A 57,671-nucleotide genomic window follows, 5' to 3' on the forward strand; every position below is an offset into this window, starting at 1 on the left:
CGCTCCCCTCCACCCCCGTCACCCCGATCAGCGCGGCAGCGGCCCCGCTCGCCCCGGCCTCCAGCTCGCCGTGCGTGAGCGTGTAGCCGGGCTCGTCCGCGGCGGCGGCCCGCGCGGCGAGGATCGCCTTGCCGGCCGCCCCCCGCTCCAGCGGATGCCGGAACCCGGCCCGGTACGCCACGTGGTAGTCCGTCCACGTCGGCTCGACCACGGCGACGGCGAGCGCCTCCGTGCCGTCGACCAGCGTGAGGTGGGCCGTCGCCCCGATGTCCTCGGCCAGCGACCGCAGCGCGGGCAGCGCCGCCTCGCGGACCAGCGGATGCACCTGGCGCCCCAGTCGCAGCACCCCGAGCCCGACCCGGGCCCGGCCGCCGAGGTCGCGGCGGACCAGGGCGTGCTGCTCCAACGTGGCGAGCAACCGGTACACGACGGTCCGGTTGACTCCGAGTTTGTTGGACAGCTCGGTGACGGTCAGACCGTGGTCGGTGTCGGCGAGCAGCTTGAGGACGCGCAGTCCCCGGTCGAGCGTCTGAGAGGTCTCCGCGGTCACGACGCCCACTCCTTAGTGTGAGAGTCGGCGCCCCCCGACGCGGCGGGTGCGTCACCGGTCCCGTGGGCGACGCGCGTCAGAGGCCGCCGGTCGGCTGCGTCCCGGGTCCTCCCCGGGCGGGCACCGGCTGCGCTCCGCGGCGGCGCTGCCACGGGGCGTGTGCGTAGCGGGACAGTAGCGAGCCGGTTCGCTCAGCGGAAGGCTCCGTCCAGAATCCGGTCAGGCGCAGGTCCGGACCGGTCACGGTTACCCAGGGTTTGATCCACCTCTGTCCACATGTGACCGAAGCGGACCGCGCGGTGCACACCACGCGTCCACGGACCGCGGCCGTCCCGGCACCCGGCCGTCCCGGCCCGCGGTCACCGCATACGGGTGGCCCACTCCTGGACCTTCTCGATCCGCTGGCGCAGCTGCCCGGCGGTCGCCTCCGCGCTCGGCGGCCCGCCGCACACGCGCCGCAGCTCGGTGTGGATCACGCCGTGCGGCTTGCCGCTCTGGTGGACGTACGCGCCGACCATGGTGTTGAGCTTCTTGCGCAGTTCCATCATCTCCTTGTGGGAGACCACGGGACGGCGTTCGGCGGGCAGTTCGAGCAGGTCGGCCTCGTCGTCCGGCTTCTTGCGGCTGTGCGCGATCTGCCGGGCCTGCCGCTTCTGGAGCAGCAGCTGCACCTGGTCGGGTTCGAGCAGCCCCGGGATGCCCAGGTAGTCCTGCTCCTCCTCGCTCCCGGGGTGGGCCTGCATGCCGAACTCGGCGCCGTCGTAGAGGACCCGGTCGAAGACGGCCTCGGACTCCAGCGCCTCGAAGGAGAACTGCTCCTGCTCGCCGGTGTCCTCGTCCTGCTCCTTGTTCGCCTCCTCCATCTCCTTCTCGGACTCGGCGTACGGGTCCTCCTCGCCCTGCTTCTTCGGCTTGTCGAGGGCGTGGTCGCGCTCGACCTCCATCTCGTTGGCGAAGGTGAGGAGGTCGGGCACGGTCGGCAGGAAAACGGAAGCCGTCTCGCCGCGCCGCCGGGACCGTACGAAACGGCCGACGGCCTGCGCGAAGAAGAGCGGGGTCGAGATGGTGGTCGCGTACACGCCCACCGCCAGGCGCGGCACGTCGACGCCCTCGGACACCATGCGGACGGCGACCATCCAGCGGTCGTCGCTCTGGCTGAACTCGTCGATCCGCTTGGACGCGCCCGTGTCGTCGGACAGGACCAGGGTGGCCTTGGTGCCGGTGATCTCGCGGATGAGCTTGGCGTAGGCGCGGGCCGAGTCCTGGTCGGAGGCGATGACCAGGGCGCCCGCGTCCGGGATGGCCTTGCGCACCTCGGTGAGCCGCCGGTCGGCCGCGCGCAGCACGCTGGGCATCCACTCGCCGCGCGGGTCGAGGGCGGTGCGCCAGGCCTGGCTGACGGCGTCCTTGGTCATCGGCTCGCCGAGCCGGGCGGCGATCTCGTCCCCCGCCTTCGTACGCCACCGCATGTTGCCGCTGTAGGAGAGGAAGATGACGGGCCGCACGACGCCGTCGCCGAGGGCGGAGCCGTAGCCGTACGTGTAGTCGGCGGCGGAGCGGCGGATCCCGTCGTTGCCCTCCTCGTACGCGACGAAGGGGATGGGGTTGGTGTCGGAGCGGAACGGCGTACCGGTGAGGGCGAGGCGCCGGGTGGCGGGCTCGAAGGCCTCCAGGCACGCCTCGCCCCAGGACTTGGAGTCGCCGGCGTGGTGGATCTCGTCGAGGATGACGAGGGTCTTGCGCTGCTCGGAGCGGTTGCGGTGCAGCATGGGCCGCACGCCGACCCCGGCGTAGGTCACGGCGACGCCCTGGTACTCCTTGCTGAGCGGGCCCGCGCTGTACTCGGGGTCCAGCTTGATCCCTATCCGCGCGGCCGCCTCCGCCCACTGCTTCTTCAGGTGCTCGGTGGGCGCGACCACGGTCACCTGCTGCACGACGTGGTGGTGCAGCAGCCACGACGCGAGCGTCAGCGCGAAGGTCGTCTTGCCGGCGCCGGGCGTGGCGACGGCGAGGAAGTCACGCGGCTGCTCCTGGAGGTACCGCTCCATCGCACCCTGCTGCCAGGCGCGCAGCTTGTTGGCGGTCCCCCAGGGGGCCCGCCCGGGGAACGCGGGCGACAGGTGGTGCGAGGAAGTGGCACCGGCGGCTGAGGAGGCGGGCACGGAGGGCCCTCCATCGAGGGTGGCGGCGGGCAACGGGCGGGCGGTAGTCACGGTCTCCGTGGGTGGTCGGTCTGCTCGGCGGTGTCCGGGCGGCGGGGCCCGCGCCGGACGGGGCCGACAGCAGCTGGGTCTGACATCGGCCGGGGTATGACAACCGGGCCACCCTACCGGCGGCCCGCGGACGTCAACGCGCGGACGACGCGCGACCGCCACGGGATGGGACTCAGGTCACATCCCGGAGCCAAGCCCTCCGCAGCCGCGCAGTCACGCGGCCGCACGGGGCCGGTCCGTCCGGGCACCCCGCGGCGACGGTCCCCTCAGACGGTCGGCTCAGGCGGCCCGCAGCCGTGTGGTCACCCACGCGCCCACCAGCGCCACCCCCGCCATCGGCAGGAACACCGCCACGAAGGCGGTCGGGTGGCCGCCCGCGGCCTGCGTGGCCGCGTGGGCGACCGTGCCGCCGCCCAGCGCCGCGAAGGCCGCTCCGCCCGCGGCCAGCAGGACGACGTTGGCGAGGCCGTCGGATATCTGGAGGGCGGCGGAGTTCTGGCCGGCCTCGCCGGGCGCGGAGAGCTTCAGCATCAGAACGCTGCTGGAGGAGATCACCAGCCCCATGCCGAAGCAGCCGAACCCCCACGCCACCGCCACCGTCCACACGGGCACCCCGTCGATCAGCACGCTCGGCGCGGCGACGATGGCGGCCGCGGTCAGGACCATGCCCAGCGTCATCAGCCGTTCCCGGTACGGTTCCACGCGCGCCCGCGCCTGGACGAAGGAGCCCAGCGCCCAGGTGGCCCCGCCGGCCGCCAGCGAGAAGCCGGCCATCGTCGGGGACAGGCCCCGCTCGGTGACCAGCATCAGCGGCACGAAGGACTCGGCGGCGATGAAGGACCCGGCCGCCACCCCGCGCAGCAGCACCACGGACGGCAGCCCGCGTGCGGCCCGGTAGGTGCCGCGCGGCAGCAGTCCGAGCACCGCGGGGACGAGCAGGGCGGCTCCCGCCGCGCCCGGCAGCAGGGACAGCCACCGCAGGTCCTGGGCGGCGTACTGGAGCAGGCCGGCGCCCGCGGAGATGGCGAGGGCCAGCCGGATGCGCCGGCGGCCGAAGGGCTCGGGGACGGTTCCCTCCTCGGGCCCGGACGCCCGGCGCCGTATCTGCGGCAGCGCGAGCGCCAGCGGCAGCACGACCAGGACCGGTACGCCGACGAAGACCCAGCGCCAGCCGAGGTGCTCGGTCACCGCGCCGGCGGCGAGGGGGCCGACGACGGACGGCACCACCCAGCTCGCCGCGAACGCCGCCATGATGGCCGGCCGCAGCCGCTCCGGGTAGGCGCGCCCGACGACCACGTACAGCGCGACGATCACCAGACCGCCGCCGAGGCCCTGGACGGCCCGGCCGAGGATGAACAGCCACATGGTGCCGGCCGTCCCGGAGAGCAGGAGTCCGGCCGCGAACGCCCCGATGCCCGTGGTGAGCGATCCCAGCGGGCCCGCCCGGTCCGACCACTGCCCGGCGAACACCATGCCGAAGAGGCTCGTCGTGAAGTACCCGCTGAAGGCGAACGCGTACAGCGGGATCCCGTCGAGCTCCCGCGCCGCGACGGGCATGGCCGTCCCGACGGCGGTCGCCTCGAAGGCGATCAGCAGCACGACGGAGACGATCCCGATGCTGAGCGCGCGGTACGAACGGCTCAGGACACCGTCCGGGGCGGGGGTGTCGGCGGGTGCGCTCGGGGCGGCGGCGACGCCGGTGTCGCCCGGTTCTGACGTGGTCATACCCTCAGCGTAAGGGGCAAGACAAGCGTTGACCCCTGTCCGTGGACGGCCCCGCACCGGGACCATGGTCGTACGACCGAAGACCTCCGCCGCCGCCTTTTGTGAACGCGGCATGGCAGTCCCGTTGCACCCGCCACGATCCCCTTGGCTTCCCTCCTCCCCCGGCCCTACGGTCGACACATCAAGCCCGACCTCCCCGGACTTGAGTCCGGCCGTGTGCCCGAGTGGCTTAGGGACTCGCCTGCAAAGCGAGGCACGTGGGTTCAATTCCCGCCACGGCCTCTGGTCGCCTGACCAGGCAAAATGACAGGGCGGCACCCCTCCGAGGGTGCCGCCCTGTCGGCCGTCCGTCTCAGTTTCCGTCCCAGCCTTCCGAGAACCACTCGCTATGGCGCATAGGCCTCGCACGTTCGTTGACATCAATGGGTATGAACCACCTTGACGGGATGTGCCAAAGCCTAAGAGGGAGGGCTCATGACCCAATCATTCGTTCGGCACCGCAAGACGCTCATGAAGATCACAACAGTCCTGACGGCGGTCGCCACTCTTGGGTTAGCTCCATTACTAATCCAAGCGTTATCCCCAACAAGGACTGATTGGCAAAGGCTCAGCGACATTAGCCAGATCTACGGCTCTCTCGTTTCTGCGATCGCCCTCGTGGGGGTTGCCGTATCACTGGCTTATCAAGCACACCAGGCAACCACGCTACAAGAGGAGACGCAGCGTGCCTCACATAGGCAGCTCGTCACCATGGCCCTTAACGACCCAGACCTTATGGTCTGCTGGGAACCAATGAGTGCCGAGGTAACGCTACTGGAGGCTAAGCAGATCGGCTTCGTCAACTTAATTATCAGTAACTGGTCCGCCGATTACCGACTGAAGCGATTCAATGAAGCCCAGCTACGGCGACGCTTAGAGGTGCACTTCCGGGGCGAGATGGCTCGAAAACACTGGCAGGTTGGTGGCGCTGGTTGGCGCCTTTCCGCAGAAGCAGCGGGGGAATCTCGACTACTCCGTTTTGTTTCTCTGATAGAAGAATCTTATGAACAGGCCGTTGCTGCAGGCCCTCCGCATCCATCGAGTGCATATTTTAGGAATTCCGCTTAGCTCTGCTGCCCCTCCCCCGCACCTAATGGGACAGCAAGCTGGGAAACAATCCAACAAGCGTCATCTACTCCCGGCGCAAGATTAGGATTTCAGATGAGCCCATCCACCCGCCCCGCAGTATCCGACCTTACTGCGTCGACCATGTACTGATATCGGTTCATGCTGCCAGCCTGACAGCCCGCTTAAATTGCTGATATTGAACGCGTCTATTTCAGTCGTTCAGAGGCATGCGTGACTCCCGCGCACCCTGGAGGGAATCCTCCCTTCGCAGATTGTTGAGGGACTCAAGAAGGGCGAACGGCATTCCGGAACTCTTCACTATCCGACCGGTGCTCAGCTCTGCGTATACACGCACTCGTCGAGCGTCGGCGTAGCCAAGTCTCATTTCAGGAACTTGAAATCTCAGGTCATGCTTAATTCCAGCCATGGGTTCAAGCGTGAGAGGCTCCCCGATTCGGTGTACCCCCATGGTGCGGAGTCTCCGCAACTTGTGTCGCTGGAAGGACTTAATTTTCCCCTTCATGACGAGTCGTTCGACGGTTGCTGTGCTCGGGCTTCGGTTGACAAGACGAACTCCAACCTCAAGCGTCGAGTAGAGCCGCCCGTCGCCATCATAGTGCTTACCAACCGTCAGAATTTCGACGGCGATGAGAGGCTTGGTACGCCTGTAGTTCAGGTACGAAACCACTGCGTTGGTTGCAGTGAACAGCGCACTCGCGCAAGAGACGATGATCGCAATAGCGGGGAGTGACATTGCTCAAGTCTGCCCAATGAGAGTGCTCCTGACCTACCGATTGCCCAATGTTCGTCGCTGCGGATGGGATGTACGTGTCTCCTCGCAGAGCTTCGTGACATAGTCTCCGCTGATCCTGACCGCTCGCTGAGCGCTCAGGATCGGTCCAAGCGGATGAAGGATGCCGCCTTCGATGAGGTCCGCACCGTGTCATTTTCCGTCTCGTTCATCCTTTTACGCAGCCGTCCGCACACGTTTACTCTGCCCCGGTGTCTTCAGCATCTGTACGGGATTGAACGGCCTCGAACACGTCCGCATCCGCCTCTGGTCAGTCCAGACAAGCCTGCAAAGCGAGGCACGTGGGTTCAATTCCCGCCACGGCCTCTGGTGGTCTGACCAGCAGAGTGGAAGGGCGGCACCCCTGGTGGGGTGTCGCCCTTCCGGCGTCGTACGGTGGCTACGAGATGTTCTGGCCGAGTGCGAGCTGGTACGCGGTTCCGCCCTGGGAGTTCCAGTTGCTCCAGGTGCCACCGGGCTTGGTCTGCCATTTGTGCCAGACGGCGTGATCGGTGCCGAGGACGAGCGCTTCAAGCCGGCCGTCGCCGTTGCGGCCGACGACAGGGCTGTCGATCAGACCGCCGAGCGAAGCCCAGGAATTCCAGCCGCCGCCGGGCGAGATCTGCCAGATGTGCCACAGGCCCTGGTCCATGCCGCGGGCGAACACCTCCAGACGGCCGTCCGCGTTCCGGGCCGTGGCCAGCTGATCGAGGGTGCCACCCAGCGAGTTCCAGCCCGACCACCCGCCACCGGGCGACGTCTGCCACGTGTGCCACAGACCGCTGTCCGTGCCGATCACGAAGGCCTCCAGCCGGCCGTCGAGATTACGGTCCACCCTGGGCAGGTCGACGAAACCGCCCAACGGGTTCCAGCCGGACCACCCGCCGCCGGGTGACGTCTGCCAGATGTGCCAAAGACCGCTGTCCATGCCGCGGGCGAAAACCTCCAGACGACCGTCCGCGTTTTGGGCCGTGGCCAGCTAATCGAGGATGCCGCCCAACGGGTTCCAGCCGGACCACCCGCCACCGGGCGACGTCTGCCACGTGTGCCACAGACCGCTGTCCATCCCGCGCGCGAACACCTCCAGACGACCGTCCGCGTTCCGGGCCGTGGCCAGCTGATCGAGGGTGCCACCCAGCGAGTTCCAGCCCGACCACCCACCACCGGGCGACGTCTGCCACGTGTGCCACAGGGCGTGGTCCGTGCCGATCACGAAGGCTTCCAGCCGGCCGTCGAGATTACGGTCCACCCTGGGCAGGTCGACGAAACCGCCCAGCGAGTTCCAGCCCGACCACCCGCCGCCCGGCGACGTCTGCCAGGTGTGCCACAGGCCGTGGTCGAGGCCGCGGCCGAAGGCCTCCAGCCGGCCCTGGCCCAGGATGCGTTCGAGGGCCCGGCCGGCCCGCAGGATCCCCGCTCCGGAGAACTGGTCCCAGCCGGCGCTGCCGATGTCCTCCGCGGTGTCGGTGATCGCCCGCTTGACCTGGTCCTGCGTCACCTGGGCGTCCGCCTGCTTGAACAGGGCCACCACGCCCGCCGCGATCGGCGTCGCCGCCGACGTGCCCGTGTCGCTCGGGAAGTAGCCCTTGAAGTGGCTGATCGAGGAGAAGTCCGGCTTGTGCGGGTCGAGGGCGGCCGGTCCCGCGCTGCTGTACCCGATGTACTCCTTGCGGGAGTTGACCGCAGCCACGGTCATCACCCGCGGATGCCCGTTGGCCCCCCAGATGCTCCTGCCAGGGCCGGTGTCCGAGGCGCAGCGGTTGTCGGGGCAGGACGCCCCGCAGTTGCCCGCCGCGAACAGGACGAGGATGCCCTCGTCCAGCGCCTCCACCACCTTGCGGGTGAACGGGTGGGTGGGATCGGTCGCGTACACCGGATCCCAGTTCTCCTGGAAGATGCCCCAGCTGTTGCTCATGACGTGCGGTGTGCCGTTGGCGCGGTGCCGCCTGATGGCCCAGTCGAAGCCCTGGATCGCCGCGGAGATGGTCGAGGGGATACCACCGGTGCCGGCGATGCGGATGTCGAGGAGCTCGGCCTGCGGTGCCATACCGAGGACGTCGGTGCCGCACATGTTGCCGTGGTTGCCCCAGGCCGCCGCGGTGGTGCCCCAGTCCGCCTCGGGGAAACCGGCGACGACCCGCGGGATCTGGGCCGTCTCGCCGCGCTTGGGTGTCCGGCCGAGCGCGGTGATCCCCCCGTCGACGACCGCGACCGTGATGCCGCCGCCGTTGTAGCCCTCGCCGTGCAGTTGGTCGACCCCCAGCACGTTGGCGACGGTCGTCAGGTCGCCCTTGGCGGTCTGCGGATCGCAGTCGCACGGGGCGATGGGGCAGGCGGCGGCCGCCTCGACGGGCGCGACCATGGACACGTTCTCCACCGGGACGACGGCTCCCGTCGCCTCGACGGTCTGCATCTGCTCGGCGGTCTGCGTCTGCTCGAACGGTGCGATCGCCGCGTCCAGGAAGACCCGGACGACTTCCGGCCGGGCCTCCAGCTGGGCGATCCGCGTCTGCTGGATCCGGCCCCGGAGGAGAACCACCTCCTCCTGGGCCGCCGCCACCAGCCCCTCCTGCTCCGCGGTGGGCTGCAGCGGCACGGGAGCGTAGTCGGTGTCGAGTTCGAAGCCCTCGTCGCCCATCGCAGCCGCACGTCGTAGCGTGGCGGCCGGGTCGGTGCCCGAAGGGACGCGCAGTTCGATGAGCACCTGCTGTTCGCCGCCGCCACCCGTTTCGCCGATTGCGCCGGTTCCGCCGGAGCCACCGGTGCCGCCCGAACCGGGCATGGCGCCGCCCGTGTCCGGAGCGCCGGGCATCTCGGCCGAGCCGGCCGGTTCGGGCATCGAGAAGGTCCCCGTGCTCCCGGACGCGGAAGCCTGCGGCATCACCCGCTCGGATTCCGTCCCGTTGCTGTTCGCGCTCGGCATCCGAGCCCGCGGGTCCGCCTCGGGCATGATGCCCGGTTGGCCGGAACGGCCCCCGGTACCTGGCGTGCCGCCGGCCTCCGCCCCGCCGGTCCTGCGGCCGGAACCGCTCCCACCGGTTGCCGCGCCCTTGTTCGCCTTGGCCATGATGTCCCCCAGAATCCGACCCCGCGCACGGCCGGTCCCGGCCGGTGGATCGCGATCGGGTCCCCATCCCGATCTGCCGGCCGTTCCCCGTTCCCCGCGGGGCCCCTCCGTGACCGTCTGTTCACTGGCGGTTCAATTTCTTACGCTAGCGCTCCGGCCCATGAATTGCACTCCGCAAGAGGGGCGGCACTCGCGCACCTGCCGCAAAGCGCGCCCACTGCGTCCGGCGCAGTATCCGTACGTCGCGACAATGCGGCGGAGGAAACACGAGCGAGGAAGCAGCGAATGCAGATGCGGCAGGAATTCCTGTGGTGGATATTGCGTATGGTTCAGGTGTACACCGAGGGAGAATCAGGGCGCCGTTTCGGATCACCGGGCGGCCGGGTCCGAGGGGTGCAGAGACTTCCTTGACCCTTCCCATCCCCCGGTGGAACACTGCGGATGGCGATCGAGGGAAATCCAGGAATCCGGTACCGGGGATTCCGATATCGGCCCTCCTCCACTGCGCCACCCGCCGGAAGCAAGCGAATGCGCGACAAGACCGATAATCGCCATGAAGAGGGAAAGGATTCCCGCATGACTCAACGGATCGAGCGGACCGGACACCGCCTTCCCATTTTCGGCGTGCCGTCGAACGGCGAGGAGAACGGGGCGTCGGGAAGCATCGCCCAGGCCCAGGGAGGAGTAGGTCTCGGCCCGGGGTGGGCGGACCTGCCCAACGGCTCGTTCGGGACGGAGGACGCAGCGGACCTGATCACCTACGAGGTGCAGAAAAAGGCCGTGGGAGACGATGTGGTGGAATTCACTCTGGTGATCAGCTACACGTCCAGCGGATGGTCCAAGGCGATCATCATGCCGGATGGCGAAGGGAACGATTTCATCATCCAGGCGCAAGGCCGAGGCGCTTCGGCGAGCAACGGCCTCTACCTGCACCAGACCAAGAAGGGGCAGGTCCTCACCTTCCGCAAGCCGAAGGCGTTCGGAATCTGGTACGACGTGATCCAGATCGGCTATCTGGGTAATCTGGATCCGGGCGACCGCGTCGTGTTCACGTGGCAGCGTGATTGATTCAGACCCTGTCTGCGCCGCCCATCGCGAGGCAGTGACCTGCTCAGCCTCAGCGGTCATTTTCCTGAGCCGAGCCGTGAATTCCCGCTCAGCGGTTTCTTTCCGGACGAACCAGTCCGGATATTCTCACCAGTCCGGATACTCCCATTCAGGCCCTGACGGTGTGCCGGCGAGCCCGCACGGATGCGGAGACCGGAATGGTCAGAGCACCCCTCCCGCCTCGTCCTGGAACGCCTGCGTCCAGTAGTGGCGGGTGGCCTCCGTCGTCGTGCCCGTCGGGTCGATCGTCGCGAGGGTGTGGGTCATCGTCGTGGCCAGCTGGTCGTAGGCCGTCTCCGTCAGTTCGTGGGCGAGGGACTCGTCGATCGTTCTCTCGCGGTGCAGCAGCCACAGGGTGAAGGCCAGGGTGGAGACGTCCGTGTTCAGCGCGTGCAGCGTCGCGTCCGGCTCGTTCCAGTGCAGGATCGCGCCCGTCGTGCCGTCGACCACCAGGCTGTCGTCCTCGATCAGATGGCCCAGGCGGATCAGCCGGTCGCTGCCGGCCGGGAGCCGGTCGGGCGTGAGCACGTGCGGGCGCTCGTCCTCGTAGTACTCGGCCAGCGTCGGCAGCGGTACGTCCGTGTCCAGGTGGAACAGGTGACCGTCCTCCGGCAGGCCCGTCTCGCGCAGGAAGCGGCGGGTCGGCTCGTGCGTGAGCGCCGCGGGGAAGTCGACGTCCTCGAAGCGCATGACGCGGCCCTGCCCGAACTCCCGGTCCAGCAGCCGGGCCGGCAGGTCCAGCGCCAGCGACGCGTCGGCCGGCGGGCCCGCGACCAGGGCCAGCGGGCGGATCAGCGCGGTCGTCCGCCAGAACAGCGGGACCTCGCCGCCGTCCGCGCTCTCCTCGAAGAGCGCGAGGAGCTGCTGCGACACACCGGTGACCGCCTTGGGCCCGAACCGGCCCTCGTACGACGCGAACCGGCCGCTCCGGGCCGTCATCTCCCGCGTCGCGGTCATGAAGTCCGTGAGCGTGCGCAGCGAGGGGGCGAGCGGGAGACGGTCCATCAGGTCGGGGCGGTCGTGCAGGAAATAGGTGGTGGACACCTCGCCCGTCGCCCCGTCGAGCAGGACGGACTCCGTCTCGGTTCCGTCCGGGTCCCGCAACGCGCCGATCACCAGCTGGTCGCGCAGGTCCGCCGGGAGCCGGGCCGGGTCCCCGGCCGACTCCGCCACCGTGCGCGGTCCGTCCTCGCGCAGCGCGTCGAACGTCAACAGGCCGTCGTCCGCGGGCAGTCCGGGCCCCGCCAGCCAGCGCCGCGTCGGTCCGTGCGTGACGTACGGGTCGAGCGCGCCCTCAAGCAGAGCGATCGTGCCGGCGCCGATGCCGATGCCGGTACCAGCGTCGGTGCCGGTGTCCGTCGTGCTGCTCATCGTTCCCCCGCGGATCGTCGTTCGCAGTCCCCCGGCAGGGCCCGCCGGGCGGCACCCGCACGCAGGCGCCGGCAGCGGACCCGACCCCCTGGCCCTGCCTCCGCGAACACCCGCGAAAAGGGCCGCCGCCCGACGGTCCTCCCCCACGCCCAGAACACTATCGGGCACCACTGACAACGCCCCCGCACCGCCGTGACCTGCGGGGACACGGAGAAATTCGGCTAGTTGACCCTGGCTTGCCCCGGGGCCGCCAGGATCGCGTCCACCGTCTGCGCCGGCGTCTGCCCGGAGGTGTCCAGCCACAGTCCGATGCGTGGGGTGTCCGCACGCAGGCCGGCGTCGAGTTGCTCCACCGTCCAGGCGCCGTAGCCCGTCTTGGCCCGCCCCGCCTCCCGCTGCGCCACCACGCGCGGGTCCGGGGCCAGGACGACCACGTACAGGGGCCGCGTCCGCACCAGGGCCGTGTACGCCGTCAGGTGCTCGCCGAGGAGCACGTCCTGCACGACCGCCGTGAAGCCCGCGCGCGCGTACGCGTCGGCCGTCGCCGCCGACAGGCGGTGGCGCAGCCGCAGTTGCGCCTCGGCCTCGCTCTCCGGGCCGGCGCCGGGCTCGTACTCCGCCCGGCCGCTGACGACCATGCGGCGGAACACGTCACCCCGTACGTGCGCGGCCCGCGGCAGCCGCTCGGCCAGCGCCTGCGCCACCGTGGACTTCCCGGCCGCCATGATGCCGGTGATCAGGACCACGCCGTCCACCGCTCACCCCACCGCCGGCCGGAACCCCGGCCGGACCCCGCCGGGGGTCACTGCGTCGCCGTCACCACGGCCGCCTGCGGCCTTATCGGCAGCCGGTTGACCGGGCGGCCCGTGGCGGCCCGCACCGCGGACGCGACCGCCGCCGGGGACGTCACGACCGGGACCGCGCTGACGGACTTGGCCCCGAAGGGCGCGACCACGTCGCGCTCCTCGACGAGCTTCACGATGTGGATCTCGGGGGTGTCGAGGGCCGTCGGCAGCGAGTACCCGGTGAGGTCGGGGTGGCGCACCAGGCCGCGCGCGGTGCGCAGGTTCTCCGTGAGGGCGGCGCCGACGCCCTGGGTGACGCCCGCCTCGATCCGGGCGGCGAGCTGCGCGGGGTTCAGGATGCGGCCCACGTCCTGGGCGAGCGCCAGTTCGACCACCCGTACCGAGCCGAGTTCGATGTCGACGTCCACCACCGCGCGGATCGCGCAGAAGGCGAGGCCCACGAAGGCGTCGCCCTGGCCGGTGCCGTCCAGCGGCTCGGTGGGGTGCGGGCGGCACTGCGCGGTCGCCCACAGCTCCTTGCCGTCCATCGCCTCGGTGACGGTCGTGGACAGCACGCCGTCGTACGAGGTGATCTTGCCGTCGGTGATCTGGAGCAGCTCGGTGGACATCCCGAACTTGTGCGCCAGGGGCTGCAGCAGCTGCGTGCGGACCATCTTGGCGGCCCGTTCGACGGCGCCGCCGGACACCCAGGTGTGGCGGCCGCGGCTGCCGGGCCCCGCGGGGGGCTGGTCGGTGTCCACGGAGGCCACGTGGACCTCCTCGATGCCGAGCGTCTCCTGGACGATCTGGCGGGCCAGCGTGGTGAAGCCCTGGCCGCTCTCCACCGCCGCGCAGAGCACGGTGGCGATGCCGTCGTGGACCTTCACGGTGGCCGTGGAGACCTCGTCGGTGCCCTCGGCGCCGAGCATGTGGACCATGCCCAGGGCGTAGCCGACACCGCGCCGCACCGCGCCGGGCTCCCCGGCGCCCTCGGGGCCGCCCGGGAGCAGCCACTGGTCCTCGGGGGTGTCCTTGGGGAGGGCGGGCAGCGGGAAGTCCTGGACGGCCTGGAGCAGTTCGGCCACGGGGGCCGGGCAGGTGACCGTCTGCCCGGTCGGCAGCACGTCCCCGGTGGCCAGCACGTTGCGCAGGCGCAGCTCGGCCGGGTCGGTGCCCAGCTTCTTCGCCAGCTTGTCCATCTGGGCCTCGTAGGCGGCGCACACCTGCATGGCGCCCTCGCCGCGCACGTGCCCGGAGGGCGGGTTGTTGGTGCGCACGGCCCAGCCCTCGATGAAGGCGTTCGGGACGACGTAGGGGCCGCAGGCGAAGGAGACGGCGGCGGCCAGGGCCTCCGAGGAGGTGTCCGCGTACGCGCCCGCGTCCAGGAGGATCTGCGCCTCGACCTTGACCAGCTTGCCCTCGGCGTCCGCGTGGTGGCGGTAGCGCAGCAGCGTGGGGTGGCGGTGGACGTGTCCGAGGAAGGATTCTTCGCGCGTCGCGGTCAGTTTGACCGGGCATCCCGTCTTCAGGGCGAGCAGCCCGAGGGGGAGCTGGAAGCCCTGGTCCTCGCGGTCGGCGGTGGCGCCGGGCACGCCGGTGACGACGACCTTGACGCGCTCGGGCTCCAGGCCGTAGCAGGCGGCGGCCGTGTCGCGGTCGGTGTGCGGGTCGGTGGACGCCACGTAGAGCTCGACGCCGCCGTCGGGGCGGGGCACGGCGAGGCCGGCCTCGGCGCCGATCGGGGCCGGGTCCTGGCGGCCGATGCGGTACAGGCCCTCGACGACGATGTCACCCGCCGCGTCCGGGTCGCCGTGGCGCAGCGGGATGTGGCGGATGAGGTTGCCGTCGGGGTGCAGGGGTTCGGCCTCGAAGGCCTGCTCCGGGTCGGTCACCGGGTCGAGGACCTCGTACTCGACGATGACGGCGGCGGCGGCCATGCGCGCGGTGTCGGGGTGGTCGGCCGCGACGGCCGCGATGGGCTCCCCGTGGTGGCGTACGACGTCGGAGGCGAAGACCGGGCGGTCGGCCCTGCCGCGGCCGAGCAGCGCGGTGCCGGGCACGTCCTCGTGGGTGACGACGGCGCGGACGCCGGGCATCTCGCGCGCGTGGGTGGTGTCGACGGACAGGATGCGCGCGTGCGGGTGCGGCGATCTCAGGACGGCCGCCCACAGCAGTCCCTCGGCCCACAGGTCCGCCGCGTACGGGAAGGTGCCCTCGGTCTTGGCGCGGGCCTCGGCGGACGGCAGGGACACGCCCAGGCCGTGCGGCGGCGGCTCCGGAGCGGTACCGGGCTGCGCGGTGGTCGCGGTGGCGGTGTCGTTGCTCACGCCTGGCCTCCGTCCTGGCCGTACGGCTGCTCGTGGGGCGGCTGGTCGGGCTGGTGGGGCTCGAACGCGGACGGGTTGACGCCGCCGCCCCCCGGACCGGCCTGGTGCGGGATACGGGCCTCGTCGCCGTCCCCGGAGCCCTCGGCGGCCGTGTGGGCCTCGCGCCCGGCCACGACCTCCCGTACGGCCTCCAGGACGCCCCGGTAGCCGGAGCAGCGGCACAGGTTGCCGCAGAGGGCCTGGCGGGTCTCCAGGTCGGTCGGCGCGGGGTTGCCTTCGAGGAGGTCGTGCACGGTCATCGCCATGCCGGGGATGCAGAAGCCGCACTGGACGGCGCCGCACCTGGCGAGCGCCCGCTGGACGTCGGAGGGCTGGCCGTCGGCGGCGAGCCCCTCGACGGTGCGCACCTCGCTCCCGGCGGCGGTCACCGCGGGCACCAGGCAGGACGCCACGAGGCGGCCGTCGACCTGGACGTTGCAGGCGCCGCACTCGCCCTGCGAGCAGCCGTCCTTGGCGCCCGCGAGGCCGAGCCGCTCGCGCAGTACGTACAGCAGCGATTCGCCGATCCAGGCGTCGGTCACGGGCCGCTCGACGCCGTTCACCCGCAGGACGTACGCGGCCAGGGGGTGGTCGTCGTGCGGCGGGGCGGTCTCGGCCGCCCCGGCGGCCTCGGTGGCCCCGGCGTCATCGGCCCCGGACTCCGCGGCGGGCTCCTCCGAAGGAGCAGTCTCCGAAGAGGCCGCCTCCGCCCCGGAAACCGCTTCCGTGGCGGACGCTTCCGTGGCGGACGCGTCCGCAAGGGCCGCATCCGTGGAGGGCGCTTGCGCGGAAGACGTCTCCGGAGAGGCCGTTTCCGGCGCGGCCGCCTCCGCGGCGGGCGCCTCCGGCTCGGCGGCGGCTGCGTCCGCGTACTCCTGGTGGTCCTGCTCCTGGTGGCCCCGGTGGGGCTCGAAGGACCCGTCGTGCCCCGCGTCGCGCTCCACGGGGACGGCGGTCCCGTCGGCGTGCTCCCCGGGGACGCCGGCGGGCTGCTGGACCCACGGCTCGTCCGCCCAGGGGGCCGCCGCGCCGCCCGGCAGCGTGGCGGGCGGGTTCCCGCCGCCCCACTGCTCGACCAGGGAGGACGTGGTGAACTCGCCGGACTCGTCGGGCAGGTCCCCGTCGGCGACCGGGATGGACCACTGGCCGGTCACGTCGTGCCCGGCACCGTCATGTCCGGGCGCGCCCGGGTCGCCGCCCTGCGAGGACCGGTCGAAGTCCCACTGGCCGGTGCCCCCGGGGTGGTACTCGAAGCCGTCCTGGGCGGGCTGGCGGTGCTCCTCGGGCAGGGCGCTCGGGTCGGGCCACCGCACAGCGTCTTGCTGCCCCGGAGCGGCCGTCTCGGGCGGCAGGGCCCAGGAGCCGGTGGACGGGTCGGCCCCCGTGTCGGCGCCGGGCGCGGCCTGGAAGGGCGGCGGTACGTAGCCGTGGCCGGGCGCGGCGAGCGGGGAGTCCGCGAGGAGGGCGTCGATGCCGCCTTCGGGGAGCTTGACGAAGGCGGTGGCGCCGTCGTCGTAGTCGCCCTGGGGCAGCGGGTCCCAGCGGCTGCCCGCCATGGGCGTGCCCCCTCCGCGCCGGTCCCCGTACTCGTCGGCGTACTGGTCGCCGCGCCGGTCGCCGTACTGATCGTCGTACTGGTCCGTGTGCCGGTCGCCGTACTGGTCTGCGTGCTGGTCGTCGGTCACGACAGTGCCCTCCCCAGTGCTCGTCGGGCCAGCGCGGCAACGGTGCGCCGCAGGTGCAGTACGGCGGGCGGCAGCGGTTGTACGGAACCGTCCTCCTCGGGGGCCGGATCGGGGATGCACGCCGCGGCGACGTACTCACCGAAGGCGGCCAGCGCCTCGGGGACGAGCGCGCGGTTGTTGTCCCAGTCGATCAGCGAGGCGACCCACTGCTCGGCGTCCAGGGGGCGCAGCGGCATCGGCGCTATGGCGCCCACCGCGCACCGCACCCCGCGCCGGGCGGGGTCGAGGACCAGCGACACGGAGGCGATGGCCCGCCCGGGGCCGGTCCGCCCGGTGGCCTTCAGGAAGACCTGCGGCGCGTGCAGCAGCGGCACGCGCACGTACCCGATGAGTTCGCCGCCGCGGAGCATCTCCATGCCCGCGAGCAGGTGCGAGACGGGGATCTCGCGGCGGGAGCCGCCCGGGCCGGCGACGACGAGGGTCGCCTCCAGCGCGGCCAGCACCGGGAGCGCGTCCCCGGTCGGGGAGGCGGAGGCGATGTTGCCGCCCAGGGTGCCCGCGTTGCGGATCTGCGGCGGTCCGGCGGCCCTGGCGGCGGCCGCGAGGGCGGGGATGAGGGCGGCGAAGTCGGGGCGCCCCATACGGGCGTGGGTGAGGCCGGCGCCGAGCAGGGCGTGGCCGTCCTGGTACTGCCAGCCGCGGATCTCGCTGATCCGGCCGAGGCCGACGAGGGCGGCGGGCCGCAGTTGCCCGGAGTTGACGGCGGCCATCAGATCGGTGCCGCCGGCCACGGGAACGGCGGCGGGCATGGCGGCGAGCGCCGCCACGGCCTCGTCCAGCGAGGCGGGCAGGGTCACGGCCTGCGCCGCCTGCGGTGCGTGCGTGGTCAAACCGGCTGCCCCTTCCCGCTGCCCCACCTGGTCCCACCTGTGTTGCCGTACGGTACGTGCTGACAGGGCGGACGTGGCAACTCTGGCACATCTTCCCGGTTCCCCGACGCGGGGGTCCGCTAGGAGGCATTCCTACCCGCCACCAGCGGATGGTCCGCTTTCGCACCACATCGCCGGTAGATGCGAATTGACGGTTCCGACCGCTTCCGGAGGGGCCTGAGAGCGGTCTCACACGGCCGGGGGCGGCCCGTCGACCGGGCGGCCCGGCACCCCGGGGCGCCGTTGCCAGGGCAACGGTCCCGCGGATGGCCGGTAGGCGACCCCCAGGGCGTCAAGTCGCGGGTAGTGCGCGGCCATCCGCCGCTCGAAGCCGGCGAAGTCGCGCTCCGCGGGCGCCGGCAGCGCGCTCCAGGCGACCTCCGCGAAGGCCGCGAGGCGCGGGAAGGCCTGGTAGTCCAGGCGGCCCCGGTCCTCCATCACCTCGGTCCACAGGTTGGCCTGGGTGCCGAGCACGTGCCGCGCCTGAGCGGGGGTCAGCTCCGGCGGTACGGGCTCGAAGCGGTAGACGTCCTCCAGGGTGCGCACGAAGCCGATGGGCACGGGTTCGTCCGGCCCCGCGTCCTGGCGGTGGTCCAGGTAGACCTGCTGCTCGGGGCACATGACCACGTCGTGGCCCGCCCGCGCGGCCGCGATGCCGCCGCGGTAGCCGCGCCAGGAGGAGACGGCGGCGCCCGGGGCGAGCCCGCCCTCCAGGATCTCGTCCCAGCCGATCAGCCGCCGCCCGCGCGCGGTCAGCCAGGTGTCGAAGTGGCGGATGAACCAGGACTGCAGTTCGTCCTCGTCCGCGAGGCCCAGTTCCGCGATCCGCGCCTGTGCGGCGGGGGACGCCTTCCACTGGTCCTTGGGGCACTCGTCGCCGCCGACGTGGACGAACTCCGAGGGGAACAGGGCGAGGAGTTCCTCGAAGACGCCCTCGTAGAACCGGAGGGTGTTGTCAGTGGGGGCGAGTACGTTTTCCGAGACGCCCCAGGAGTCCCAGACGGAGAGGGAGAGCGTGTCCACGACATCGGTGTTGCCCAGTTCCGGATATGCGGCGACGGCCGCCTGCGAGTGCCCCGGGATGTCGATTTCGGGGACGACCGCGATATGCCGCTCGGCGGCGTACGCGACGATCTCGCGGATGTCGTCCTGGGTGTAGAAGCCCCCGTGCGGCTTCTCCTCCCAGTGCGGTGAGGCGCGGTGGCCGAATTTCGTGCGCGCCCGCCATGATCCGGTCTCCGTGAGCTTCGGATACCGCTTGATCTCGATGCGCCAGCCCTGGTCGTCCGTGAGGTGGAAGTGGAAGACGTTCAGTTTGTGCGCGGCCATCAGGTCGAGATGGCGCAGGACGCCGTCCTTGGGGGTGAAGTGCCGTGCGACGTCGAGCATGCAGCCGCGCCAGCCGAACCGCGGGGCGTCCTCGACGGTCCCCTCCGGGACGACATGGACGGCGCCGGGCCGGACGGGAGCCCTGCGGAAGGCGTCGGGGCCGATGAGCTGGCGCAGTGTCTGGGCCCCCCAGAACACCCCGGCGCCGTCGCCGCCGCGGATCTCGATGCCGCGCCCGGAGTCGGCGTCGAGGACGTACGCCTCCGGCGGGAGGGCCTCGTCGACCCGCAGCCGCACGACGCCCGGGGTGTTCCGCTCACCGGCCGCGGGCGCGGTGGCGGCTTCGCCGGCGGGCGGCAGGGAGATGCCCAGGGCGGCGCCGAGGGTCAGGCGCAGCCAGCGTTCGGTGGTGCCCGTGCCGGGGCCGGCCCACAGGGTGGTGCGCGCGTCGAGCGGGACACCCGGGCGCCCGGACCCCCGCACCGAGCGGGGCGCCGGGATCACCCCGGACGGGTGCGGTGCGTCCGGCCGGGGGCGCCCGGCCGCCGGTTCGTGGGGCATGGCGTCGCTCACGTGGGTCCTCAGTCCTTCACCGCGCCGCCCAGTCCGGAGACCAGGCGCCGCTGTACGAGTACGAAGAAGATCAGCACCGGAATCGTCATCACGGTGGAACCGGCCATCACGCCGCCCCAGTCCGGGTCGTCGGGCTTGTAGAAGACCAGGAGGGCCATCGGCAGGGTGGACTGCGAGGTGTCGCTGATGATGAACGACTTGGCGAACAGGAAGTCGTTCCAGGCGGAGATGAAGGAGAACACGCTGGTGGCGACGAGCCCGGGAAGGACCAGCGGGAAGAGGATCTGCCACAGGAACCGCGTCCTGCTCGCCCCGTCGATGTAAGCAGCCTCCTCCAGGGCCGGTGGAACGGCCTTCACGAAACCCCGCAGCATCCAGATCGCGAAAGGCAGCGAGAAGGCGATGTGCGGCAGGATCAGGGCGCCCAGGGTGTTCAGCTGGCCGAAGTCCCGCATCTGGAAGAAGAGGGGGATCGTCAGCGCCTCGACCGGCACCATCTGCGCGATCAGGAACATGATCAGCAGGGTGGTCCGGAAACGGAAGCGGAATCGCGTCACGGCGGTCGCCGCGAGAAACGCGATGAGCGCCGAGACGGCGACCACGGTGATCGCCACGACGAGACTGTTGAGGAAGTAACGGCCGAATTCCTGCTGCCCGAAGACGCGCCGGAAGGAATCGAGGGACGGGGAGAGCGTCCAGGGCCGCGGCCGGGTCGACTCGATCTCCCCGGCGGGTTTGAAGGCGCTCAGCACCATCCAGTAGAGGGGGAATGCGACGACCGCCGCGATCAGGAGCGCGGAGGCCTCCGCGGCCAGCCGCCAGGGCCGCCGGACGGAACGGAGCACGAAACTCACAGCTCTTCCCCCTGCTTTCTCAGCAGCCTCAGATAGACGAGCGTGACCGCCAGCAGGATCAGCAGCATCACCACTCCGATCGCCGACCCGAGGCTGTACTGGGAGGACGCGAAGGCCTTTTGATACGCGTACACGTTCAGGACGAGGTTCTGGCCGGCGATGCCTCCGCCGTTCGTCATGACGTAGATCTGCGTGAAGACCTTGAAGTCCCAGATGACCGACTGGATGGTGACGACCACCAGGATCGGGCGGAGCATCGGGGCCAGCACCGAGCGCCAGACGCGCCACTGGGAGGCGCCGTCGAGGGAGGCCGCCTCCAGCACCTCGGAGGGCACGGCGCGGATCCCGGCGTACACCGTGACCATCACGAACGGGAAGGAGCACCACACCACTTCGAGCAGCACGAGCGCGAAGGCGCTGAAGCGGTCGTACGTCCAGGAGTGGTCGCCGAGCCCCAGGACCCGGTTGACCGGGCCGAAGTCGGGGTCGAAGAGCAGCAGCCACACCGTCGAACCGGTGACCGCGGGGGTCGCCCAGGCGCCGAGGGCGGCAAGCATAAGGGCCAGCCGCGGCACGGCGCGGACACGTGTCAGGAGGACGGCGAGCGCGCAGCCGACCGCGAGGGTCGACACGACACACGCCGCCGCGAACACCACCGTGGCCAGCAGCACCTGCCAGAACTGCTCGTCGCGGAAGAGCGTCGCGTAGTTCCCGAAGCCCTGGAAGGTGGTCGGCTCCCCGCCGCTGACCTGGGCCTGGGTGTACTCCAGGAAGGAGATCAGGCCGAGCTGGTAGACGGGGTAGACGAGCAGTCCGCCGATGACGACGAGGGCGGGGGCGAGATAGAGCCAGGGCGTCCAGCCGCCGCGGGCGAGCGGGGACGTGCGCCCGGGCTTGCCACGGCCCGTCCGGGGCCCCCACGGGCCCCCGGACGGCGCGTTCTTCGCGGGCTCGGCCCCGGTGCCCGGGCGGGGCCCCGCCATGAGCGAGGGGGCCGGGCCGGGTGCGCCCGCCCCGGGGGCCGCCGTCCCCGGGGCGGAACCGGGCAGCGAACGGTTCGTCATCCGGCTCATCCGGCGGAGCTGAACGCGGCGTTCATCTTCTTGGCCGCGTCCTCGGAGGCGGCGGCCACGTCTTTGCGTCCGCTGACGATCTCCTGGAACATCGTCGGCAGCACCAGGGACGCGTCGATCTGGGACCAGGCCGGCGAAGCCGGGACGAACTTGGCGCCGGCGCCGAGGGTCTTCACGAAGGGCTCGACGAACGGTTCGCGCTTCGCGACGTCCTGGCGCACGTCCGTGAACGTCGGCAGGAAGCCCATCGCGTCGAAGAGCGCGCTTTGCGTCTTCTTGGACGCGAGCTGCTCCATCAGGTCCACGGCGAGCGTGCGGTGCGAGGTGCTGTTGAGCACGCCCAGGTTGTTGCCGCCCGCGAACGCGGGGGCGATGTCACCGGACTCGACCCCCGGCAGCGGCACGACCGCGTACTTGCCCTTGGCCTTCCCCGCCTCGATCGCGGCGTGGCTGAAGTCGCCGCCGATGGCCATGGCGGCCTTGCCGGAGGCGAACGCCGTGACGGTGTCGTTGCCGCCCATGCCCGCGCACTTGTCGGCGGGACAGTTGTCGTCGCCGAAGAGCGAGGTGTACGCCTTGATGCCCTTGCGGGCCTGCGGGCTGTCGATCGTGGCGGCGTACGAGCCGCCCTTGCCCTCGGCGATCTCGCCGCCGTTGGCCCAGATGAACGGCATGGCGCCGTAGGTGTACGCGCCGCCGACCGCGAGGCCGTACAGGTCGGGCTTCGCCTGCCGGATCTCCTTGGCGGTGCTGATCAGCTCATCCTGGGTCTTCGGCACGTCCAGGCCGAGGTCCTCGAAGACGTCGGTGCGGTAGTAGAGGGCGCGGACGCCGACGAAGTACGGGGCGCCGTAGATCTTCCCGTCGACGGTGACGGACTGCTTGGCGGTCGGGTCGGTGTCCTTGGACTCGCTCCAGTCCGTGAACTCCTCGGTGACGTCCGCGAGTCCGCCGTCCTTGACGTAGCCGGCGGTGTCCGTGTTGCCGTACTCGATGAGGTCGGGGGCGCTCTTGGGGTCGTTGAAGGCGGCCTTGATCTTCTCGGCGCGGGTCTCGACGGGGATGTACTGGACGTCGACCTTCACACCGTCGTGCGCCTTCTCGAAGGCGGTGACGACGCTGTCGACGACCTTCTCCTTCGGCGTGTTGGTGACCTCCTGGAAGAGCCACACGCGCAGGGTGCCGCTCTTCTCGTCCTTGCCGCCGGAGTTGTCGGAGGACTCCGGGGCGCAGGCGGTCGCCGTGAGTCCGGCGACGAGGAGCGCGGCGATCGGGGCGGCCATTCGGGCGGGGAAATGGGCGAGCTTCACGAGCGTCCTCCATAGGAGCGCGTTGCAGCACGTGCAATGGTGGTTCCGCGCTGCACAACACACGGGAGGCTATGGAGTACATGAACATGCCCACAAGAGGTCTCAACCACTCTGTGACCGGCTGAAGCACTCCGCGCAACGGCGGGCCGGGACAAACACCCCGGATGCACCGAGACCGCACACGCCACCGGCCCCGCAGCCGACACAGGCCCCGCACCCGGCACCGGGGGCGGACACGACTCGGCCGCGGCACCCCGCGTCAGGGGGCGCCGCGGCCGTACCGCGTCCTGCTCCGTCCGGGCGGGGCCGCCGGGAAGGCGCTGCTACTTGTCGCCGCCCTTGCCCTTGCCGTCGTCGCCGCCCGCGCCCATGGACTCGTAGATCTCCTTGCACATGGGACACACGGGGTACTTCTTCGGGTCCCGGCCCGGGACCCACACCTTGCCGCAGAGCGCCACGACGGGGGTGCCGTCGAGCGCACTCGCCATGATCTTGTCCTTCTGGACGTAGTGGGCGAAGCGCTCGTGGTCCCCGTCGCCGTGCGACGTCTGCGGCGTCGGCTCCACGAGGGTTCCCGTCCCAGTGCCTCGCTGGGGCTGGGTCTCAGGCTCAAGAGTGCTCATAGACGCAAGAGTACTGAAGGTGGGAGGCATCAGTTCAGCGAAGGGTCGTCCGGATAGGTGGCCACCATCGCCAGCTCGCTGCGCTGGCGCCGCAGCACCTCGCGCCACAGCCGCTCGGGAGAGGGCGAGGAGACGTCACCGGGCTCCGACTCGACGACGTACCAGGCGCCGTCGCCCAGCTCGTCCTCCAGCTGGCCCGGCCCCCAGCCGGCGTACCCGGCGAAGATCCTGAGCGAGCCGAGCGCCGAGGCGAGCAGCTCCGGCGGGGCCTCCAGGTCCACCAGCCCGATCGCGCCGTGCACCCGGCGCCAGCCCAGCGGCGCGCGCTCCCCGGAGGAGCCGCCCGGGATGACGGCCACCCCGAGCGCCGAGTCCAGCGAGACGGGGCCGCCCTGGAACACGACCCCCGGCTCCACCGCCAGTTCCGCCCAGCCGGCGAGGATGTCGCCCACGTCCACCGGTGTGGGGCGGTTGAGGACGACGCCCAGGGAGCCCTCCTCGTCGTGGTCGAGGAGCAGCACCACCGCGCGGTCGAAATTGGGGTCCGCCAGGGCGGGTGTGGCCACGAGCAGCCGCCCTGTGAGCGAGGACACCTCGGTCATGCGTGACATGATCCCGCATCTTCCCCCCACAGGGGGAGGCAATACCCGTACCGGGGGTATCGCAGCTCAGGGCGTACGGGTGCAGGTGGAGCGCACGGCCGGGGACGGTGACCCCGTGTGCCCGATTAGGCACGGTTCGTGTTGTGGCAAAGCTATGACCTCCCTGAGGCCCCCTCGGGCTTACTGCACAGGGGTGGGCGGCCATTACGCTTGCGTCTTCGGGCCTGCCCGACCCAGCCCTGCCCAACCCAACCGGAACGCGAGATACATGACCGTCAACGGCTCAGACGACGTACTCCTTGTCCACGGCGGAACCCCGCTGGAGGGCGAGATCCGGGTCCGCGGTGCGAAGAACCTCGTACCGAAGGCCATGGTCGCCGCGCTGCTCGGCAGTGCTCCGAGCCGGCTGCGCAACGTCCCGGACATCCGCGACGTGCGGGTCGTACGCGGCCTGCTGCAGCTGCACGGGGTGACGGTCCGTCCGGGCGAGGAGCCGGGCGAGCTCATCATGGACCCGTCGCACGTGGAGAGCGCCAACGTCGCGGACATCGACGCGCACGCGGGTTCGTCGCGCATCCCGATCCTGCTGTGCGGCCCGCTCCTGCACCGCCTCGGGCACGCGTTCATCCCGGGTCTGGGCGGCTGCGACATCGGCGGCCGGCCGATCGACTTCCACTTCGAGGTGCTGCGGCAGTTCGGCGCGACGATCGAGAAGCGCGCGGACGGGCAGTACCTGGAGGCGCCGCAGCGGCTGCGCGGCACGAAGATCGCGCTGCCGTACCCGTCCGTCGGCGCGACCGAGCAGGTGCTCCTGACGGCCGTCCTCGCGGAGGGCGTCACGGAGCTCTCGAACGCGGCCGTCGAGCCGGAGATCGAGGACCTGATCTGCGTCCTGCAGAAAATGGGCGCGATCATCGCGATGGACACCGACCGCACCATCCGCGTCACGGGCGTCGACAAGCTCGGCGGCTACACCCACGCGGCCCTGCCGGACCGCCTGGAGGCCGCCTCGTGGGCGTCCGCGGCGCTGGCGACCGAAGGCAACATCTACGTCCGCGGCGCCCAGCAGCGCTCGATGATGACGTTCCTGAACACCTACCGCAAGGTGGGCGGCGCCTTCGAGATCGACGACGAGGGCATCCGCTTCTGGCACCCCGGCAGCCAGCTGAAGTCGATCGCGCTGGAGACGGACGTCCACCCGGGCTTCCAGACGGACTGGCAGCAGCCCCTGGTCGTCGCGCTCACGCAGGCCACCGGCCTGTCCATCGTCCACGAGACGGTGTACGAGTCCCGCCTCGGCTTCACGTCGGCGCTGAACCAGATGGGCGCGCACATCCAGCTGTACCGCGAGTGCCTGGGCGGCTCGCGCTGCCGCTTCGGCCAGCGCAACTTCCTGCACTCCGCGGTCGTCTCCGGGCCGACGAAGCTCCAGGGCGCCGACCTGGTCATCCCCGACCTGCGCGGCGGCTTCTCGTACCTCATCGCGGCGCTGGCGGCCCAGGGCACGTCCCGGGTCCACGGCATCGACCTGATCAACCGCGGCTACGAGAACTTCATGGAGAAGCTCGTGGAGCTGGGCGCGAAGGTCGAGCTGCCGGGCAAGGCGCTCGGCTAGCGGCGCCGCCGTACGCGCGTACCGCACGTACGGGCGCGTACCGGCACGTACGCGATGGGGCGGTCACCCGGATCGGGTGACCGCCCCATTGGCGTTGCTGCGCCTCGTACGCCCGCGGGGCGTACGGAGAAGGCTTACTTGCCCTTGGCGGCTTCCTTGAGCTTGCTGCCCGCGGAGACCTTCACGCTGTAGCCGGCCGGGATCTGGATCGGGTCGCCGGTCTGCGGGTTGCGCGCGGTGCGAGCGGCACGGTGGGTGCGCTCGAAGGTCAGGAAGCCGGGGATGGTGACCTTCTCGTCACCCTTGGCGACGATCTCGCCGACGGTCTCGGCGAAGGCGGCCAGAACGGCGTCGGCGTCCTTGCGGGTCACCTCGGCACGGTCGGCCAGCGCGGCCACCAGCTCACTGCGGTTCATGTTGTTACTCCCGTGTTCTTCTTGCCGTTGAGGCGTGCCACGCGGCGGAGCCGCATCTCGGGCACGTCGAAGCCGATGCTGCCAGGGTCCTCAGCGGTCCCCGGACCCGGGTCCGTGGCCGGACCCTCGCGCCCGAAGACGCATCCTGCCCCCACCTGCGGCGGGAAAGCCAATCCGATACCCCTGAGAGTCACACGAAAAGCGCCACGGCCTCGAAATGGTGACGCTCCGTTCGCTCCCGGCAGCGGACCGCACGGCCGGCGAAGGCCTGGTGGGCCCGCGTGGACTGACGCATGGCCGCCACCCTAGAGGCGGCCCGAGGCCCCACGTCCGGCGACGCGCCGGTACGGAGGCCGGGTGGCAACCGTCACAGTTGCCACCCATTGGACCGCTTTCCCCACCGGGCCGTCCTTACGCAGGGCGAGCGGGGTCGCCTTCAGGGGCGCGGGGAACTGCGCGACAAGCCCCCACCGGCCCGCGGCCGAGGACGACCAGCCCGTCCGGCGCCTGAGGACGAGCGCGCAAGCGCGACGCAGGAGCCCGGGGGCGGCAGCCCCCGCCGGGGCGGGGCGGCGTTCAGACCGTCACGCCCGCCGCCTTCGCGGCGTCGCGCACCGCCCCCGCCACCGCCCCCGCGACCTTGTCGTTGAAGACGCTGGGGATGATGTAGTTCGGGTTGAGCTCGTCCTCGGTCACCACGTCCGCCAGCGCCGTTGCGGCCGCAAGCATCATGTCCGTGTTGACCGTGCGGGACTGGGCGTCCAGCAGACCGCGGAAGACACCCGGGAAGACCAGCACGTTGTTGATCTGGTTCGGGAAGTCCGAGCGGCCGGTGGCCACCACGGCCGCGGTCTGCCGGGCGATGCCCGGGTCGACCTCGGGGTCGGGGTTCGCGAGCGCGAAGACGATCGCGTCGTCGGCCATCGCGGCCACGTCGTCGCCGTCCAGCACGTTCGGGGCCGAGACGCCGATGAACACGTCCGCGCCGCGCACCGCCTCCTTGAGCGTGCCGGTGACGCCCTCGGGGTTAGTGTTGTCGGCGATCCACCGCAGCGGCGAGTCGGCCTCGGCCTTCACCAGGTCCTCGCGGCCCGCGTGCACGACACCCTGGATGTCGGCCACCACCGCGTGCTTGACGCCGGCGGCGATCAGCAGCTTCAGGATGGCCGTGCCGGCCGCCCCCGCGCCCGACATGACGACGCGGATGTCACCGATCGCCTTGCCGGTCACCCGCAGCGCGTTCTTCAGCGCCGCGAGCACCACGATCGCCGTGCCGTGCTGGTCGTCGTGGAAGACGGGGATGTCCAGGGCCTCGCGCAGCCGCGCCTCGATCTCGAAGCAGCGCGGGGCGGAGATGTCCTCCAGGTTGATGCCGGCGAAGCCCGGCGCGATCGCCTTGACGATCTCGACGATCGCGTCGGTGTCCTGCGTGTCCAGGCACAGCGGCCAGGCGTCGATGCCCGCGAACCGCTTGAAGAGGGCGGCCTTGCCCTCCATGACCGGCAGCGCGGCCTTGGGGCCGATGTTGCCCAGGCCCAGCACGGCCGAGCCGTCGGTGACGACCGCCACCGAGTTGCGCTTGATGGTCAGGCGGCGGGCGTCCTCGGGGTTCTCGGCGATCGCCATGCACACCCGGGCCACACCGGGCGTGTAGATCATCGAGAGGTCGTCACGGTTGCGGATGGGGTGCTTGGACGCCATCTCGATCTTGCCGCCGAGGTGCATCAGGAACGTACGGTCGGAGACCTTGCCGAGCGTGACGTCCTCGATGCCGCGCAGCTGCTCGACGATCTCCTCGGAGTGCTTCGTGGACGACGCCGCGATGGTGACGTCGATCCGGAGCTTCTCGTGGCCGGAGGCCGTGACGTCGAGGCCGGTCACCGAGCCTCCGCTGGACTCCACGGCGGTGGTGATCTGGGAGACCGCGGTTCCGCTCGCGGGCACCTCCAACCGGACCGTGATCGAGTAGGAGACGCTGGGCGCCGTTGCCATGGCCGACTTCCTCTGCTTTCACCGAAGTACTGCACGTACTGCACGTACTGCTGGTTCGCGGGTTTGCCGTCCGATCGTCGCACCTACCGCGGAGTACGTGGTAGCCGCCCCCGATTGCGAACCTTTTGTTCACGGGGGACGGCAAAAGAGGCCCACGCCACCGGGGTGGCGTGGGCCTCTTCGCGCACCGCGCGTGCGGTGCGAAGCAGGTGACACCGACCCGCCATGCTCGCCTCGCGGCAAGTGGTCGCTCGTAGCGACGAAGGTTGGGCCCGGGGGCTTGGATCGGGCCGGTGTCACATCCAAGGTAACAAACGATCCCCGTAAGGCAATTCCCGCACCGTACGTTCACAGGAAAGCTTCACGAGGACGGCCCCCCGGTTCACCCGCGGGTTCCTTTCGGTGGTCCGCCCGCGGGTCTCCCCCGGTGGACCACCCGCGGGCCCCCTCAGTCCCGCAGCAGGTCCGGCACTCCGTCCGCGTCCGGTTCGTCCCGGGCCGCCGAGACGATGGTGAGCTGCTGGGTCGCCCGGGTCAGCGCCACGTACAGCACGCGCAGCCCGGCCGGTGACTCGTCGGCGATCTCGGCGGGCGAGACGACCACCGTGGCGTCGTACTCCAGGCCCTTGGCCTCCAGGCTGCCCAGCGCCACCACGCGGTCCCCGAGCCCGGCGAGCCACCGCGCGGCCTCGGCCCGGCGGTTCATGGCGACGACGACGCCGACCGTGCCGTCCACCTGGTCGAGCAGCCGGGCGGCCTCCTCCCGCACGGTCCTCGCCAGCGCGTCCCGGTCGCGGTCCCGGTCCCGGGCAGCGGCGCCCTGTCCGGTCGCCCGGTCCCCCGCCTGCCCGCCGCCCGCCGCGGTCACGAAGCGCGGGCGCACGCCCGTGGAGCGGACCGCGGACGGGGACTCGGAGCCGGGCATGGCGAGGGCCAGCACCTTGGCGGCGAGTTCGGCGATCTCGGCCGGGTTGCGGTAGTTCACGGTGAGCGTGAAGCGGCGGCGCGGCCGGCTGCCGAGCGCCTCGTCACGGGCCTCGGCGGCCTCGTCCGGGTCGGACCAGGACGACTGGGCGGGGTCGCCGACCACCGTCCAGGTGGCGTGCCGGCCGCGGCGGCCGATCATGCGCCACTGCATGGGCGTGAGGTCCTGCGCCTCGTCGACGATGACGTGCGCGTACTCCGTGCGCTCCTGGGCCAGCCGCTCGGCCCGCTCGCGCTGCGTCTCCTCGCGCTGGGGCATGAGCTCTTCGAGGCCCGTCAGCTGGTCGAGCGGGTCGAGGTCGCGCTTCCTGCGGGGGCGGGCCGGGGTGCCGACGATCGCCTCCAGCTCGTCCAGCATGGCCACGTCGTGCACGGAGAGCCCGTCCCGCTTGAGGGAGCGGGCCACCCGGCGCACCTCGCCGGGGGTGAGGATGCGCCGCGCCCAGCGGCCGAGCCGCCGCTCGTCGGACATGGCGGCCAGCACGGCGCGCGGGGTCAGCTCGGGCCACCAGGCGTCGAGGAACGCGATGAAGGCGTCCTCGGAGCTGACGTCCTCGTCGAACGACGAGCGCAGTTCGGCGGCCAGCTCGGGGTCCGTGTGCCGGCTGCCGGCGCCGGAGCGCGACCAGAGGGCGTCGAGCAGCAGCTTGCGGGCGCGCGGGCGCAGCAGGTTGACCGGTGCGGTCCCGGAGAGCGCGTTGTTGCGGATGCGGTCCAGCTCCGGGGCCTCCAGCTCCAGCCGGCGCCCGAAGGCGACGACGCGCAGCCGGGTGGGCGGGGCCGCCGGGGCCCGCGTGCCGGCGCCGCCCGGCCCGTCCTCCCCGGCACCGTCGACGCCTGCGCCGTCGACACCGGCATCGACCTCCTCGCCGAACGCGAGCTGCCCGGAGACGGCCTGCCCGGACGCGGCGGAACCGGCCCGGTCGGCCCCGGGACGCCCGGCCGGCCCGCCCGTCCCCTCCAGCGCCCCCCGCGCCGCCTTCCGCAGCACCTTCAGCATCCGGTAGGAGCCCTTGGCCCGGGCCACCGCCGGCGCGTCGTACTGCGTGGCCTCGGCGCCGTCGACCAGGGAGCCGACCGCGCGGATGGCGACCTGTCCCTCCTCGCCGAGGGAGGGCAGGACGCCCTCGGTGTACGCGACCAGCAGCGGCGTGGGCGAGACGATGAGGATGCCGCCCGCGTACCTCCTGCGGTCCTGGTAGAGCAGGTAGGCGGCCCGGTGCAGGGCGACGGCCGTCTTGCCGGTGCCGGGGCCGCCCTCCACGTAGGTCACGGACGCGGCGGGCGCCCGGATGACCTGGTCCTGCTCGGCCTGGATGGACGCGACGATGTCCCGCATGGTGTGGCTGCGGGCCTGGCCCAGCGCGGCCATGAGCGCGCCGTCGCCGATCACCGCCAGCTCGGTCCCGTCCAGCGTGGCCTTGAGCTCCGGGCGCATCAGGTCGTCCTCGACCCCGAGGACCTTGCGGCCCTTGGAGCGGATGACCCGGCGGCGTACGACCCGGCCGGGGTCGACCGGCGTGGAGCGGTAGAACGGCGCGGCCGCCGGGGCCCGCCAGTCGATGACCAGCGGCGCGTACTCGGCGTCCAGGACGCCGATGCGGCCGATGTGGAGCGTCTCCGCGATGTCGGCGGTGTTGTCGGCCCTGACGGCGCCCTCGGCGGGCTCGACGGCGGTGTACGCGCCGTCCGGGCCCTTCTTGCCGTCCTTGCCGGGGAGGAGGTCGATGCGTCCGAAGAGGAAGTCCTCGAACTCGTTGTTCAGGCGGTTGAGGTGGATCCCCGCCCGGAACACCTGCGCGTCACGCTCCGCGAGTGCCCCGGGTGTACCGACCTGGCCGCGCTGGGCGGCGTCGTTCATCAGGAACTCCGCCTCGTGGATCTTCTCCTCAAGACGCTGGTACACCCGGTCCAGGTGTTCCTGTTCGACGCCGATCTCACGGTCGCGCACGGAGTCGCCTACCGGATCGAGCGCCGTTTCCTGCTGAACCTGAGCGGCCACCGGGCCCCCTTCTGACGTGCATGGCAGCCGTCAACCGTACGCGAAGGGAAGCCCGGCGGGCTACGTTTCCGCTCCCGATCCGCCTACACGTCGACCTCGGCCAGCTTGTCGCCGTCGAAGGTGACGACCTCGAAGTGGTCGATGTCGGCCGTTTTCATGGCGACGGCGCCCTGCAGGTAGAGCGGGTTCCTGGCCAGCTCGGTGGCGGCGCCCTCGATGCCGTAGCCCCACTTCGGGACGGTCCAGGTGGTCGCCGTCTCCCGCTCGCCGTCCTTGCCGACGGCGATGAGCGAGCACTTCTGCGGGCCCTTGACGTTCTTCAGCTCCATGGCGAGCCCGGTCCCGTACGGCTTGCTGTCCATGCCGACCGCGAGGCTGACCTGGGTGCTCGCGTCCGTGGCCTGGACCTTGTCCTTGGCCGCCGTGTCGGAGAACACCTGCTTGGCGGGGCTGACCGTCTGCTCGGGCGCCGCCTGCTGCGTCGTGTCGCCGCCCGTGACGGCGATCGCGGTGACGGGGCCGCCGATGATCAGTGCCGCCGCTGCCGCGACCAGGTAGAAGCCGCGCCGGCGCTTCTTGGCGCGCCGCTCGGACACCTCGTCGACCAGCCGGTCCGCGAGCTGCGGGCTCGGGCGGACGGCCAGGGTCTCGCCGATGGCCGGTGTGCCGCGGGTGCCCGGCAGGTCCGCGAGGGCGGCGAGCATGGGCTCCATGCCGGCGAGCTCGTCGAGCTGCTGCGCGCACCACTCGCAGGTCGCGAGGTGCTCCTCGAAAGCGGTTGCCTCGGCGTCGTCGAGGATGCCCAGCGCATAGGCACCCACCGTCTCGTGCAGATCGCCCTGCCCTTGCGAACTTTGCATGGAACCAGGACTACCCGTTCCGTATCCCCCGTATGTGCTCATGCCGTCACCCCCCGCTCCTCAAGTGCGAGCTTCATCGAACGCAGGGCATAGAACACCCGTGAGCGCACCGTGCCGCTGGGTATTCCCAGGGTTTCGGCCGCTTCGTTCACGGTACGCCCCTTGAAGTACGTCTCGACCAGTACCTCCCGGTGGGCGGGGGTCAGGTCGTCGAGCGCGTCAGAGAGTGTCATCAGCCACAACGCCTTGTCGATCTCGTCCTCCGCGGGAATGACCTCCAACGGCGACGGGTCCACCTCCTGCGGCCGGGCCTGCCGGCTGCGGTGCCCGTCGATGACGATCCGTCGGGCGACCGTCACCAGCCAGGGGCGCACCGAACCGGTCGCCCGATTGAGCTGACCGGCGTTCTTCCAGGCGCGGATGAGCGTCTCCTGGACGACATCCTCCGCGCGCTGGCGGTCCCCGGCGACCAGCCGCAGCACATAGGCGAGCAAAGGGCCGGCGTGTTCGCGGTACAGCGCACGCATCAGCTCCTCGTCAGGTTCCGAGGGCTGGGACATGCGATGTCGGGCCCTCGGCGATCGTTCATCGGCCACGGCGGAATCCTTGCGCACGCCTACCTCCGGTGTCCGGGGGATCCCCCAGTCGGTCGCTCATCTCCGGATACGGGTGCGGGCGTTGCGCTGTTCAAAGTGAATGGAATTCTTTGTGGGAGACACGAGGATTCGTTCTCCTCATGTGCTCCACAAGTCGTTCACGGGGGGTCCACGGCAGATACTAAGCCCGTGCGAGGGCTGCTCTGCGCCGGTGCCTGGCCACCCGCTCGCGGTTTCCGCACACCTCACTGGAGCACCACCTGCGACGACGCCCCCTGGACGTATCCAGGTACACGATCGGGCAGTTGTCTCCCTCACACTGGCGGATGCCCGCCCGGGCCGCCGGGTCCGTCAGCAGTTCCACGGTGTCCCGGGCGACCGCCGCGAGGAGTGCGGCGCAGGTCGGCGGGGCGCACAGCACGCGCACGAGCGAGCCGGCGGGGTCCCACACCGCCGACGGTACGGGCGGTGCGGTGCGGGCGAGTTCGTTGACCCGGGCCAGCGCCGCCGCGAAGGACCCCGACTCCCGGGACGGCTCGCCGCGCACCAACTGGCCTATCTGGCCGCGCAGTTCGCAGAAGGCCACGACCCAGGAGGAGTCGGCCGAGGCGAGGGGCGTGTCCGCCGGGACGAGGCCGGATCCGGTGATCCAGGCCCGCAGCGGGTCGGCCGAACCGATCCGTTCCTCGGGGTGCGTGGTCGCCAGGAGATCGAGACAGATCCGCCCGGAGTCGAACCGCAGCTCGTACGGGGCCGTGGCCGTGCCCAGTGCCATGTGCCTGTCACCGCCTTGGGGTTGCCGCCAGGAGGGGTCGGTGAGGGAGCGGGAAGCGGGCGCCGGCCCGTACCCCCTACAGTGCCTTCCCCGGTGCGCGGCGGGAAGCCCCGCGGGACGGGGTAGCCGCACGGGGCGGGCGGCCGCCCTGTCAGGCGTCGGCGTACTTGGCGTCGGCGGCCGGGTCGAGTGCCAGCCGGTAGCCGCGCTTGACCACGGTCTGGATGAGCTTGGGCGTGCCCAGCGCCGTACGCAGCCGGGTCATCGCGGTCTCCACGGCGTGCTCGTCCCGGCCCGCGCCGGGCAGCGCCCGCAGCAGCTCGGCCCGGGCCACCACCCAGCCCGGCCGCCGGGACAGCGCGCGCAGCAGCGACATGCCGGCGGGCGGCACGGGCCGCAGCTCGTCGTCCACCAGCACCGCATGCCCGCGGATCTCGACCCGGTGCCCGGCGATCGGCAGCGTCCTCGCCCGGGACGGCAGTTCCTTGCACAGCACCTGGACGAGGGGGCCGAGCCGGAAGCGTTCCGGCTGGACCGTGTCGATCCCCCTGGCCTGCAGCGGCAGCGCGGTGACGGGGCCGACGCAGGCGGGCAGCACGTCGTGGCCGAGGGCGGTGAGCAGTTCGGGCAGCAGCCCGCGCTCCTCGGCGCGGCCCAGCAGCGAGGCGGCGGCCGGGGCGCTGGTGAAGGTCAGCGCGTCCAGGCCGCGGGTGACGGCGGCGTCGAGCAGCCGGTCCAGCGGCCCGATGTCCTCCGGCGGCATCCACCGGTACACGGGGACGCCGACGACCTCCGCGCCGGCCGCCCGCAGCGACTCGACGAAGCCGGGCAGCGGCTCGCCGTGCAGCTGGACCGCGATCCGGCGCCCTTCGACACCTTCGTCCAGCAGCCGGTCGAGCACCTCGGCCATGGATTCGGAGGACGGCGACCATTCCTCGGTCAGCCCTTGTGCCCGTACGGCACCTTTGACCTTGGGTCCTCGGGCGAGGAGTTCGACCCCGCGCAGCACGTCGAGCAGGTGCTCCCCCAGCCCCCATCCGTCGGCGGCCTCGACCCAGCCGCGGAATCCGATGGCGGTGGTCGCGACCACGATGTCCGGGGCCTGGTCGATGAGCTGCTTGGTGGCCGCCAGCAGTTCGCTGTCGTCGGCGAGCGGCACGATGCGCAGGGCGGGGGCGTGCAGGACCGCGGCCCCGCGGCGCTGGAGCAGGGCGCCGAGCTCGTCGGCGCGCCGGGCGGCGGTCACCCCGACGGTGAACCCGGCGAGCGGCCCGTGCTCCTGTGGACCGTGCCCCTGCCGGTCGTGACGACCCGGCTGATCCGGCTGATCCGCTTGTTGCGGCTGATCCGGCTGATCCGGTTGTTGCGGTTCCTCGTGGCTGAATGGCATGGATGGCATGGATGGCTCTCGTCCCGCTGGAGTGGTGTTCGTCCGCGTCACCCGCTGGGTTGGGGCGTCCCGCCTGCCCGTCTCACGACGGACGACCGAGCCTGTCAATCATGCGTGACAGGCTCGGTTCCGCTCGATGTCACCCGTGTTACGTCGCGCGCCGGGTCACACCTCGGCGTAGCTGAGCTGGGTCTTCGTCCCCGACGCGACGGCGGCGTGGCGGTCGGCGGTCAGCGGGCGGCGAAGGTATACGGCCCAGGTGACCGCGAAGCAGACCGCGTAGAAGGCGAGGAAGGCGACGAAGGCCCCGGTGCCGGATCCGGCGCTGAGGAACGACTGCCGGAAGGCCAGGTTGATGCCGAGCCCGCCAAGGGCGCCCACCGCGCCGATGAGCCCCATGGAGGCCCCGGACAGCCGCCGCCCGTACGAGGCGGCCTCCTCGCCGGTCAGCCCGAGGGCGGTGGCCTTGGCCTGGAAGATGCCGGGGATCATCTTGTACGTGGAGCCGTTGCCGAGCCCGGTCAGCACGAACAGCACAATGAAGGCGCAGGTGAACAGGGCCAGCGACTCCTCCATGGAGGCGACCACGATGACGGCGGTCGCGGCGCCCATGCCGACGAAGTTCCACAGGGTGATGCGGGCACCGCCGTACAGGTCGGCGAGCCGGCCGCCGACGGGCCGGATCAGCGAACCGAGCAGCGGCCCGATGAAGGTGACGTACGCCGACTCCAGCGGCGTACGCCCGAACTGCGTCTGGAGGACGAGCCCGAACGCGAAGCTGTAGCCGATGAACGACCCGAAGGTCCCGATGTAGAGGAGGGACATGACCCAGGTGTGGGGGTCCCTGACGGCCTCCTTGGCGGCCCCGGTGTCGTTCTTCACGGCCGCGATGTTGTCCATGTAACGGGCGCCCAGGACGGTGGCGAGGACGATGAGCGGGATGTAGATGCCGAGCAGCACCCGCGGTCCGCCGTTCGCCCCGATGATGGCGAGCGCGACGAGCTGCACGACGGGGACGCCGATGTTGCCGCCGCCGGCGTTGAGTCCGAGCGCCCACCCTTTCTTCCGCAGCGGGAAGAAGGAGTTGATGTTGGTCATGGAGGAAGCGAAGTTCCCGCCGCCGACCCCGGCGAGCATGGCACAGACGAGGAAGGTCCCGAAGGACGTGCCCGGCTCCATCACCACGAAGGCGGCGATCGTCGGGACGAGCAGCATGCCGGCCGCGATGATGGTCCAGTTCCGGCCGCCGAACCGGGCGACCGCGAAGGTGTACGGCACGCGCACGACGGCGCCGACCAGCGTGGCCATCGAGATGATGAAGAACTTGTCGGCGGGGGTGAGCCCGTACTCGGGCCCCATGAAGAGCACCATGACCGACCAGAGGGTCCAGATGGAGAACCCGATGTGCTCGGACAGGACGGAGAAGAGCAGGTTCCGCCGGGCGACCTTCTCCCCCGTCTCCTTCCAGAACGCCTCGTCCTCGGGGTCCCACCGCTCGATCCAGCGGCCTCCCTTGCGCGGTGCGGTGCTGCTGCTCGGGGCTGTCATCTCACGCCTCCACGATCTCTCCGGGTGGTGGTTCCGAAGGTAGGGACGACGCGTTTCCGCGCTGTGGCTGTGGGTGACCACGGGGGAACGTTGCTCTCACCCTCGGCCGGGAGGCGCCGTGAGGGTCTGCGGCGGGACCGCCCTCTCCACCTGCTCTAGCCCTGGCCCTGGACCTCGAACCACAGCAGCTTCCCGGCGTCGGCACGTCCGGGCAGGCCGTCCCGTCGGCCGAACGACCAGCCGCCCCAGGTGCTCGCGCACTCCCGTACGAGCAGCAGCCCGCGCCCTCCTTCGGCATCGACCGGGACGAGCGGGACCCGTGCACCGGGGGGCTCACCGAAGGGCGCGGGAACGTGCGGGCTGCTGTCCCACACGCCGACGCGCAGCCGCCCGTCCCCGAGGGCGGTCAACCGCAGTGAGGCGGGCCCTTTCGTGTGCCGGTACGCGTTGGTGACCAACTCGGACGCCAGCAGCTCGACGGTGTCGAGGGCGTGAGCCATTCCGTGCCCACTGAGGGCGGCCCGCACGGTCATACGTGCGACGCGTGCGGCGCGGGGGTCATGGGGCAGCCGAAGGGCGTACGTCCAGGTGTCGAGCGGGGCTACGGTGACCATGGGTGCCTCCGGGAGGGAGAAAAGAGGGGAGTTGAGCGACGCGAGACTCACCGTAAGGGAGATGGATGTAAAGTTTTACATCCATCGAGAGAAAGAATTGATAGTTCCTTCTTGTGGGTGACCAGAGGGGGCGCGTCATGACGAGAGAGGCTTCAGTGCCACCCAGTACCGTCCCCACCCTGCGCCAGCAGCGCCTGGGTACCGAACTGCGCAAACTCCGGGAGTACGCGGGACTGACGTCCGGTGCCGCCGCGGAACTGCTCGGCCTCAAGCAGGCGCAGATCAGCAACATCGAGGCAGGCCGGTACGCCGTCAGCGCCGACCGTGTCCGCGCCTTCGCCAGCAGCTACAGCTGCACCGACCACGCCTTCGTCGATGCGCTGGCCGCGATGACCGGTGGACGGCAGCGTGGGTGGTGGGACGAGTACCGGGAGCACCTACCGGCCACGCTGATCGACCTCGCCGAACTTGAGCACCACGCCGTCGGTCTGCGCGTGGCGCTCATCATCCACGTCCCGGCCTTGCTGCAGACGACGGATCACGCACGAGCTCTGTTCCAACAAGTGGCGCCGCCCATGCGGCAGTACGAGGTCGAGCACCGCCTCACGCATCGCATGAAGCGGCAGGGCATCCTGCACAGGGAGAACCCTCCCCCGTACGCGGCGATCATCCACGAGGCCGCACTCCGCATGGGCTTCGGCGGCCCGGCCGTAACTCGCGCTCAGCTCCGGCATCTCATCGACATGAGCGAACTGACCCATGTCTCGATCAGGGTGATCCGTTTCGGCGCCGATCATTTTCCGAGCACGGGTCAGTCCTTCGACTACCTCGAAGGCGCGGTCCAGCAACTCGACACCGTCCAGCTGGACACACACCACGGCGGCTGCGGCTTCCTCGACGCGGAGGCACAGTTGAGCAAGTACCGTTCCGTGCTGGACCGCATGGACTCCTGCGCGCTCGCCCCCGCGGAGTCACGCGATTTCATCCACCACCTCGTCCAGGACATCTGAGAGGGACCGACCATGCCCGCCCTTAACTGGCAGAAGTCCACGTACAGCGGCGACAGTTCGAACTGCGTCTACGTGGCGGCCACTCCGACAGGCCAGATCCACCTGCGCGAGAGCGACACCCCGGACACCATCCTCATAACGACCCGCCCGCGCCTGCACGCCCTGATACGCACCCTGAAGGCGCACCCGTCTCCGCGGGCCACTTGAACGCCAGGCGGTGGGTTCAGGCGTTCGCCCGCTTGCCGAGGGCCATCCCGCCGGAAACGGTCCGGCCCGCCGGCTTCTCCGAGCGGACGGCCTGCAGGCGGACGAGCCACACGGACGCCACGGACAGCAGGCCGGTGAAGACCACTGTGAGGGACACGGACACCCACATCTGCCGGCTCCCCGGATACCGCCATCCCACCCAGGCGGCCAGCGCAGCCCATAGCAGGGCACCCGCCGCGTAGAAAGCCCGGACCCGGCGCAGCTGCCGTACGGCCCGCAGAAGCCTGGAGTGCTCGCTCTTCGACGCCATGGCACGCGTGTACCCCCGGCATCTCCTTTCTCACCGGGCACGGGCACGGCGTTTCGCGGGCAACAACTCGTCGTCGCACCAACCGCCCGTGGCCTGTTTCGATGCGGTGTCTTTGAGGATCTTCACGGCCAGAGAGAGCAACCAGGGCAAGCCGACGTCCTGGCCGATCAAACGTGCCAGCTCGTCCGGGGCCAGCGTCCCGACTGGGCGGCGACGCAGTTCGTGCACGTTCTTGACCATGGCGGTCGTGTCCTCGGGAGGCTCCGGCCAGCGTCGGCCTTCAAGTTGCTCAAGCGAGCGATCACGCTCCACGGGCTGCACCATCACCAAGCCCTCTCGTCAAATCCGGCACTACTTCTGCATGGACGGTATCGGCGATCGCCCGGATACTGGCCCCACTTGATGAAGCGACAACTTGGATCGCCCCCTCCACTGAACGAACTGCCGAATCGAATTTCAGGGACCATCCATGTAAGCATTCATCTTTTCAACGTATACATTATCCGCGACCGCTCGGATGCGGGTTTCCCTCGAAGAGATGACAACTTCAACCATCCCGTCCTTCGAAATATCGATGTCACCTACTGGCTGCACGGAGAAACCATCGATCTCCACACTGCGCAAACCCCCGAAGTGCAACTGGACTTGCACCGTGTTAAATCCCTGCAATTGCCACTTACGTGGAGCTTGTGCCGGATATTCCTGCAGGTCAAACCGTACGCGAAGCGAAGGACCTTCCCTGCTCAGGACGACTTCGTGAATATTCACTCCCTCCAGTCGCGGAGGCGAGCCGCGATAGATGGAATCAATCACCTGAGGGTTGTCCAATAGGGCCGTCCAAGACATATTTCCTCGCTGGATCTAGTACTCGTAGTGCTGTGCGGTTCCGGGAACCTTGCCTGTGCGCGGGTTGTCGCCCGGACGCACGTTGTAGTGCCGACCCTGGTTTCCGACACCACCCTCCCTGAAGTCGTGGCCAGCAGAATGATCCTGGATAATTACCTGGCTTCCGTCTTCCCTCGTATAGACGTATTCGCGGGTCATCACCGGTTTGCCGCTCTCATCCATGATCTGGCGCCCCGTGCGGTCTGTCATCGGAACCTTACGCAGTTCGTCCGGTTGCTGGGTCATAGGAAGGCCCAGGTCGCGCTTTGCCATCCTGAAGGCCGCGTTCCGGCTAGGCGCCGTCTTGTGTGACGGCATGTCCGTGCAGGATTTGGGCGCCAGCCCCAGAGGGTCCGTCCACCTATGCGGATTGTCTACGTAGGTGAACGGGTTCGGGTCGGGCTCAAGTCCCAATGGATCTGAGCTGAGATAGCGAGCCGTCTCGGGGTCGTAATGCCGGAAGTAGTTGTAATGCAAGCCGGTTTCGGCGTCGTAGTACTGGCCCGGAAAACGCAGGGGCGTGTACGTCGTGCTGTTGGAGGCCCAGGCCGTCGCACCCCAGAGGGTGGCCCGAGCGCGCCAGGCGAGGGCACCCGACTCGTCGATGAGTTCGGTGGGTGTGCCGATGAGATCGGTGACGATGGCGAAGAAACGGGAGTCCACATCGCGCTGAGGCGCGTCGGCGACGGTGATGCGTTCGGTTTGCGATATCGGGCGCAAGCCGTCGTGGTCCCACGTCACGGTCACGGGATCAGGCAGCTCCGGAGCCACCGTCGTCTGCTCGCACAGAACGCTGTCGTCCCAGGTGAATTCGATCCGCTCGACGACTGTCTCACCGTCGGGTGCGAGACGTTGTTTGTCTGTGCGGCGCCCCAGAGGGTCGTAGTGGTAGCGCCAGCAGGTGCCGTCGGGCGTCACTACCGCGGTGAGCTGGTCCTCGGCGTTCCACTCGTAGCGCCAGGTGTCCGGTTTGCGCGACAGACGAGTCTTCTGCCGAAGCGTGACCCGGCCGAGTGCGTCGTGCTCGTACCTGGTGTTGCCTGCTCGCTCGATGCGGGTGCCGCTGTAGCGGCGATCGCCGACAGATTCCTGGCCGGGGTGCGAGGCCGGCCAGACAGCGGCGGACTGGTTGCCGGCCTCGTCGTAGGCGTAACGCTCACTCCAGTCACGGGCGTGGACGGCTGTGACACGCCCCGCAGCGTCCAGCTCGTAGCTCCGCGTGCCGTTCAGTTTGTCGTCGAGACCTACGAGGTTGCCGTCCTGACGGTAGCTGTAGGTCCGGCGCTGGACCTCTGGGGCGACGGCCGTCGAGATCGATTCGGTGGTGACGCGGCCCAACTCGTCGAAGACCGCGGACAGGGTGGCGAACTCTCCGATGTGACGCACGAGTTCGCGTCCCGCCGCGTCATGCGTGAAGGCGATGGAGCGGCCCGACGCGGTCAGTCGCGTCCAGTTGTCCGCCGCGTCGAACTCCCACGTGCTCACCGCGCCCGACGGGGTCGTACGGCGGGTGCGACGGCCCAGCTCATCGTAGGTATGGCGCATGGCCCGCCCGTTGACCGTCTCGGCAATCAGACGGCCCGCCCGGTCGTACTGCCGGGTCAGTGTGGCGTCCGGTCCGTCCACCTCCACCAACTGATCAGTCGCATCGTAGGCATAGGTGGTGACCCGGCCCTGGGCATCCTTGCGCACCACTCGTCCCAACACGTCACGCTGGTAGCGCACCGTCTGTTCGAGCACGTCGGTGCGAGCGGTGCACCGCCCTGCCGCATCGTATGTGTAGGTCAGTGTGCGACCGTCGAAGTCGGTCTCGGAGACGAGGTTGCCCGCCGCGTCGTACGTGTAGTTCCAGGTGTCACCGAGAGGGTTGGCAACAGCCGTGAGACGCAGGGACGAGTCGTAGCCGAACACGTGCCGAACACCGTCCGGGCCTGTGCGGGCCGCCAACAGGTCGAAGTGGGTGTACTCGTAACGGGAGACCCTGCCCATTCGGTCGGTGTGGCTCGTGCAATTGCCCTCACCGTCATAGGTCCAGGATTCGGCGGTCCCGTCCGGCGAGACACGGCGAGCGGGCAGCCCTTCGACGGTCCAGGAGAAGCGAGTGACATGCCCTAGGGGATCGGTGCGGGTGACAGGTCTCCCGAACGCATCACGTTCCCACGCTGTGACCGCGCCCAGGGGATTGGTGTTCTCCAGCGGCAGCCCCGCCGGGTCGCACCGAACGACCGTGACGTGACCGAGCGCGTCGGTGATCGTGGAAAGGTGGCCGCGCTCGGTGTACGCGTAGCGGGTGGTGACCCCGGCCGGGTCCGTGACGGCGGTGCAGTTGCCGACTTCGTCGAATCGTTGTGTCCACAGGGACCCGTCGGGCAGTTCCACGGACACGGGAAGATTCAGATCGTTGAAGCGGTACCGGACGACCGCACCATCGGGATAGACCACCTCCATGGCCTGGCCCAGGGCGTTGTTCACGCGACGCGTGGTGTTCCCGAGTTCGTCGGACGTCGAGACGAGGTGGTGGTGGGCGTCATAGCTGGTACGGGTCGTGCCACCGAGCGGGTCGATCTCGGCGACCACCTGACAGTTGTCGTTGATGACGAAGCGGGACGCCGCCCCTTCCGGCGAGGTGACCGTGGTGACGCGGCACCCGGGCCATGCCTGGTCCGTACCGTCGTAGGCGAAGGTGTTGGTGACGTGGCCGGCCTCGCCGCCCTGGGCCACACAACGATCCCGGTCGTCGTACCTGTACGCGTAGGTGCTGTTGTTGGTGTCGTTCCATGACGTGACGCGAAGACGCTCGTCGTACGTGAACCGCAACGGCAAGCCTGACGAGTTGACGACCGAAGTGAGGTTGCCGTCCGTGTAGGCGTACTGCTTGATCGTGGTGTCCGAGCCGTCCTGCGCCGCGCCGGCTAGAACGAGGGCGGTCACCCGGCCCTCTTCCACGGTCAGGGTGAGGCGGTAGCCACCGGAATGCGTGATCGAACGAGGTACCCCGTCAGCGGAGTAGGCGAAGTCGATCGTGTTGCCCTTGCGATCGGACAACCGCTCCAGCAGGCACAACCGTTCCCGTGCCACCGAGAAGTACCGACTGTGCCCGGTGGTCGGATCGTCGATCCGGTAGCCGCCGGTGTCCAGGCGCACGAGCGGCCAACGAGGGCCGGCGTCGGGCAGCACCGGGATGAGAGGCGTCTTTGGATGCGGATAGGGCAGCAGCATCCCGTCCTCGGTGACGAAGACGATTCCGTCCTTGTCGACCTCAAGGCGCTGATCGACCGTGGAGGACCAGGTCGAGCCGAACCACCAGCCGGTGCGGTAGCCGGAAGCGACCCGACGGGTGAAGGACAGGGGCAGGACGCCAGGGAGCGTGACATCCGTGTCCGTCAGGAACATCTCTCCCGTGGCCGCGTCGACCGGGTCTCCGCACCCCTTGATCTTGCTCTTGAGCCGGTTGTACGCACCTTTCGCCCCGTCGGCGAGGGCTCCCCGGGCCGATTTACCCAGGCCCCGGACACCGGCGGCCATGCCCTTCATCCCGGCCTTGAGCCCGTTCAAGCTCTTGAGTCCCTTGGCGAGTCCGCCGAGGGTGGTCAGGCCCTTCATCCCGGGTATGCAGTCCAGCGCGGCAAAAGCCACATCCCAGAGAGATGCCTGCCCCTTCATGTATTTGTTCAGGGTGTCCGCGAGGACGACGAGAGCGGCAATGAGGACGATCGCGCCCAGGATGGGCCCGCCGATGATCAGCGCGATGATCCCCAGGACAGCGACGACGACCTTGCAGACGGCGACGATGGTGTCCCAGTTGTCGACGAACCAGTCCCCCACCTCCTCGTACCACTTGCGGTTCTGAATCCCGGCATCGGACGCTTCATCGAGCTTGCGCTTGGCCTCCCCGGCCGCCTCCTCGCGCATCTGACGGGCATCAGCGGCCATCTTCTTCGCGGCGTCCAGGGCGCTCTGCGCGGAGGTCACATCCGACTGGGCGGCGGTGTGCGCATCCTTCGCGCTCTGCGCGTCGCGGGTGGCGGCCCGGACCTTGGCCTCGTCGGGCTTGTCGACGTCCTTGCCACCGGTCGGGTCGTCCTTGTACTTGTCCGCCTCCTTATTGGCGCGGGTCACCCACGAATCGGCCGAGGACAGATCGGACTGCGCCTCACGCCCCTTGGCCAGCGCCTTGTCCGCGAGGGCCTGGGCGCGCTCCAGCTTGGGCCAGTACGCCGCCAGCGCATCACCGGCCAGGTCGTAGGACTTCTTCAGCTTCTTGAGATTCTTCGGCACCCCGGAGAACTCATCCCGAAACACCTCAGCCGTCTTACCGACCATCGTCAGGACGGCATCCTCACCCGCCATCCCCTGCACCAACCGCAACGCATCCTGCACATCATCAGCGAAATCGTGCAGGCTCTTGGCCAACGACTTCACCCGCACCGGATCCCCCGGCGTCGGATCCTTCTCCAGATCCAGCACATGCCAGTCCGTCGGCCGATACCCCGCCACGCCGCAACCCCCGTCACAACTGCCCCGCACGAAACCGTACGCACAAGCGAAGCTATCGCACGACCAAAGGCTCCTGGGCTCCTTCTCACGAGGTGAGGAGGAGCCCAGGAACACTGTGCGTACGCACTCTGCCGATCAGCGGTTAACCGACTGGATCTCCTCGACGATCACGTCCTGGTCCGCTCCGAACTCGCCCGGCGGCAGGTCCTGGGGCTGGTTGACGCCCGTGCCCGTCCAGGAGATCTTCCACGTGACCGTCGCCTGGAGCTTGTACGTGCCGTCGCCCGACGAGCGCAGGTACTTCACGCCGCACGGCGGGGTCTGGTCGGACTTGCCCTTCGCGTACGCCTCGCCGATCTGCTTGCCGTTCAGCTCGCACACGCCGGACGCGGGGTACGTCGTCGCGTCCGCCGTGCCCGGCTCGATCTTCAGTGAGATCGGCTCGGCGGTGGTCGTCGCCTGGACCTGCAGCAGCGGCACGGACGCCGTCACCGATACCGGCTTGAAGTCCGCGGCGTCCAGCCAGGCCCAGGTCGGCAGGTTCACCTTGGTCGTGCCCTCGGGAGCGAGAGTCACCTCGGTGCCCGGCACCCGGATCTCCGCGTACGCGAGCTGCGCCAGCATCTCGGGGGTGATGGCGTTGTCGATCCTGGCCGGTGGGGCATCACCCGTGTCCACCCAGAACGGGGGCTCCGTGCAGTCCAGCGCGCCCGGGTCGCCTTCCCTGCCCTCGGTGACGTAGGAGTCCCAGAAGTAGCCCTTACCGGTCTTTTCCTTGTTGAAGTCCTTGTACTCGCCACCATCGACGTACTTCTTGCGCTGCTCGGCGTCCCACTCGTACCCCGTCGAGCCCGCCTCCCAGATCGGCGTCAGATACTTCTCCAACTGCTCCGGGGTGTACTTCGGGGCGTAGTAGCAGGCAGGCGGGGTCCAGTTCGACGCCGAGGAGGTGACCGGACCGGCCGACTTCCCGGAACCGTTCTTGGAACGGTCGAAGACCACGGCGCCGGCCGTGGCAGTCACCTTCTGGCCCTTCTGGCCCCCGTCCACCTGAGTCTCGGATCCTGTGCCGTTTCCGCCCGGCACAACGTCCGCCCAAGCGGCAGGACCACCGGCCAGTACCGTGACCGCGGCCATCACGCTCGCGCCCACGGCGATTCGCCCTACGGCTGGCATTGCGCCGCCCCCCTCGTAGAGATGATCTGGGACGTCTGCCACGTTCCTTCGCTGTTCCTCTCCAACCTGGTGTTGTAGAGGACGTAGCTGTTCTTCGTGACAGGCGTCTTGTCGGCCTTGCCCGTCTTCTTGTCCTTGCTGAAGCCCTTGCTCTCGTCCGCACAGAAGGTGAGCAGGGCCGTGGTCTTGTTCTTGAGCGTCACGTTCCGGTCGTAGTAGCGCACTTCTCCGGTGAGTGAGGCATCGGCATCCTTGAACTGCTGGACCCAATTAAGCGCGGCTTCGCGCGCCTTGCCCGTGTTGTAGTAGGCGAGGGCCTCTCCCTCGGGATCCGTCCCAGTGATCGCTGCGTCCACGGCACGCATGCGCTCGGCGCTGTCGGCGAGAACCGCATCCTCGACCTCGTCCCCGGTCTTCGGCGTCTCGAAGGTCAGCTTCAGGTCCGGCGGAAGCGTGAGCTTGGGACGGTTGGAGGAGTCCACCGGGCTGGGGGTCGGCGAAGCCGACTTCTTCGTGCCGGTGTCCGCTCCCGCGATCTTGTCGTTCGACTTGTCCCCGTCGCTGTCGCCGCCACCGCAGGCGGACAGCGTCAAGGCCGCGGCCGCGGTCAGGGTCAGCGCTGCGAGCAGAGTGGGACGGCGGTTCACAGTTGTCTCCCAGTGAAGCGAGGGGTCTACAGCGCCACCACGCTACCGAGGGGGCAGGAGACGACACCAGAGCGAACCATGGCAGCGGGCGGCCTCGTGGCCAAACTGGGACAGGCACGGGACCGACCGCCCACCGACGCCGTGGACATGTTGCGTTGCAAAGACAGAAAGTGGTGGAAGATGCGGATGGACCGTGATCGCCGAGCTCCCCTACCGATCAACAGCTGATCGACGCGATCTCCTGGACGATCGCGTCCTGGTCCGCTCCACCAGCAATGTGCCGGCCGGATGCGCCACGCAAAGCGGCGACGCCGGCCAGGGCATCCTCAGTCGTCACCGACGCCCGCCGAACTCCCAGTTGTGCACCTCGATGTCGGCGTACCGGTCCGGGGTCAGGAGGGCGCGTGCCGTGTCCGGGTCCTGCGCCTGGACCAATGCCGCCGTGCCCAGCCAGGTGGCGCCGTCATCCGACAGCAGTGGCCCATAGGCGATCAGATCGTCCCGATCGGGCGGCACCGCGTTGTCAGCGGCCTGCCCCGTACCGAGGCCGAGCACCAGATACCGGCTGCCACCGGTCCGGCCGCCGGGGAAGTCCCACATGGTGCGCCCCATTATGTTGTGCCAGCGTCGCAGCAGCACGTCCCGGTAGACGCCGGCCTGGTAGTTCGGCTCGTCGAAGGCGAACCTGCGGGCGGCGGCGGGGTCGGGCAGATCGACGATGTGCACGCTGCCGGTGGGTGTGTCACCGTCGGCGGCGAGGGTCGGGCCCCGGGCGATCATTTCTTTCGCGTACTGGTCCATGTATGCCCAGTGCTTTTCCAGCAGCTCGTAGCGCAGCGACAGGGAGCCGGGCCGGTCGCGGTGGTAGCAGAGGAACTCCATGCTCCAGAGTCTCTTCACAGGGACGGCCCGGTCGAGCGGGTTTCATGAGGGTGGCGACCCGGGCAACCCGAGCGGCGTGGGCCACCACGAAGGCGAGGACGAGCCGCGTCGCCGGGACGGCGTCCGCCGCGACGGGCCGGTCGACCTGCTCAGGACCGAGCGGTTGCAGCAGCGCGTACTCGTACGGCCTGATGCTGATGCGCCTGGCAGGACGGCGGAAAGTACGGCCGTTTCGCTTGGCCACGACTGTGCCCGGCAGCGCGGAGAACCGAACAGTCATAGCCTCGCCCAGGGCCACCGAACGACTCTTCCCGTCTATTCAGCGCACGTCTTGTCCCCTCGCTTCGAGATCAGAGCCGCGGTCTGCCACACGCCTTTCCCGCTCTTCTCCAGACGTGTGTTGTAGAGCACGTACGGGCTTTCGTCTGAAGGAGTCCTGTCGACCTTGCCGGTCTCGCGGTTCTTGTTGAACCCCCTGCTCTCGTCCGCGCAGTAGACGACTGTCGCCGTAGTGGCGCCGGACAGGGTGACCTTCGGGTCGTAGTAGCGGGTGGTCCCGGTGAACGAGAGATTGGCGTCCTTGTACTCCTGAACCCACTCCACCGCGCCGTTCAACGCCTTGTCCCGGTAATAGAACGGCAGGCCGGGAGCGCCCGTGTCGCCTCGGACGATGGCGTCGTTCGTCGCGTCGATGCGCTCCGCGGTGTCCGCCAGAACGGTGTCCTCCACGTCGTCGCCGGTCTTCCAGTCCTCGTACTCGTCGACGATGTCCGACGGCAGATTGATCTCCGGGCGCCCGACTGCGACCTCCTCCGACACAGTCGGCGAAGCCGACTTCTTCGCGTCGGTGTCGTTGTTCGCGCCCGCGATCTTGTCGTTCGACTTCCCCCCGCCGCTGTCACCACCACCACAGGCGGACAGCGTCAAGGCCGCAGCGGCTGTCAGGGAGAGCGCTGCGAGCAGAGTGGGACGGCGGTTCACAGTTGTCTCCCGGTGGAGCGAGGGGTCTTCAGCTTCACCACGCTACCGAGGGGGCGAGAGGGCAATGCCTGCCCGCCCCCGCTCAGCGATTGCCGGTCAGCGGTTGACCGACTGGATCTCCTCGACGATCACGTCCTGGTCCGCTCCGAACTCGCCCGGCGGCAGGTCCTGGGGCTGGTTGACGCCCGTGCCCGTCCAGGAGATCTTCCACGTGACCGTCGCCTGGAGCTGGTAGGAGCCGTCGCCCGACGAGCGCAGGTACTTCACGCCGCACGGCGGGGTCTGGTCCGACTTACCCTTCGCGTACGCCTCGCCGATCTGCTTGCCGTTCAGCTCGCACACGCCGGACGCGGGGTACGTCGTGGCGTCCGCCGTACCCGGCTCGATCTTCAGCGAGATCGGCTCCGCCGTGGTCGTCGCCTGGATGCCGATCGCCGGTACGGATGCCGTGACGGAGACCGGCTTGAAGTCCGCGGCGTCTAGCCAGGCCCAGGTCGGCAGGTTCACCTTGGTCGTGCCCTCGGGAGCGAGAGTCACCTCGGTGCCCGGCACCCGGATCTCCGCGTACGCGAGTTGGGCGAGCATCTCCGGGGTGATGGCGTTCTCGATCTCGGGTGGCGGGGCGTCACCGGTGTCCACCCAGAACGGCTGCTCCGTGCACTTGTCCCAGCCGGGCGGGAAGCTGTCGTTGACGTACGAGTCCCAGAAGTAGCCCTTACCGGTCTTGTCCTTGTTGAAGTCCTTGTACGGGGCGCCGTCGACGTATCTCTCGCGCTGCGTCGCGTCCCACTCGTATCCCGTCGAGCCCGCCTCCCAGATCGGCGTCAGGTACTTCTCCAGCTGCTCCGGGGTGTACTTCGGGGCGTACCAGCAGGCGGGCGGGGTCCAGTTCGTGGTGGGCCGCACGGCTCCGACGGAACTGCCGCTGCCGTTCTTCGAACGGTCGTAGACGATCTTGCCGCTTGCGACGGAGCTGATGGTGTCGCCGTTGACATCGCCCGAGGGTCCGTTGCCGGAGTCACCGCCGAACGAGTCGTCGCCGCCTGGCGGGATCGGTTCGGCGTTCGCGGAGGGAAGTGAGATCGTGCAGAGGGCGCCCGCCACCACCACGGCCCCTGCCAGGCGGAGGAGTCGACTCATGGCTGGCACCTGTCAGCTCCTCGCGTGGAGGAAATCTTCATGAGTTCCCAGACTCCTTCGTCGTTCTTCTCCACCTGAGCGCCGTAGGCGACGTAACTCTTCTTGGTGACCTCGGTCTTCTTGATCTCTCCGGTCTTGACGACCTTGCTGAACGCCTTGCTCTCGTCCGCGCAATAGCTGAGCGAGGCCGCGTTCTTGGAGTTCACCGTGACCTGGCGGTCGAAGTAACGCACGCTCCCGGTGACCGTCCAACCGGCGTCCGAGAACGCCTTCACCCACTTCTGAGCGGCTACGGCGCCCTCGCCCTCCGTGTAGAACTCCAAGGCCGGCAGCCGCGGGTCCTGGGCGATGATGGCCGCGTCGAGGGCGCGGACGAGTTCGGCGTTGTCCTTCAGGATCGCGTCCTTGACGGCGTCCTCGGATCCGTCCGGGGTGAAGCTGTGCTTGAAGTCCGACGGCAGGTCGATCGTCGGGCGCTTCGCGACAGCCTCTTCCGACGCGGTCGGTGAGGCCGACTTCTTCGTGTCTGTGTCCGCTCCTGCAATCTTGTCGTTCGCCTTGCCCCCGTCGCTGTCGCCGCCACCGCAGGCGGACAGCGTCAAGGCCGCGGCCGCGGTCAGGGTCAGCGCTGCGAGCAGAGTGGGACGGCGGTTCACAGTTGTCTCCCAGTGAAGCGAGGGGTCTACAGCGCCACCACGCTACCGAGGGGGCAGGAGACGACACCAGAGCGAACCGTGCCCACGGGCGGCCTCGTGGCCAAACTGGGACAGGCGTGGGACGGGACACCCGGGTCCGGTCAGGGGCCCGCACGACGCGTGGGCCGGGCTTCCGCCCGGCCCACGCACACGCAAACAGACGACCGTCGCCCGTCCTATCTCGCCCGAGCACGGGCCCGAGCACGGGGCCGGGAATGGGAAGAGGGCTTCGGTCCTGAACCGGGGCCGTTCCCGGAACCCGGGCGCGTGCCCGGCCGGGCCGGCTTCTTCGTGCCGTCCGGCCACAGGCGCGGGCTCCGCTTCGCCGCCAGGTCCTCGACCCAGCCGACCGTGAGGATGGCGAGGCCTATCAGCGGCCAGACCAGGAGGAACATCCACACCATGTACGTGGTGTCCAGCCAGCCCACCAGACGGTCGTTCATGAACGGGAGTTCATAGAGCTCGTCGAGGATCGGGACCGTGGCCATGATGAGCAGGTTGTGCCACAGGTAGATCGTCATGGCACGGCTGTTGGAGAGGGTGACCAGCCGGTCCCAGCGCTTGAGGCGGCCGGGCAGTTCCTGCCAGGACGGCGAGTACTGGAGCAGGATGACGACGAACCCGAAGGACCAGGTCGCCTGGGCCAGCGGGATGTCGTTCAGGTCCCAGCCGTCGGGGCCGAGGTGGCCGGACGCCCACCACAGGCCGAAGGCCATGACCAGGACCGAGCAGGACACCGCCACGTAGCGCGGGATCTTCTGCAGCATGCCGTCGTGGTGGGCGAAGCCCAGGATCCAGCAGCTGCCGTAGACCGCGAAGTCCGAGACGGCGTTGCCCGTCTCGCCGGGGATGGTGACGAGGCCCGTGCCGACCACGGCCGTCAGGCCGAGCGGTGCCAGCAGCGTCGGCCACGGGAAGCGGCGGAACGCCCACAGGAGCAGCGGGGAGGCCAGGACGAACCAGAGGTACGCGCGCAGGTACCAGAGCACGCCCGCCGACTGGACCGCCCACGTCTGCTCCAGGAGGCCCGTCTTGTCGCCGAGGCTCCAGGGGTACGGCGGGGCGCCGATCGGCACGATGTAGTTGAGGAGCTCGACCATGCCCCAGGTGCCGCTGTGGTCGGGGTCCTCGGAGATGTTCCAGCCGGCGGCGAACATCATGGTCAGCATGACGGCGCTGAACACCCACAGGGGCGGCAGCAGCCGGCGTATCCGGCCGCGGATCACGCCCAGGGCCGGGCGCTTCAGCGAGCGGGCCATCAGGGAGCCCGCCAGCGCGAACATCACGCCCATGGACGGGAAGAGCACCGTCAGCCAGGCCCAGCCGAACAGGTGGTACGCGACGACGCGGACCAGCGCCAGGGTGCGCAGCAGGTCCAGGTAGCGGTCGCGGCCCGGTTTCTTCGGCGCCGGGGGCCCGTCGGCGGACGGGACGGGGTCGGGGGCGGGGACGGACGGCGCCAGGGCCGCCGCGGACGCCGAGGCGTCGGGTGCGGCCGGGACGCCTGCCGGTCCGACCGGCAGGGGCGTCATCTCGTCCGTGTCGAGCCTCGCTTCCGGCTTCGGCTCCGGCCACGTCGCCGTGGCCGCCGCTGCCTCTGCCGGTGCCTCCGCCCGCGCTCCGCCGCGTACCTGCCGGTCGAACGGAGCGGTCGCCCACGTCGCGTCGTACCGGTACGGCTCCGTCTGCTCCGACGGCGTCCCAGGCGTCCCGTACTCGTACTCGTACCGCGAGGTGCCGCGATCGGACGTACCGCGGTCGGACGTGCCGTAGTCGGAGGACGTGCCGTACTCCGGCGGAGTCCCCTCCGGGGTGTTCCCGTCCGGGCCCGGGCCCGTGTGATGGCCGTTCGTCATCCCACCGGCCTCCGGTCGTTGCCGCTCTGTGTGCGTTGGGTCGGTACCGCGGGGGCGCCCGGGGTGACCGGGGCCGAGCCCACCACTCCGGTGCGGCGCAGCTTCTGCCAGCGCAGGCGGCCGCCGGTGAGGGCGGTGATCCAGGACTGGAGCAGGACGACGTACATGAGCTGGCGGTAGAGGATCTGCTGCAGGGGCAGCGAGATCAGATGGGTCATGCGTTCCTTGTCCAGCCGGAAGGCGTACGCGGCGCACACCGCCTGGATGGCCAGGACGCCCAGCCACGCGGTGATCGTCTTCTGGGTGGGGCCGAACACGATCCCGTAGAGCAGGAACACGTCGATCAGCGGGGCCAGCAGCGGGGCCAGGACCATGAAGAAGGAGATCAGGGGCAGGCCGACGCGGCCGAAGCGGCCGGAGGGGCCGCGCTCGATCAGGGCCTTGCGGTGCTTCCAGATCGCCTGCATGGTGCCGTAGGACCAGCGGTAGCGCTGGGACCACAGTTGCTGGACGGACTCCGGGGCCTCGGTCCACGCGCGGGCGTTCTCCGCGTAGACGACCCGCCAGCCGTCGCGGTGCATCGCCATCGTGATGTCGGTGTCCTCGGCGAGGGTGTCCTCGCTCATGCCGCCGACGCGTTCGAGGGCCGAGCGGCGGAAGGCTCCGACGGCGCCCGGGATCGTCGGCATGCAGCGCAGCATGTCGTACATGCGGCGGTCCAGGTTGAAGCCCATCACGTACTCGATGTGCTGCCAGGCGCCGATCAGCGAATCGCGGTTGCCCACCTTCGCGTTGCCCGCGACGGCGCCCACGCTCGGGTCGCCGAAGGGCTGCACCAGTTCGCGCACGGTGGCCGGCTCGAAGACGGTGTCGCCGTCCATCATCACGATGAGGTCGTGCCGGGCGTTGGCTATGCCGCGGTTGAGGGCGGCGGGCTTGCCCGCGTTGAGCTGGCGCACGACGCGTACGTTCGGCAGCCGCATGTCCTCGACGATGCGGGCGGTGCCGTCGCTCGACCCGTCGTCGATGACGACGACCTCGATGGGCTGTTCGCTCGCCATCAGCGAATGCACCGTGTTCTCGATGCACTTGGCCTCGTTGTACGCCGGCACCAGCACCGAGACCGGCTCGGTGACCGGCGGTCCCCAGCGGAAGTTCTTGCGGCGTACGCGCCGGGCGTGCGCCATGGAGAGCGCGAGCATCAGGCCGAACCGGGTGATGACCAGGGTGCCGACGACGGCGAGGCCGACGACGAGGACGTCGGTGCTCCTCTCGGAGGCCTGCACCGCCCAGGTCCAGGCCTTGCCCTTCCACAGGTCGGGGCCGGTGACCTGGGTGTGCGCGCTGGGAGCGCCGAGCGCGCCGGTGAGGTTCTCGAACTCGTACCCCTTCTCCTGCAGGTCGGGCAGGAAGCGGTCGAGCGCCTCGACGGTCTGGTGGCGGTCGCCGCCGGAGTCGTGCATGAGGACGATGGCGCCCTTGCCGCCCTTGGGGGTTGCGCGGCGGATGATCTCGTCGACGCCCGGCTTCTTCCAGTCCTCGCTGTCGGTGTTGTTGACGACGGTGAGGTAACCGCGGCTGCCGATGTACTCGGTCACCGGCCACGACTTGTTGTCCATGGCGTCGGCGAACGAGGAGTACGGCGGCCGGAACAGCGAGGTGCGGATGCCGGCCGCGCCCGCGAGCGCCAGCTGGTTCTGCGACAGCTCCCAGTCGATGCGGCTCTTGGACTGGAAGGACAGGTCGGGGTGGTTGAAGGTGTGCAGGCCGATCTCGTGGCCCTCGTCGACCATGCGCTGGACGAGGCCCGGGTAGCGCGAGGCCATCGTGCCGGTGACGAAGAACACCGCGTGCGCGTCGTGCTTCTTGAGGACGTCGAGGACCTTGGGGGTCCACTCGGGGTCCGGGCCGTCGTCGAAGGTGAGGACGAGGCGGTGGTCCGGCACGCTGAGGCTGTTGGTGCGGCCGCCGCGGGTGTCGATGACCGGACCGCCGTCGATGATCTTCTCGGGTACGCGGTCGGTGGCGGCCTCGGGCTGGATGCGGTGGTCGGCGAGTATCTCGCTGTGTACGTACCCGCGCAGCATCAGCATCGCCATCAGGGCGACCAGGACGAGCGAGGGCAGCAGGTAGCGCATGGGCAGGCGACGGCGCCGGACGGCGCCCCGGGCTGCGCCGCGCCTGCTGGTGCGGAATGCCATCAGAGGATGTTCTCCGGGGAGGACGAGATGGGCGGGCTCGGCTCCAGGGGAGTCGGCTCACCCGTGATCGGGTCGGCGGCAACGTCGTTGGTGTCGCTACCGGCGGGAGCCTCCGTGGTGGGGCCGTCCGTGACGCCGGTGTCGGTCGGTTCCGGATCGGGGTCCGGTGACGCGGGGACTTCCTTGGTGGGGCCGGGGTCGGGTGTGTTGTTGTTATCCGTACCCGTGCCCGTGCCCGGCTTGGTCCTGGTGGCCGACGGTTCGGGATCGGCCGAGTTCTGCGGTGCCGTCGCGCTCGCCGACGGGTCGGCGGAGAGGCCGGCGTCCGGCGCCGGTGCGACGTCCTCGCCGCCGGAGGCGCTCGCCTCGGGCGAGGCGCTCGCCGGGTCGGACGGGGCGGCGGAGTCGGCGGGCAGCGGCGTGGTCTCGACCTTGCCGGCCGGGGAGTCCTGCTGCTGGTCCTGGAGGGGCAGCCAGGGCGCGTTCGAGTTGCCCGAGACGACCGTGACGAGGATGACCACCGCGTAGATCGCGCACGCGAGGCCGACGGCCATGCCGATCCTGCGGTAGAGGCGGCTGCGGCGGCCCGTCTCGTCGACGAAGACCGGGCCGTCCGCGGCGTCCTGGGCGCCGGGCGCGCGCTTGGCCTGCTGGACGAGCCAGTCCTCCATCTGCCGTCCGACGCCGTCGAGCTGGACCGTGACCTCGTGCGGGTCGTGGGTGTGCTCGGGGTGCTCGGACTCCTGCCAGGAATCGTGTCCGGCGGCACGGGGTGCGTCGTACCCGGCGTCACGGGACGCGTCGGGCCCGGCGGCGTGTCCGAGATCACGTCCATCGGTGGGTCCGGCGGCGTTCCCGTACCCCTGGGCGGCGTCGAACGCGGTGTCGTGCGTGTCGAACGCGGCGGCGCCGGCGGCGGCCGGTCCGGTGGTGTCGACGGCGGCGGTGGCACCGGTGGTGCCCCAGACTATGCGGCCGGTCTGGAGCCGGGTCGCGTCCGGTTCGTCGGCGCGCTGGCGCGGCACCGCCGCGGCCGCCTCCCGGCGGAACCAGCTGTCGGACATGACCGCCGTACCGGACACGTCGGACGCGTCGGGGCCGCCCTGGGCCTCGGCGCCCGCGCCGGCCGAATCACTGCGGAAGGGCTGATCAGGACCATTTCGGACCGCTCGGCCGGTTCCGTCGTGGAGCAGGCCTCCGGCCGTGTCCGCACCTGACCGATCGGATTCGTTCCGACCCGGTTGAGCGTCTTCTGGCCAACTTTTCACGCGCACGTGCATCCCCCCACGGGACTCGTTCTGGGGTGGCGCGAGTTACCCGGGTACTCGCACGTCGCCGCTCGAACCGAACCCCCATCCGGCCCGAACGCCCCGCTTTATCACACCGCTCCCGGGCCACGAATGTATCGCACGTAGCCATGAGTGAGGGTTCCGTATCAAATTCAGCTCCTCATCACGAGCGCATCCATGGCCGGAATCCATCCCCCCACAGGTCGCTCCAGCCACCCCTCCTCCGCCGAGAGCCGGGCCGCSGCGGCCCGCAGCGCGGCAACTCCTTGATGCATCAGCCCCTTACGCCACACCAGCGACACGGGGGACAGCGGGACGGGGTCCACGAGGGGTCTGAGGACCGATCCGGGCATGGCCGGAAAGTCCACGACGGCCAGAACAGGGGTCCGGGTCTTGGCCATGATCCGCCGGAACTCCTCGGCACCGACCGCGAGCGGCGCGGGCGGCGCGACCTCGATCCCGCGTCCGTCGAAGAGCTGACGGGCCAGGTCGGTCCACTCCAGCGTCCGGGGGTTCCCGGCGCCCGCGTACACCCGCTCCCCCGCCAGCGCGTCGAGCGGTACGGCGTCGAGCGCGGCGAGGGGGTGGTCCTCGGGCAGGACGACGGCCATCGGCTCGTACCGTACGGGCTGCTGTTCGAGGCGGTCGCGCAGCGCCGGGTCGAGCCCCGCGAACCGGCCGAAGGACGCGTCGAGCCGGCCGGCGAGCAGCTCGGTCGCGGCGCCGGTGAGGCCGCTCTCGAAGCGGGCCATCAGCTCGCTGTCGGGGGCGAGTTCCCGGGCCAGCGCCAGGACCCGTCCGGAGAGGAGGCCCGGACTGTTCACGTCGACGAGCAGGGGGCGCTCGGTGCCCGCCCGCGCCGGAGCGCCCGCCCGCCCGAAGGCGGCGAGCAGGTCGTCCTGCGCCTCCAGGGCCCGGCGCGCGTACGGCAGCAGCCGCTCGCCGTCGGGGGTGAGCGCCACCTGCCGGGTGGTGCGTACGAAGAGTTCGGCGCCCAGCTCCCGTTCCAGGCGGCGGATGTCGCGGCTGAGGGCCTGCTGGGCGACGTACAGCCGTACGGCGGCGCGGGTGAAGTGCAGGTCCTCGGCGACGGCGAGGAAGGCGCGCAGCAGGCGGGGTTCGAGGTGGGCGGGCACCGGGAGAACCTACAACGCAGGTGCGTGAATCGGCACCGGGAAGGTGTTGGACCCCTGGTGGGGGGCCGGGTGACCGTTGGTCCATGCCGTCACCGACCAGCTCACGCAATCCCTACCGCCTGCTCTTCGACATACCGGGCGCCGGGGCGTTCACCGTCGGGAACCTCGTCGCCCGGCTCCCCATGGGGATGTTCAGCGTGAGCGCCGTCGTCATGATCGCGCAGACGCGCGGCTCGTACGCGCTCGCGGGCGCCGTCACCGCGACCGGGCTGGCGGCGACGGCGGTGGTCGCGCCCTGGACGGCGCGGCTCGTCGACCGGTACGGCCAGGCCAGGGTCGCCGTCCCCGCGACGGCGGTCGCGGCGCTCGGCTCGCTCGCGCTGCTGCTCTGCGTCCGCTTCGGCGCGCCCGGCTGGACGCTGTTCGCCGCGTACGCCGCCACGGCGACCACGCCCAACACCGGGGGCATGTCCCGGGCGCGCTGGGCCCACCTCCTCGAAGGGGACCCGGCGCGGCTGCACACCGCGAACTCCTTCGAGCAGGCCGCGGACGAGCTCTGTTTCATGCTCGGCCCGGTGCTGGCCGCGCTCCTGTGCGGGGCGCTGTTCCCGGAGGCGGGCACGCTGGTCGCGGCCGTCCTGCTGGTGACCGGCGTCCTGCTGTTCACCGCCCAGCGGTCCACGGAACCGCCCGCGCGGGGCCGTACGGGGGCCGGCGGGCCGTCGCCGCTGCGGGCGCCCGGTGTCGCGCCGCTGCTGGTCGGATTCCTCGCCACGGGGGCGGTGTTCGGCTCGATGGAGGTGGTGACGATCGCCTTCGCCGACGCGCAGGGGCACCGGTCGGCGGCCGGGGTGGTGCTCGCCCTGCAGGCGGCCGGGTCGTGTGCGGCCGGACTGCTGTACGGGGTGGTGCGGCCGGGCGGGGCCGTCGAGCGGCGGTTCCTGCTGAGCGTGGCCGCGATGGTGCCGCTGATGTGCCTGCCGCTGCTGGCGGCCGGGTCCGGGGGCGGGCTCGTGGTGCTGGGGCTCGCGCTGCTGCTCGCCGGGATGGCCACCGCGCCGACGATGGTCACGGGGATGACGCTGCTGCAGCACCGGACGCCCGAGGGGTCCCCTCCCCGCCCGAGCGGAGCGAATTCGTGTGCGGGGCATTGACTCGCCCCGGGCTCCCCCCTACCTTCCCCCGTCGAAGCGCTTCGACGACCCGCGTCGAATCGATTCGACGCGTGCCGCGCCGCGAGCGCGGCGCGACGTTCCGACACCCATCCGACTCCCCCGGAGGCACAGGATGTTGAGCGCACGACGACGTGTGACGGCGGCGGCAGCGACGGCGGTGGTCACCACCCTGCTGCTGGCCTCCTGCGGCGACTCGGACAGTGGGTCCTCCGACGGGAAGACGCTGAGGCTGTGGCACTACGAGGGCCCCGACAGCGCGATGGCGATCGCCTGGAACGCCGCCATCAAGGAGTTCGAGAAGACCCACCCGGGCGTCGAGGTGAAGTTCGAGGAGAAGGGCTTCGAGCAGATCCAGAAGACCGCCCCGATGGTCCTCAACTCCGACGACGCCCCCGACCTCATGGAGTACAACAAGGGCAACGCGACGGCCGGCCACCTCTCCCGGCAGGGCCTGCTCACCGACCTGTCCGCGGAGGTGACGAAGCGCGGCTGGGACAAGAAGCTCAGCGCCGGCGTGCGCACCACCAGCCGGTACGACGCCAAGGGCGTGATGGGCTCCGGCAAGTGGTTCGGGATACCCAACTACGCCGAGTACACGATGGTGTTCTACAACAAGGACCTCTTCGCCAAGTACGGGATCGCCGAGCCGAGGACGTTCGACGAGCTGACCGCCGCGATGGACACCTTCGTCGACAAGGGCGTCACCCCGCTCGCCAACGCGGGCGCCGAGTAC

The 57,671-nt window shown here is 70.2% G+C and carries 47 protein-coding genes and 1 tRNA gene (1 of these 48 only partly in view); 8 read left to right on the plus strand and 40 right to left on the minus strand.

Features of this window, described 5'->3' with window-relative positions; translation table 11 throughout:
* From FGF04_RS28085 to FGF04_RS28095, 3 genes are all read right to left on the minus strand, one after another.
* Window positions 1-550: IclR family transcriptional regulator (locus tag FGF04_RS28085; RefSeq protein WP_149514411.1), on the minus strand; the 550-nt coding region annotated here is incomplete at its 3' end.
* A gap of 359 nt (window positions 551-909) precedes the next feature.
* Window positions 910-2,712, minus strand: coding sequence for a DEAD/DEAH box helicase (locus FGF04_RS28090; RefSeq protein ID WP_149514126.1), 1,803 nt, complete (start codon window positions 2,710-2,712; stop codon window positions 910-912).
* 330 nt (window positions 2,713-3,042) lie between these two features.
* Window positions 3,043-4,488, minus strand: coding sequence for an MFS transporter (locus tag FGF04_RS28095; RefSeq protein ID WP_149514127.1), 1,446 nt, complete (start codon window positions 4,486-4,488; stop codon window positions 3,043-3,045).
* A gap of 210 nt (window positions 4,489-4,698) precedes the next feature.
* Here FGF04_RS28095 and FGF04_RS28100 point away from each other — a divergent pair.
* Window positions 4,699-4,770, plus strand: a tRNA-Cys gene (locus tag FGF04_RS28100).
* A 192-nt stretch (window positions 4,771-4,962) separates the two neighbouring features.
* Window positions 4,963-5,595, plus strand: a complete 633-nt coding sequence (locus FGF04_RS28105; RefSeq protein WP_149514128.1) for a DUF6082 family protein — start codon at window positions 4,963-4,965, stop codon at window positions 5,593-5,595.
* Window positions 5,596-5,806: 211 nt separating this feature from the next.
* On the opposite strand, the gene FGF04_RS28110 is transcribed toward FGF04_RS28105, so the two are convergent.
* From FGF04_RS28110 to FGF04_RS28120, 3 genes are all read right to left on the minus strand, one after another.
* Window positions 5,807-6,349, minus strand: coding sequence for a hypothetical protein (locus FGF04_RS28110; RefSeq protein WP_149514129.1), 543 nt, complete (start codon window positions 6,347-6,349; stop codon window positions 5,807-5,809).
* Window positions 6,350-6,785: 436 nt separating this feature from the next.
* On the minus strand, window positions 6,786-7,313 hold the full coding sequence (locus FGF04_RS40690; protein ID WP_223146410.1) for a hypothetical protein: 528 nt from the start codon (window positions 7,311-7,313) through the stop codon (window positions 6,786-6,788).
* A gap of 51 nt (window positions 7,314-7,364) precedes the next feature.
* Entirely contained in the window at window positions 7,365-9,224 is a 1,860-nt protein-coding gene (locus FGF04_RS28120) for a S8 family serine peptidase (protein WP_223146411.1), read from the minus strand.
* Window positions 9,225-9,980: 756 nt separating this feature from the next.
* Between FGF04_RS28120 and FGF04_RS28125 the strand changes: the two genes are divergently transcribed.
* Window positions 9,981-10,520, plus strand: a complete 540-nt coding sequence (locus FGF04_RS28125; RefSeq protein WP_149514130.1) for a hypothetical protein — start codon at window positions 9,981-9,983, stop codon at window positions 10,518-10,520.
* Window positions 10,521-10,721: 201 nt separating this feature from the next.
* Here the strand turns inward: FGF04_RS28125 and FGF04_RS28130 are convergent, their stop codons facing one another.
* The 11 genes from FGF04_RS28130 to FGF04_RS28180 all read right to left on the minus strand — a co-directional run bounded on the left by FGF04_RS28130 (window position 10,722) and on the right by FGF04_RS28180 (window position 24,059).
* Complete coding sequence (locus tag FGF04_RS28130) at window positions 10,722-11,930, minus strand: SUKH-4 family immunity protein (protein WP_149514131.1); 1,209 nt, start codon at window positions 11,928-11,930, stop codon at window positions 10,722-10,724.
* Window positions 11,931-12,151: 221 nt separating this feature from the next.
* Window positions 12,152-12,685, minus strand: coding sequence for an AAA family ATPase (locus FGF04_RS28135; protein WP_149514132.1), 534 nt, complete (start codon window positions 12,683-12,685; stop codon window positions 12,152-12,154).
* Window positions 12,686-12,732: 47 nt separating this feature from the next.
* Window positions 12,733-15,042 (minus strand): xanthine dehydrogenase family protein molybdopterin-binding subunit, encoded by a 2,310-nt coding sequence (locus FGF04_RS28140; protein ID WP_149514133.1) that lies wholly within the window; start codon window positions 15,040-15,042, stop codon window positions 12,733-12,735.
* A complete protein-coding gene (locus FGF04_RS28145; protein WP_149514412.1) occupies window positions 15,039-16,637 on the minus strand; it encodes a (2Fe-2S)-binding protein in 1,599 nt (532 codons plus the stop codon). Before FGF04_RS28145 ends, FGF04_RS28140 begins: the two co-directional genes overlap by 4 nt.
* Before the next feature lie 125 nt (window positions 16,638-16,762).
* A complete protein-coding gene (locus tag FGF04_RS28150; RefSeq protein WP_149514134.1) occupies window positions 16,763-17,656 on the minus strand; it encodes an FAD binding domain-containing protein in 894 nt (297 codons plus the stop codon).
* A 228-nt stretch (window positions 17,657-17,884) separates the two neighbouring features.
* Window positions 17,885-19,585 carry a beta-N-acetylhexosaminidase gene (locus FGF04_RS28155; protein WP_149514413.1) on the minus strand — a complete coding sequence of 567 codons (1,701 nt, stop codon included), beginning with the start codon at window positions 19,583-19,585 and terminating at the stop codon, window positions 17,885-17,887.
* Window positions 19,586-19,605: 20 nt separating this feature from the next.
* Window positions 19,606-20,442 carry a carbohydrate ABC transporter permease gene (locus tag FGF04_RS28160; protein WP_188114283.1) on the minus strand — a complete coding sequence of 279 codons (837 nt, stop codon included), beginning with the start codon at window positions 20,440-20,442 and terminating at the stop codon, window positions 19,606-19,608.
* A gap of 5 nt (window positions 20,443-20,447) precedes the next feature.
* On the minus strand, window positions 20,448-21,434 hold the full coding sequence (locus FGF04_RS28165) for a carbohydrate ABC transporter permease (protein WP_408055685.1): 987 nt from the start codon (window positions 21,432-21,434) through the stop codon (window positions 20,448-20,450).
* Between the two features lie 86 nt (window positions 21,435-21,520).
* The gene (locus FGF04_RS28170; RefSeq protein WP_188114284.1) at window positions 21,521-22,807 is read right to left on the minus strand and encodes an extracellular solute-binding protein; all 1,287 of its coding nucleotides are present in this window, start codon (window positions 22,805-22,807) and stop codon (window positions 21,521-21,523) included.
* Between the two features lie 350 nt (window positions 22,808-23,157).
* The gene (locus FGF04_RS28175; protein ID WP_149514137.1) at window positions 23,158-23,457 is read right to left on the minus strand and encodes a DUF3039 domain-containing protein; all 300 of its coding nucleotides are present in this window, start codon (window positions 23,455-23,457) and stop codon (window positions 23,158-23,160) included.
* A gap of 29 nt (window positions 23,458-23,486) precedes the next feature.
* Window positions 23,487-24,059: a YqgE/AlgH family protein gene (locus FGF04_RS28180; protein ID WP_149514138.1), complete on the minus strand. Its 573-nt coding sequence runs from the start codon at window positions 24,057-24,059 to the stop codon at window positions 23,487-23,489.
* A 268-nt stretch (window positions 24,060-24,327) separates the two neighbouring features.
* Between FGF04_RS28180 and murA the strand changes: the two genes are divergently transcribed.
* Window positions 24,328-25,674 (plus strand): UDP-N-acetylglucosamine 1-carboxyvinyltransferase, encoded by a 1,347-nt coding sequence (gene murA / locus FGF04_RS28185; protein WP_149514139.1) that lies wholly within the window; start codon window positions 24,328-24,330, stop codon window positions 25,672-25,674.
* 134 nt (window positions 25,675-25,808) lie between these two features.
* Here the strand turns inward: murA and FGF04_RS28190 are convergent, their stop codons facing one another.
* The 9 genes from FGF04_RS28190 to FGF04_RS28235 form a co-directional block, all read right to left on the minus strand.
* Window positions 25,809-26,090: an HU family DNA-binding protein gene (locus tag FGF04_RS28190; RefSeq protein ID WP_007382399.1), complete on the minus strand. Its 282-nt coding sequence runs from the start codon at window positions 26,088-26,090 to the stop codon at window positions 25,809-25,811.
* Between the two features lie 576 nt (window positions 26,091-26,666).
* Window positions 26,667-28,082: an NAD-dependent malic enzyme gene (locus tag FGF04_RS28195; RefSeq protein ID WP_149514140.1), complete on the minus strand. Its 1,416-nt coding sequence runs from the start codon at window positions 28,080-28,082 to the stop codon at window positions 26,667-26,669.
* Window positions 28,083-28,530: 448 nt separating this feature from the next.
* The gene (locus FGF04_RS28200) at window positions 28,531-31,068 is read right to left on the minus strand and encodes a HelD family protein (RefSeq protein ID WP_149514141.1); all 2,538 of its coding nucleotides are present in this window, start codon (window positions 31,066-31,068) and stop codon (window positions 28,531-28,533) included.
* A gap of 83 nt (window positions 31,069-31,151) precedes the next feature.
* Complete coding sequence (locus FGF04_RS28205) at window positions 31,152-31,928, minus strand: zf-HC2 domain-containing protein (protein ID WP_149514142.1); 777 nt, start codon at window positions 31,926-31,928, stop codon at window positions 31,152-31,154.
* Between the two features lie 38 nt (window positions 31,929-31,966).
* Window positions 31,967-32,488 carry a sigma-70 family RNA polymerase sigma factor gene (locus tag FGF04_RS28210; RefSeq protein ID WP_010039908.1) on the minus strand — a complete coding sequence of 174 codons (522 nt, stop codon included), beginning with the start codon at window positions 32,486-32,488 and terminating at the stop codon, window positions 31,967-31,969.
* A 217-nt stretch (window positions 32,489-32,705) separates the two neighbouring features.
* Window positions 32,706-33,299: a CGNR zinc finger domain-containing protein gene (locus FGF04_RS28215; protein ID WP_149514143.1), complete on the minus strand. Its 594-nt coding sequence runs from the start codon at window positions 33,297-33,299 to the stop codon at window positions 32,706-32,708.
* 151 nt (window positions 33,300-33,450) lie between these two features.
* On the minus strand, window positions 33,451-34,689 hold the full coding sequence (locus FGF04_RS28220; RefSeq protein ID WP_149514144.1) for a uroporphyrinogen-III synthase: 1,239 nt from the start codon (window positions 34,687-34,689) through the stop codon (window positions 33,451-33,453).
* Window positions 34,690-34,854: 165 nt separating this feature from the next.
* Window positions 34,855-36,237: a nitrate/nitrite transporter gene (locus FGF04_RS28225; protein WP_149514145.1), complete on the minus strand. Its 1,383-nt coding sequence runs from the start codon at window positions 36,235-36,237 to the stop codon at window positions 34,855-34,857.
* 155 nt (window positions 36,238-36,392) lie between these two features.
* Window positions 36,393-36,851: an ATP-binding protein gene (locus FGF04_RS28235; protein ID WP_149514146.1), complete on the minus strand. Its 459-nt coding sequence runs from the start codon at window positions 36,849-36,851 to the stop codon at window positions 36,393-36,395.
* Between the two features lie 155 nt (window positions 36,852-37,006).
* Between FGF04_RS28235 and FGF04_RS28240 the strand changes: the two genes are divergently transcribed.
* Window positions 37,007-37,861: a helix-turn-helix domain-containing protein gene (locus FGF04_RS28240; RefSeq protein ID WP_149514147.1), complete on the plus strand. Its 855-nt coding sequence runs from the start codon at window positions 37,007-37,009 to the stop codon at window positions 37,859-37,861.
* A gap of 12 nt (window positions 37,862-37,873) precedes the next feature.
* The gene (locus FGF04_RS28245; RefSeq protein WP_149514148.1) at window positions 37,874-38,068 is read left to right on the plus strand and encodes a DUF397 domain-containing protein; all 195 of its coding nucleotides are present in this window, start codon (window positions 37,874-37,876) and stop codon (window positions 38,066-38,068) included.
* Between the two features lie 16 nt (window positions 38,069-38,084).
* On the opposite strand, the gene FGF04_RS28250 is transcribed toward FGF04_RS28245, so the two are convergent.
* From FGF04_RS28250 to FGF04_RS28315, 14 genes are all read right to left on the minus strand, one after another.
* On the minus strand, window positions 38,085-38,378 hold the full coding sequence (locus tag FGF04_RS28250; RefSeq protein ID WP_149514149.1) for a hypothetical protein: 294 nt from the start codon (window positions 38,376-38,378) through the stop codon (window positions 38,085-38,087).
* Window positions 38,379-38,408: 30 nt separating this feature from the next.
* Window positions 38,409-38,690 (minus strand): contact-dependent growth inhibition system immunity protein, encoded by a 282-nt coding sequence (locus FGF04_RS28255; RefSeq protein WP_149514150.1) that lies wholly within the window; start codon window positions 38,688-38,690, stop codon window positions 38,409-38,411.
* 144 nt (window positions 38,691-38,834) lie between these two features.
* Complete coding sequence (locus FGF04_RS28260) at window positions 38,835-39,191, minus strand: Imm50 family immunity protein (RefSeq protein ID WP_188114265.1); 357 nt, start codon at window positions 39,189-39,191, stop codon at window positions 38,835-38,837.
* A gap of 48 nt (window positions 39,192-39,239) precedes the next feature.
* Window positions 39,240-43,760 (minus strand): HNH/endonuclease VII fold putative polymorphic toxin, encoded by a 4,521-nt coding sequence (locus FGF04_RS28265; protein ID WP_149514152.1) that lies wholly within the window; start codon window positions 43,758-43,760, stop codon window positions 39,240-39,242.
* A gap of 135 nt (window positions 43,761-43,895) precedes the next feature.
* Window positions 43,896-44,936, minus strand: coding sequence for a hypothetical protein (locus FGF04_RS28270; RefSeq protein WP_149514153.1), 1,041 nt, complete (start codon window positions 44,934-44,936; stop codon window positions 43,896-43,898).
* Window positions 44,924-45,583 (minus strand): hypothetical protein, encoded by a 660-nt coding sequence (locus FGF04_RS28275; protein WP_149514154.1) that lies wholly within the window; start codon window positions 45,581-45,583, stop codon window positions 44,924-44,926. The genes FGF04_RS28270 and FGF04_RS28275 overlap by 13 nt, the downstream gene beginning before the upstream one ends.
* Window positions 45,584-45,916: 333 nt before the next feature.
* Entirely contained in the window at window positions 45,917-46,465 is a 549-nt protein-coding gene (locus FGF04_RS28280; RefSeq protein WP_149514155.1) for a YciI family protein, read from the minus strand.
* A gap of 315 nt (window positions 46,466-46,780) precedes the next feature.
* A complete protein-coding gene (locus FGF04_RS28285) occupies window positions 46,781-47,446 on the minus strand; it encodes a hypothetical protein (protein ID WP_149514156.1) in 666 nt (221 codons plus the stop codon).
* A gap of 96 nt (window positions 47,447-47,542) precedes the next feature.
* Window positions 47,543-48,595 carry a hypothetical protein gene (locus tag FGF04_RS28290; protein WP_408055679.1) on the minus strand — a complete coding sequence of 351 codons (1,053 nt, stop codon included), beginning with the start codon at window positions 48,593-48,595 and terminating at the stop codon, window positions 47,543-47,545.
* A complete protein-coding gene (locus FGF04_RS28295; RefSeq protein ID WP_149514157.1) occupies window positions 48,583-49,242 on the minus strand; it encodes a hypothetical protein in 660 nt (219 codons plus the stop codon). Before FGF04_RS28295 ends, FGF04_RS28290 begins: the two co-directional genes overlap by 13 nt.
* Before the next feature lie 215 nt (window positions 49,243-49,457).
* Entirely contained in the window at window positions 49,458-50,813 is a 1,356-nt protein-coding gene (locus FGF04_RS28300) for an acyltransferase family protein (RefSeq protein WP_149514415.1), read from the minus strand.
* A gap of 320 nt (window positions 50,814-51,133) precedes the next feature.
* A complete protein-coding gene (locus FGF04_RS28305; RefSeq protein WP_149514158.1) occupies window positions 51,134-53,338 on the minus strand; it encodes a glycosyltransferase in 2,205 nt (734 codons plus the stop codon).
* Window positions 53,338-54,402, minus strand: a complete 1,065-nt coding sequence (locus FGF04_RS28310) for a hypothetical protein (RefSeq protein WP_149514159.1) — start codon at window positions 54,400-54,402, stop codon at window positions 53,338-53,340. Before FGF04_RS28310 ends, FGF04_RS28305 begins: the two co-directional genes overlap by 1 nt.
* A gap of 377 nt (window positions 54,403-54,779) precedes the next feature.
* Window positions 54,780-55,763 carry a LysR family transcriptional regulator gene (locus tag FGF04_RS28315; RefSeq protein ID WP_149514160.1) on the minus strand — a complete coding sequence of 328 codons (984 nt, stop codon included), beginning with the start codon at window positions 55,761-55,763 and terminating at the stop codon, window positions 54,780-54,782.
* Between the two features lie 83 nt (window positions 55,764-55,846).
* Between FGF04_RS28315 and FGF04_RS28320 the strand changes: the two genes are divergently transcribed.
* Together FGF04_RS28320 and FGF04_RS28325 are read left to right on the plus strand one after the other, a co-directional pair.
* On the plus strand, window positions 55,847-56,917 hold the full coding sequence (locus FGF04_RS28320; protein ID WP_149514161.1) for an MFS transporter: 1,071 nt from the start codon (window positions 55,847-55,849) through the stop codon (window positions 56,915-56,917).
* A 133-nt stretch (window positions 56,918-57,050) separates the two neighbouring features.
* Window positions 57,051-57,671 carry the beginning of an ABC transporter substrate-binding protein gene (locus tag FGF04_RS28325; RefSeq protein ID WP_149514162.1) on the plus strand. Its footprint extends 675 nt past the window's final position, so only the first 621 of its 1,296 coding nucleotides appear in the window; it begins with the start codon at window positions 57,051-57,053; the stop codon falls past the right edge of the window.

Origin of the sequence: Streptomyces apricus, from assembly GCF_008369065.1 — a bacterium.
Taxonomy (GTDB): domain Bacteria; phylum Actinomycetota; class Actinomycetes; order Streptomycetales; family Streptomycetaceae; genus Streptomyces; species Streptomyces apricus.

What these genes read in the sequence shown, in the direction of transcription:
- FGF04_RS28095 (WP_149514127.1), bottom strand. Translation starts at nt 4,488, where the DNA reads ATGACCACGTCAGAACCGGGCGACACCGGCGTCGCCGCCGCCCCGAGC.
- FGF04_RS28105 (WP_149514128.1), top strand. Translation starts at nt 4,963, where the DNA reads ATGACCCAATCATTCGTTCGGCACCGCAAGACGCTCATGAAGATCACA.
- FGF04_RS28110 (WP_149514129.1), bottom strand. Translation starts at nt 6,349, where the DNA reads ATGTCACTCCCCGCTATTGCGATCATCGTCTCTTGCGCGAGTGCGCTG.
- FGF04_RS40690 (WP_223146410.1), bottom strand. Translation starts at nt 7,313, where the DNA reads ATGGACAGCGGTCTTTGGCACATCTGGCAGACGTCACCCGGCGGCGGG.
- FGF04_RS28120 (WP_223146411.1), bottom strand. Translation starts at nt 9,224, where the DNA reads ATGCCCGAACCGGCCGGCTCGGCCGAGATGCCCGGCGCTCCGGACACG.
- FGF04_RS28125 (WP_149514130.1), top strand. Translation starts at nt 9,981, where the DNA reads ATGCGCGACAAGACCGATAATCGCCATGAAGAGGGAAAGGATTCCCGC.
- FGF04_RS28130 (WP_149514131.1), bottom strand. Translation starts at nt 11,930, where the DNA reads ATGAGCAGCACGACGGACACCGGCACCGACGCTGGTACCGGCATCGGC.
- FGF04_RS28145 (WP_149514412.1), bottom strand. Translation starts at nt 16,637, where the DNA reads ATGGCGGGCAGCCGCTGGGACCCGCTGCCCCAGGGCGACTACGACGAC.
- FGF04_RS28155 (WP_149514413.1), bottom strand. Translation starts at nt 19,585, where the DNA reads ATGCCCCACGAACCGGCGGCCGGGCGCCCCCGGCCGGACGCACCGCAC.
- FGF04_RS28165 (WP_408055685.1), bottom strand. Translation starts at nt 21,434, where the DNA reads ATGGCGGGGCCCCGCCCGGGCACCGGGGCCGAGCCCGCGAAGAACGCG.
- FGF04_RS28170 (WP_188114284.1), bottom strand. Translation starts at nt 22,807, where the DNA reads ATGGCCGCCCCGATCGCCGCGCTCCTCGTCGCCGGACTCACGGCGACC.
- FGF04_RS28175 (WP_149514137.1), bottom strand. Translation starts at nt 23,457, where the DNA reads ATGAGCACTCTTGAGCCTGAGACCCAGCCCCAGCGAGGCACTGGGACG.
- FGF04_RS28180 (WP_149514138.1), bottom strand. Translation starts at nt 24,059, where the DNA reads ATGACCGAGGTGTCCTCGCTCACAGGGCGGCTGCTCGTGGCCACACCC.
- murA (WP_149514139.1), top strand. Translation starts at nt 24,328, where the DNA reads ATGACCGTCAACGGCTCAGACGACGTACTCCTTGTCCACGGCGGAACC.
- FGF04_RS28190 (WP_007382399.1), bottom strand. Translation starts at nt 26,090, where the DNA reads ATGAACCGCAGTGAGCTGGTGGCCGCGCTGGCCGACCGTGCCGAGGTG.
- FGF04_RS28195 (WP_149514140.1), bottom strand. Translation starts at nt 28,082, where the DNA reads ATGGCAACGGCGCCCAGCGTCTCCTACTCGATCACGGTCCGGTTGGAG.
- FGF04_RS28205 (WP_149514142.1), bottom strand. Translation starts at nt 31,928, where the DNA reads ATGCAAAGTTCGCAAGGGCAGGGCGATCTGCACGAGACGGTGGGTGCC.
- FGF04_RS28210 (WP_010039908.1), bottom strand. Translation starts at nt 32,488, where the DNA reads ATGTCCCAGCCCTCGGAACCTGACGAGGAGCTGATGCGTGCGCTGTAC.
- FGF04_RS28215 (WP_149514143.1), bottom strand. Translation starts at nt 33,299, where the DNA reads ATGGCACTGGGCACGGCCACGGCCCCGTACGAGCTGCGGTTCGACTCC.
- FGF04_RS28220 (WP_149514144.1), bottom strand. Translation starts at nt 34,689, where the DNA reads ATGCCATTCAGCCACGAGGAACCGCAACAACCGGATCAGCCGGATCAG.
- FGF04_RS28225 (WP_149514145.1), bottom strand. Translation starts at nt 36,237, where the DNA reads ATGACAGCCCCGAGCAGCAGCACCGCACCGCGCAAGGGAGGCCGCTGG.
- FGF04_RS28235 (WP_149514146.1), bottom strand. Translation starts at nt 36,851, where the DNA reads ATGGTCACCGTAGCCCCGCTCGACACCTGGACGTACGCCCTTCGGCTG.
- FGF04_RS28245 (WP_149514148.1), top strand. Translation starts at nt 37,874, where the DNA reads ATGCCCGCCCTTAACTGGCAGAAGTCCACGTACAGCGGCGACAGTTCG.
- FGF04_RS28250 (WP_149514149.1), bottom strand. Translation starts at nt 38,378, where the DNA reads ATGGCGTCGAAGAGCGAGCACTCCAGGCTTCTGCGGGCCGTACGGCAG.
- FGF04_RS28270 (WP_149514153.1), bottom strand. Translation starts at nt 44,936, where the DNA reads ATGCCAGCCGTAGGGCGAATCGCCGTGGGCGCGAGCGTGATGGCCGCG.
- FGF04_RS28280 (WP_149514155.1), bottom strand. Translation starts at nt 46,465, where the DNA reads ATGGAGTTCCTCTGCTACCACCGCGACCGGCCCGGCTCCCTGTCGCTG.
- FGF04_RS28300 (WP_149514415.1), bottom strand. Translation starts at nt 50,813, where the DNA reads ATGACGCCCCTGCCGGTCGGACCGGCAGGCGTCCCGGCCGCACCCGAC.
- FGF04_RS28305 (WP_149514158.1), bottom strand. Translation starts at nt 53,338, where the DNA reads ATGGCATTCCGCACCAGCAGGCGCGGCGCAGCCCGGGGCGCCGTCCGG.
- FGF04_RS28310 (WP_149514159.1), bottom strand. Translation starts at nt 54,402, where the DNA reads ATGTCCGACAGCTGGTTCCGCCGGGAGGCGGCCGCGGCGGTGCCGCGC.
- FGF04_RS28320 (WP_149514161.1), top strand. Translation starts at nt 55,847, where the DNA reads ATGCCGTCACCGACCAGCTCACGCAATCCCTACCGCCTGCTCTTCGAC.